The sequence below is a fragment of the Burkholderia sp. Ap-955 genome, from assembly GCF_011753045.1.
Lineage (GTDB): Bacteria > Pseudomonadota > Gammaproteobacteria > Burkholderiales > Burkholderiaceae > Burkholderia > Burkholderia lata_D.
Window position 1 is genome coordinate 1 of the sequence record NZ_VWWH01000030.1, and the last position, 56198, is coordinate 56198.

General features: G+C 67.8%; 54 protein-coding genes (1 of these 54 running past the window's edge). 23 read left to right on the plus strand and 31 right to left on the minus strand.

The genetic code is table 11. From position 1 onward, the window contains the following. Positions 1 to 649: HAMP domain-containing sensor histidine kinase (locus tag F3J15_RS17755; RefSeq protein WP_166893052.1), on the plus strand; the 649-nt coding region annotated here is incomplete at its 5' end. Between the two features lie 6 nt (positions 650 to 655). Here the strand turns inward: F3J15_RS17755 and F3J15_RS17760 are convergent. After that, the gene (locus F3J15_RS17760; protein ID WP_006481526.1) at positions 656 to 1120 is read right to left on the minus strand and encodes an Lrp/AsnC family transcriptional regulator; all 465 of its coding nucleotides are present in this window, start codon (positions 1118 to 1120) and stop codon (positions 656 to 658) included. A gap of 256 nt (positions 1121 to 1376) precedes the next feature. On the opposite strand from F3J15_RS17760, the gene F3J15_RS17765 reads away from it, so the two are divergent. Then, positions 1377 to 1928, plus strand: a complete 552-nt coding sequence (locus F3J15_RS17765; protein WP_166893054.1) for a Spy/CpxP family protein refolding chaperone — start codon at positions 1377 to 1379, stop codon at positions 1926 to 1928. A 130-nt stretch (positions 1929 to 2058) separates the two neighbouring features. Further along, positions 2059 to 2490 carry a PGDYG domain-containing protein gene (locus tag F3J15_RS17770; protein WP_069248035.1) on the plus strand — a complete coding sequence of 144 codons (432 nt, stop codon included), beginning with the start codon at positions 2059 to 2061 and terminating at the stop codon, positions 2488 to 2490. Between the two features lie 33 nt (positions 2491 to 2523). Here F3J15_RS17770 and F3J15_RS17775 read toward each other — a convergent pair whose 3' ends face one another. The 8 genes from F3J15_RS17775 to F3J15_RS17810 form a co-directional block, all read right to left on the minus strand. Beyond that, positions 2524 to 2886, minus strand: a complete 363-nt coding sequence (locus F3J15_RS17775) for a DUF3022 domain-containing protein (RefSeq protein WP_047850836.1) — start codon at positions 2884 to 2886, stop codon at positions 2524 to 2526. Between the two features lie 13 nt (positions 2887 to 2899). After that, positions 2900 to 3691: a YhfC family glutamic-type intramembrane protease gene (locus tag F3J15_RS17780; protein ID WP_166893056.1), complete on the minus strand. Its 792-nt coding sequence runs from the start codon at positions 3689 to 3691 to the stop codon at positions 2900 to 2902. A 54-nt stretch (positions 3692 to 3745) separates the two neighbouring features. Beyond that, positions 3746 to 4789 (minus strand): LacI family DNA-binding transcriptional regulator, encoded by a 1044-nt coding sequence (locus tag F3J15_RS17785; protein WP_166893058.1) that lies wholly within the window; start codon positions 4787 to 4789, stop codon positions 3746 to 3748. A 439-nt stretch (positions 4790 to 5228) separates the two neighbouring features. Beyond that, positions 5229 to 6194 (minus strand): D-glycerate dehydrogenase, encoded by a 966-nt coding sequence (locus F3J15_RS17790; protein WP_166893060.1) that lies wholly within the window; start codon positions 6192 to 6194, stop codon positions 5229 to 5231. A 5-nt stretch (positions 6195 to 6199) separates the two neighbouring features. Further along, positions 6200 to 7480 (minus strand): MFS transporter, encoded by a 1281-nt coding sequence (locus F3J15_RS17795; RefSeq protein ID WP_046545793.1) that lies wholly within the window; start codon positions 7478 to 7480, stop codon positions 6200 to 6202. A gap of 212 nt (positions 7481 to 7692) precedes the next feature. Next, positions 7693 to 8685: a sugar kinase gene (locus F3J15_RS17800; protein WP_069248038.1), complete on the minus strand. Its 993-nt coding sequence runs from the start codon at positions 8683 to 8685 to the stop codon at positions 7693 to 7695. A gap of 28 nt (positions 8686 to 8713) precedes the next feature. Beyond that, complete coding sequence (locus F3J15_RS17805) at positions 8714 to 9478, minus strand: sugar phosphate isomerase/epimerase (RefSeq protein WP_166893062.1); 765 nt, start codon at positions 9476 to 9478, stop codon at positions 8714 to 8716. Positions 9479 to 9638: 160 nt separating this feature from the next. Continuing rightward, positions 9639 to 10532, minus strand: coding sequence for a LysR family transcriptional regulator (locus tag F3J15_RS17810; RefSeq protein WP_166893064.1), 894 nt, complete (start codon positions 10530 to 10532; stop codon positions 9639 to 9641). Between the two features lie 112 nt (positions 10533 to 10644). Here F3J15_RS17810 and F3J15_RS17815 point away from each other — a divergent pair, with 112 nt between their 5' ends. Both F3J15_RS17815 and F3J15_RS17820 read left to right on the plus strand, forming a co-directional pair. Next, on the plus strand, positions 10645 to 11712 hold the full coding sequence (locus tag F3J15_RS17815) for a YeiH family protein (protein ID WP_166893075.1): 1068 nt from the start codon (positions 10645 to 10647) through the stop codon (positions 11710 to 11712). 103 nt (positions 11713 to 11815) lie between these two features. Further along, positions 11816 to 13549 (plus strand): ClcB-like voltage-gated chloride channel protein, encoded by a 1734-nt coding sequence (locus F3J15_RS17820; protein ID WP_345891581.1) that lies wholly within the window; start codon positions 11816 to 11818, stop codon positions 13547 to 13549. A 52-nt stretch (positions 13550 to 13601) separates the two neighbouring features. Here F3J15_RS17820 and F3J15_RS17825 read toward each other — a convergent pair whose 3' ends face one another. Beyond that, the gene (locus tag F3J15_RS17825; protein WP_069248043.1) at positions 13602 to 14222 is read right to left on the minus strand and encodes a TetR/AcrR family transcriptional regulator; all 621 of its coding nucleotides are present in this window, start codon (positions 14220 to 14222) and stop codon (positions 13602 to 13604) included. Positions 14223 to 14408: 186 nt separating this feature from the next. Between F3J15_RS17825 and F3J15_RS17830 the strand changes: the two genes are divergently transcribed. The 4 genes from F3J15_RS17830 to F3J15_RS17845 all read left to right on the plus strand — a co-directional run bounded on the left by F3J15_RS17830 (position 14409) and on the right by F3J15_RS17845 (position 21376). Next, on the plus strand, positions 14409 to 15518 hold the full coding sequence (locus F3J15_RS17830) for an efflux RND transporter periplasmic adaptor subunit (RefSeq protein ID WP_166893078.1): 1110 nt from the start codon (positions 14409 to 14411) through the stop codon (positions 15516 to 15518). After that, a complete protein-coding gene (locus F3J15_RS17835) occupies positions 15515 to 18661 on the plus strand; it encodes an efflux RND transporter permease subunit (RefSeq protein WP_089445719.1) in 3147 nt (1048 codons plus the stop codon). The genes F3J15_RS17830 and F3J15_RS17835 overlap by 4 nt, the downstream gene beginning before the upstream one ends. 2 nt (positions 18662 to 18663) lie before the next feature. Continuing rightward, a complete protein-coding gene (locus tag F3J15_RS17840) occupies positions 18664 to 20229 on the plus strand; it encodes an efflux transporter outer membrane subunit (RefSeq protein WP_166893080.1) in 1566 nt (521 codons plus the stop codon). A gap of 118 nt (positions 20230 to 20347) precedes the next feature. Next, entirely contained in the window at positions 20348 to 21376 is a 1029-nt protein-coding gene (locus F3J15_RS17845; RefSeq protein ID WP_166893082.1) for a MerR family transcriptional regulator, read from the plus strand. A 108-nt stretch (positions 21377 to 21484) separates the two neighbouring features. Here the strand turns inward: F3J15_RS17845 and F3J15_RS17850 are convergent, their stop codons facing one another. Next, positions 21485 to 22015 (minus strand): DUF4124 domain-containing protein, encoded by a 531-nt coding sequence (locus tag F3J15_RS17850; RefSeq protein WP_166893084.1) that lies wholly within the window; start codon positions 22013 to 22015, stop codon positions 21485 to 21487. A gap of 81 nt (positions 22016 to 22096) precedes the next feature. Continuing rightward, a complete protein-coding gene (locus F3J15_RS17855) occupies positions 22097 to 23494 on the minus strand; it encodes a sigma 54-interacting transcriptional regulator (protein ID WP_166893086.1) in 1398 nt (465 codons plus the stop codon). A gap of 249 nt (positions 23495 to 23743) precedes the next feature. On the opposite strand from F3J15_RS17855, the gene F3J15_RS17860 reads away from it, so the two are divergent. Genes F3J15_RS17860 through F3J15_RS17870 form a run of 3 tightly spaced genes read left to right on the plus strand, consistent with a single transcriptional unit; the run spans position 23744 to position 27150 of the window. After that, entirely contained in the window at positions 23744 to 24628 is an 885-nt protein-coding gene (locus F3J15_RS17860) for an MBL fold metallo-hydrolase (protein ID WP_166893088.1), read from the plus strand. 29 nt (positions 24629 to 24657) lie between these two features. After that, entirely contained in the window at positions 24658 to 26325 is a 1668-nt protein-coding gene (locus F3J15_RS17865) for a bifunctional protein tyrosine phosphatase family protein/NAD(P)/FAD-dependent oxidoreductase (protein WP_166893090.1), read from the plus strand. A gap of 18 nt (positions 26326 to 26343) precedes the next feature. Next, positions 26344 to 27150: a sulfite exporter TauE/SafE family protein gene (locus F3J15_RS17870; protein WP_166893092.1), complete on the plus strand. Its 807-nt coding sequence runs from the start codon at positions 26344 to 26346 to the stop codon at positions 27148 to 27150. A gap of 175 nt (positions 27151 to 27325) precedes the next feature. Here F3J15_RS17870 and F3J15_RS17875 read toward each other — a convergent pair whose 3' ends face one another. The 4 genes from F3J15_RS17875 to F3J15_RS17890 form a co-directional block, all read right to left on the minus strand. Continuing rightward, positions 27326 to 28147: an ABC transporter permease subunit gene (locus F3J15_RS17875; protein ID WP_039357879.1), complete on the minus strand. Its 822-nt coding sequence runs from the start codon at positions 28145 to 28147 to the stop codon at positions 27326 to 27328. Next, positions 28144 to 29070 carry an ABC transporter permease subunit gene (locus tag F3J15_RS17880; protein ID WP_069248056.1) on the minus strand — a complete coding sequence of 309 codons (927 nt, stop codon included), beginning with the start codon at positions 29068 to 29070 and terminating at the stop codon, positions 28144 to 28146. Before F3J15_RS17880 ends, F3J15_RS17875 begins: the two co-directional genes overlap by 4 nt. Beyond that, on the minus strand, positions 29067 to 30227 hold the full coding sequence (gene potA, locus F3J15_RS17885) for a polyamine ABC transporter ATP-binding protein (RefSeq protein WP_069248057.1): 1161 nt from the start codon (positions 30225 to 30227) through the stop codon (positions 29067 to 29069). Before potA ends, F3J15_RS17880 begins: the two co-directional genes overlap by 4 nt. A gap of 86 nt (positions 30228 to 30313) precedes the next feature. Then, complete coding sequence (locus tag F3J15_RS17890; RefSeq protein WP_069248058.1) at positions 30314 to 31408, minus strand: polyamine ABC transporter substrate-binding protein; 1095 nt, start codon at positions 31406 to 31408, stop codon at positions 30314 to 30316. Between the two features lie 420 nt (positions 31409 to 31828). Here F3J15_RS17890 and F3J15_RS17895 point away from each other — a divergent pair, with 420 nt between their 5' ends. Beyond that, positions 31829 to 32032, plus strand: coding sequence for a DUF1289 domain-containing protein (locus F3J15_RS17895; protein ID WP_010095552.1), 204 nt, complete (start codon positions 31829 to 31831; stop codon positions 32030 to 32032). 75 nt (positions 32033 to 32107) lie between these two features. On the opposite strand, the gene F3J15_RS17900 is transcribed toward F3J15_RS17895, so the two are convergent. The 3 genes from F3J15_RS17900 to F3J15_RS17910 form a co-directional block, all read right to left on the minus strand. Further along, on the minus strand, positions 32108 to 32749 hold the full coding sequence (locus F3J15_RS17900; RefSeq protein WP_089445729.1) for an OmpW family outer membrane protein: 642 nt from the start codon (positions 32747 to 32749) through the stop codon (positions 32108 to 32110). Positions 32750 to 32814: 65 nt separating this feature from the next. Further along, a complete protein-coding gene (locus tag F3J15_RS17905) occupies positions 32815 to 34005 on the minus strand; it encodes a nitronate monooxygenase family protein (protein WP_166893094.1) in 1191 nt (396 codons plus the stop codon). Between the two features lie 122 nt (positions 34006 to 34127). Next, positions 34128 to 35564 carry an aldehyde dehydrogenase family protein gene (locus F3J15_RS17910; protein ID WP_166893097.1) on the minus strand — a complete coding sequence of 479 codons (1437 nt, stop codon included), beginning with the start codon at positions 35562 to 35564 and terminating at the stop codon, positions 34128 to 34130. Between the two features lie 124 nt (positions 35565 to 35688). Here F3J15_RS17910 and F3J15_RS17915 point away from each other — a divergent pair, with 124 nt between their 5' ends. Both F3J15_RS17915 and F3J15_RS17920 read left to right on the plus strand, forming a co-directional pair. Further along, the gene (locus F3J15_RS17915) at positions 35689 to 36450 is read left to right on the plus strand and encodes a hypothetical protein (RefSeq protein ID WP_089445732.1); all 762 of its coding nucleotides are present in this window, start codon (positions 35689 to 35691) and stop codon (positions 36448 to 36450) included. A gap of 314 nt (positions 36451 to 36764) precedes the next feature. Continuing rightward, positions 36765 to 37130, plus strand: a complete 366-nt coding sequence (locus tag F3J15_RS17920) for a hypothetical protein (RefSeq protein ID WP_069248063.1) — start codon at positions 36765 to 36767, stop codon at positions 37128 to 37130. Between the two features lie 128 nt (positions 37131 to 37258). On the opposite strand, the gene F3J15_RS17925 is transcribed toward F3J15_RS17920, so the two are convergent. After that, on the minus strand, positions 37259 to 37738 hold the full coding sequence (locus F3J15_RS17925) for a DUF2501 domain-containing protein (RefSeq protein WP_166893099.1): 480 nt from the start codon (positions 37736 to 37738) through the stop codon (positions 37259 to 37261). Between the two features lie 285 nt (positions 37739 to 38023). Between F3J15_RS17925 and F3J15_RS17930 the strand changes: the two genes are divergently transcribed. Together F3J15_RS17930 and F3J15_RS17935 are read left to right on the plus strand one after the other, a co-directional pair. Beyond that, complete coding sequence (locus F3J15_RS17930) at positions 38024 to 38572, plus strand: hypothetical protein (protein WP_166893100.1); 549 nt, start codon at positions 38024 to 38026, stop codon at positions 38570 to 38572. An 85-nt stretch (positions 38573 to 38657) separates the two neighbouring features. After that, the gene (locus tag F3J15_RS17935; protein WP_166893102.1) at positions 38658 to 39233 is read left to right on the plus strand and encodes a polysaccharide deacetylase family protein; all 576 of its coding nucleotides are present in this window, start codon (positions 38658 to 38660) and stop codon (positions 39231 to 39233) included. A gap of 12 nt (positions 39234 to 39245) precedes the next feature. Here F3J15_RS17935 and F3J15_RS17940 read toward each other — a convergent pair whose 3' ends face one another. Then, on the minus strand, positions 39246 to 40211 hold the full coding sequence (locus F3J15_RS17940; protein WP_166893104.1) for a phosphotransferase: 966 nt from the start codon (positions 40209 to 40211) through the stop codon (positions 39246 to 39248). Between the two features lie 25 nt (positions 40212 to 40236). On the opposite strand from F3J15_RS17940, the gene F3J15_RS17945 reads away from it, so the two are divergent. Further along, on the plus strand, positions 40237 to 40926 hold the full coding sequence (locus F3J15_RS17945) for a CmcI family methyltransferase (protein WP_166893106.1): 690 nt from the start codon (positions 40237 to 40239) through the stop codon (positions 40924 to 40926). Here F3J15_RS17945 and F3J15_RS17950 read toward each other — a convergent pair. The 6 genes from F3J15_RS17950 to F3J15_RS17975 form a co-directional block, all read right to left on the minus strand. After that, positions 40883 to 42091, minus strand: coding sequence for a glycosyltransferase (locus F3J15_RS17950; protein WP_166893108.1), 1209 nt, complete (start codon positions 42089 to 42091; stop codon positions 40883 to 40885). The genes F3J15_RS17945 and F3J15_RS17950 overlap by 44 nt on opposite strands. A gap of 7 nt (positions 42092 to 42098) precedes the next feature. Continuing rightward, positions 42099 to 43160 (minus strand): asparagine synthase-related protein, encoded by a 1062-nt coding sequence (locus F3J15_RS17955; protein ID WP_166893110.1) that lies wholly within the window; start codon positions 43158 to 43160, stop codon positions 42099 to 42101. After that, entirely contained in the window at positions 43157 to 44035 is an 879-nt protein-coding gene (locus F3J15_RS17960) for a 4Fe-4S cluster-binding domain-containing protein (protein ID WP_166893113.1), read from the minus strand. Before F3J15_RS17960 ends, F3J15_RS17955 begins: the two co-directional genes overlap by 4 nt. A gap of 1 nt (position 44036) precedes the next feature. Next, positions 44037 to 45029 carry a phosphotransferase gene (locus tag F3J15_RS17965; RefSeq protein WP_166893115.1) on the minus strand — a complete coding sequence of 331 codons (993 nt, stop codon included), beginning with the start codon at positions 45027 to 45029 and terminating at the stop codon, positions 44037 to 44039. Then, positions 45030 to 45779 (minus strand): FkbM family methyltransferase, encoded by a 750-nt coding sequence (locus F3J15_RS17970; RefSeq protein WP_166893117.1) that lies wholly within the window; start codon positions 45777 to 45779, stop codon positions 45030 to 45032. 243 nt (positions 45780 to 46022) lie between these two features. Next, complete coding sequence (locus tag F3J15_RS17975) at positions 46023 to 47615, minus strand: ABC-F family ATPase (RefSeq protein ID WP_069248073.1); 1593 nt, start codon at positions 47613 to 47615, stop codon at positions 46023 to 46025. Between the two features lie 170 nt (positions 47616 to 47785). On the opposite strand from F3J15_RS17975, the gene F3J15_RS17980 reads away from it, so the two are divergent. Further along, positions 47786 to 48238 carry a lipocalin-like domain-containing protein gene (locus tag F3J15_RS17980; protein WP_089445742.1) on the plus strand — a complete coding sequence of 151 codons (453 nt, stop codon included), beginning with the start codon at positions 47786 to 47788 and terminating at the stop codon, positions 48236 to 48238. Between the two features lie 6 nt (positions 48239 to 48244). On the opposite strand, the gene F3J15_RS17985 is transcribed toward F3J15_RS17980, so the two are convergent. After that, positions 48245 to 50542 (minus strand): AsmA family protein, encoded by a 2298-nt coding sequence (locus F3J15_RS17985; RefSeq protein ID WP_166893119.1) that lies wholly within the window; start codon positions 50540 to 50542, stop codon positions 48245 to 48247. A gap of 152 nt (positions 50543 to 50694) precedes the next feature. On the opposite strand from F3J15_RS17985, the gene F3J15_RS17990 reads away from it, so the two are divergent. After that, a complete protein-coding gene (locus F3J15_RS17990) occupies positions 50695 to 51396 on the plus strand; it encodes an ATP-binding cassette domain-containing protein (RefSeq protein WP_166893121.1) in 702 nt (233 codons plus the stop codon). Further along, positions 51393 to 52196 carry an iron export ABC transporter permease subunit FetB gene (gene fetB / locus F3J15_RS17995; RefSeq protein WP_069248077.1) on the plus strand — a complete coding sequence of 268 codons (804 nt, stop codon included), beginning with the start codon at positions 51393 to 51395 and terminating at the stop codon, positions 52194 to 52196. The genes F3J15_RS17990 and fetB overlap by 4 nt, the downstream gene beginning before the upstream one ends. Before the next feature lie 40 nt (positions 52197 to 52236). Here the strand turns inward: fetB and F3J15_RS18000 are convergent, their stop codons facing one another. The 3 genes from F3J15_RS18000 to F3J15_RS18010 all read right to left on the minus strand — a co-directional run bounded on the left by F3J15_RS18000 (position 52237) and on the right by F3J15_RS18010 (position 54672). Further along, complete coding sequence (locus F3J15_RS18000) at positions 52237 to 52710, minus strand: PliI family lysozyme inhibitor of I-type lysozyme (RefSeq protein WP_069248078.1); 474 nt, start codon at positions 52708 to 52710, stop codon at positions 52237 to 52239. Positions 52711 to 52944: 234 nt separating this feature from the next. Next, a complete protein-coding gene (locus F3J15_RS18005; RefSeq protein ID WP_089446084.1) occupies positions 52945 to 53496 on the minus strand; it encodes a DUF6013 family protein in 552 nt (183 codons plus the stop codon). 159 nt (positions 53497 to 53655) lie between these two features. After that, complete coding sequence (locus tag F3J15_RS18010; RefSeq protein ID WP_166893123.1) at positions 53656 to 54672, minus strand: zinc-binding alcohol dehydrogenase family protein; 1017 nt, start codon at positions 54670 to 54672, stop codon at positions 53656 to 53658. Positions 54673 to 54794: 122 nt separating this feature from the next. On the opposite strand from F3J15_RS18010, the gene F3J15_RS18015 reads away from it, so the two are divergent. Next, positions 54795 to 55736, plus strand: a complete 942-nt coding sequence (locus F3J15_RS18015) for a LysR family transcriptional regulator (protein ID WP_166893125.1) — start codon at positions 54795 to 54797, stop codon at positions 55734 to 55736. Between the two features lie 166 nt (positions 55737 to 55902). Next, a protein-coding gene (serB, locus tag F3J15_RS18020; RefSeq protein ID WP_089445747.1) for a phosphoserine phosphatase SerB crosses the window boundary here: on the plus strand, positions 55903 to 56198 show its beginning. 550 nt of this gene lie beyond the right edge of the window; only the first 296 of its 846 coding nucleotides appear in the window; it begins with the start codon at positions 55903 to 55905; its stop codon lies off the right edge, out of view.

The following is a 56198-nucleotide window of genomic DNA, read 5'->3' on the forward strand; positions in this document are numbered from 1 at the left end:
GCCGGACGATGCGCGCGCACGGCTCGCCGCGCTGCGCGGCGGGCTCGATCGCAGCCGCCACCTGATCGGGCAGTTGCTCGCGCTCGCGCGAGCGCAAAGCGCGCCGGCCGCGCCGCCCGGTGACGTGTCCGTCCATGCCGTCTATCGCCGCGTGCTCGAAGACCTGATGCCGCTCGCCGACGCGAAAACCATCGACATCGGCATCGAAGACGGACCGGACGCGCACGTGCCTGTCGACGAGCTCGAACTCGTGTCGCTCGTGATGAACCTGGTCGACAACGCAATCCGCTACACGCCGCCGGGCGGACGCGTGGACCTGTCGACGCACTGCACGGACACGCACGTGTGCGTGACGATCGCCGACACCGGGCCGGGCATCGCGCCGCACGAACGCGAACGTGTGTTCGACCCGTTCTACCGGGTGCCCGGCAACGCGCAGATCGGCTCCGGGCTCGGCCTGTCGATCGTGAAGATCGTCGCGGACCGGATGGGTGCCGACATCACGCTCGCCTATGCGAACGAAGCGGAATCGCGCGGCTTGCGCATCTCGGTACGGATTCCGCTTGTGCGTCCGTTCGGCACGACGCAGCCCGACAGCCGGACCGATACGCCGGCGCAGCACGCTCGGCACGACAAACACCGCGCTTGACGCGCGTCAGCCGCCGATCGTCCCGCGATCGATCTTGCGCGACAGGATGATCGACGTCGTCGTGCGTTCGACACCTTCGAGCGTGCCGATCTGGTCGAGCAGGTCGTTGAGCCGTTCGGGCGAATCGGCGCGCAGCCAGGCGACGTAGTCGTATTCGCCGCTCACCGCGCACAGCAGCTGCACCTCGGGCATCCGGTCGAGCTTGCGCAACACGTCCTTGCCGAACTTCGGCGTGAGGATGATGCCGACGTACGCGTAAATGCTCGCATCGAGCACGTCCTGCCCGAGCCGGACGCTGTAGCCGGCGATCACGTTGGTGCGTTCGAGCCGCGCGATGCGGGCGACGACCGTCGTGCGCGCGACGTCGAGCTGGCGCGCGAGATCCGCGACGCTGGCGCGCGCATCGGCCTGCAGCAGCGCGACCAATTGCCGGTCGAGATCGTCGAGTTGGTCGAGGCGGGGTGGACGCATGAGGCTGGGCCGGGGCACGACGCGCCGGCTGAGTGGAAGGTGACGCGATGATAGCGCCGAACGCCGGCCCGCCCAAACGGCACCGCCATGATCCGGGCCAGAACCTTTCAATTTCGATTCGTATCGGATGTAAGCAAGTGTCGCATTCACTGCTGCACCGCATTCAACGTGCTACTAATAGCAGGCGACGCGAGAAGCGCGCTTGCGGCAGTTGCCGCCGCGCCCGCTCGCAAGACACCACCCCGGAGAGCCAACCATGAAGAAAATCTCGCTCACCCTCGCTACGCTCGTCGTTGCAGCCAGCGCGTTCGCGCAAACCCCGGCGCAGCCGCAAGCGCCCGCCCAGGCCCCCGCAACGACGGCCGCGGCGTCGGCCCCGACCGCCGAGCAGCGCGCGGAACGTCACGAAGCCCGCGTCGAGCAACGCATCAAGTACCTGCACGACCAGTTGAAGATCACATCGGCGCAGGAACCCCAGTGGAAGACGTTCGCGGACACGATGCGCGACAACGGTGACACGATGGGCCGCCTCTATCGCGAACGGATGGCGAAGCACGACGTGTCCGCACTCGACGACATGAAGCAGTACGCGGAACTGTCGCAGGCGAACGCCGACGGCGCGAAGAAGCTCGCCGACGCCTTCGCACCGCTCTACGAGAGCTTCCCGGCCGACCAGAAGGCGCTGGCCGACACGACGTTCCGCAGCTGGCTGCACCATGACGGCGAGCACCGCGGCAAGGGCAAGACGAAGGGCAAGGAAGGCAAGGCGGCAGCCGCGCCGGCCGCCAGCGCACCCGCGCAGCCCTGACGCCCTCCGTGCCGGCGCCGTACCGCCCGTCCGGGCCGAACGGCGCCGCGCCAGGCGACCGGCGCGTCACACGGCGCGCCGGATTCGGGATAAGCTCCCGGCTTTTACCGCTTTCCCGCCCTTCCCCGCCATGCTCGAACTCAAGCACCTCGACCTGCGTACCGATCCGCAGGCCCGTCGCGTCGTCAAGGACGAAACCGTCGCCGTTGCCTTCGCGGAGGCCGACGGCGAACTGATGAGCCTCGAAGGCCCGAACCGCTATGTGGCGGGCGACGCGCTGATCACGGGCTCGACCGGCGACCGCTGGGTCGTGTCACGCGCGCGCTTCGACGCCAAATACCTGCCCGCCGATCCGGCACGCGCACACGGCGAACCGGGCGCCTACCGGAACCGGCCGGCCGTCGTGCTCGCCCGCCGGATGGACGAGCCGTTCACGATCGCCCGCTCGGAAAACGGCGACACGCTGCGCGGCGTCGCCGGCGACTGGGTGATGCAATACGCGCCCGGCGACTACGGTGTCGTGCAGGCGCAGCGCTTCGCGCAGGTCTACCGCGACGCGTAATGCAGTGCGCCGGCATGGCGCCGGCGCGAACGGTCACGCAAAGTCTTCGTCGAGTACGAGTTCAGCGTCGCGCTCGACGGCCTCGCCGGCCGCGTGACGCTCCTCGAGCGACCCGAGCATCGCTTCCGTATACGCATGCAGCACCGCATGGCTGCGCGCCCGCTGCATCGGCTTGAGCGCCAGGTAGCGCGCGAGCGCGGCCGGCACGATCCGGATATCGAGCGTCATCCGCTTCGGCGCCGAGCCGAAACGCATCGCGAGCCACTGCACGGACAGGAACCGCCCGCGTGCGTCGCTGCTTTCGGCGAAACGCGTCTGCTCCGGAAAGAGATCGCAGATCACGCGTGCGAGCGCGTCGAATTCCGCGCTCTGGCATTCGATCAGATAGTCATCCATCCCGTCTCTCCCGTCAGGCTGCCGATTGCGACGGCCGGCATGCCTTCACCAGCACGACGACCAGGATCGCGACGAGCACGAAATACGCGGCCTCGACCCAGCCGGCCGGCAGCACGCGCACCTGGTACAGCAATGCCGGCGCGGCCGCCAGCGCATGCAGCACGATCGCGAGCGGCAACACGCCCGCGCGGCCGGCGCGCACGCCACGCCAGACCAGCACCGACAGCGCGAGCTGCAGCACGAATGCCGTGCAGCGTTCGAGCAGCAACAGCAGCATCGACTGTGCCGACAACGTCGCAAGCATCACATGCAGGCGCACGACGGTATCGCCCGGCAGGTCGGCGAGCTGCGTCTCGAGCTGGCCGCGGCTCGCGAGCCACGCGAGATACGACCACTGGCCCCATACGAGTACGCCGACGAACCATGCTTCGGCGCCACCGTGACCGATCCCGTAGCCGATTCCGCGGCTGTCGCCGGCCGACGACGGGCCATAGCGGCGATTCAGGAAACGCATCCCGAGATAGCGGCCGACTTCCTCGAATACGGCCGTTGCGAGCGCGCTGTACGCGACGAACGCGAGCGGCTGCGTGAGCCAGCCATCCGGCGGCGTCTGGCTCAGCACGAGCCCGTGGAACGCGCGTTCGAGGATCATCGCAAACAGCGTGAAGACGGCCACGCCGACGATCGTGTCGCGGCGGTTCAGCGCCAGCGGCTTGCGCAGGAATCGGTAGAGGACGAGCGGCAGGAGCGCGATGATCAGCGTGGCGGCGATCAGCACCGCCAGCGTGACGGGAGCGACAGTCATGTATTTCCTTGTTCGGGGCAGCGCACCTGACGCGCTGCGTGCCCCGAATGATACTCAGCTTGCGGTCGACGCGCGCGCAACCAGCTCGCCCGGCAACAGCGAGACGCGTACGTCGCCTGCCGCGCCGTCGATCCGCTCATGCACGAATTCGACGGCCTTGTAGCCGATTTCGTAGGTCGGCTGGCGGATCGTCGTGATCCCGATCAACTCGGCCCATTCCGGATCGTCGATCGACAGCAGCGCCACCCTCTGCTGCCAGGCGGAGCCGAAACGCGCGCGCAGGTGGCGCGCGATCGCGAGTGCGACCGGCGCGTTCGCGGCGAACAGCGCCGCGCGCACGCCGCGTCGTGCCGCGTCGTCGATGCGGGCATCGATATCGGCGAGCGCCGCCGTGACCGCGTCGGGCGCGTTCAGGTCGAGCACGACCGTCGACGGCACCGTCAGCCCGCGCGCCGCCAGTGCCGTGCGGAACGCGGCCTCGCGCAGGCGCCGCGAGCTGACGCGCTCGAACGGCTGCACGACGAAATGGATTGCGTCGAAACCGTGTTCGACCAGGTGCGCGAGTGCCGTCTCGATCGCGTCGGCGTTGTCGAGGCCGATCAGGTCGGCCTCGAAGCCTTCGACCGTGCGGTCGACGAGCACGGCCGGGATGCCGGCGCCGCGCAGCGGGCGCAGCACGTCCTCATCGGCGCCGAGCGCGTTGACGATCAGCCCTTCGACGCGGTAGGTCGTGAGCAACTGCAGGAAGCGGCGCTCCATCTCGACTTCGTTCGCCGCGTGACAGATCAGCGGCATGTAGCCGAGCGCATGGCACGCGTCCTCGACGCCCTGCAGCACTTCGACGGTATAGGGATTGGTCAGGTCGGCCGCGAGCATGCCGAGCAAGCGGTTGCGGCCGCGCTTGAGCCCGCGCGCCATCTGGTTCGGCCGGTAGTTGAGCCGCGCGATGGCCGCTTCGATCCGCTGGCGCAGATCGGTGGACAGCACGTGCGTCTCGCCGTTCAGGTAGCGCGACACACTGGTCTTGCCCGTGCCGGCCTCGCGCGCGACATCGCTGATCGTCGCCGGACGCGTCGTGGTTGGTTGCGAATCGGTCACTGTCGTGCCTCGCGACGTAGGATCCGCGCCACTTCGTGAGCAGACGGATCTTTGTTGTTGGAAACGTAAGCCACCCGGTGGAATCTCCTGTCGATCCACGTTAGCGCTTCAGCGCTTACGTGGATCCCATGCTTCGCGGTCGACCAGCGTCTGCCCTTTAGCGCTTACGCGGGTCCCATGCTTCGCGGTCGATCAGCATCTGCCCTTCAGCGCCGGCGCGCGGCACCCGCCCCGGTCACCTGCAACAGCAGTCGGCCGCACCGGACCTGGCGCGGATACCCGTCGCGGGACGCCGCCGGCAACGTTGCCGGGCCGTCGATGCGACGCGCGGGCGATCATAACGCAGCCAGCCCGCCGGCACCAAGATCATCGACTCTAACGAAGCCGGCCCCCCGCCGGACGGACATCGGCCGGTGGCCGACCCGCGACCCGCCGCGGCTCACGCGTGCGCGAGCGCATCCGGATTGACGAGATTCGTGCGCAGCGTGCCGGCCAGCGCGCCGACCAGGTTTTCCGCGGCACAGCGCGCCATCGCATGGCGCGTCTCGTGCGTCGCCGAGCCGATATGCGGCAGCGCGACGACGTTCTTCATCTGCAGCAGCGGCGAATCCGCCGCCAGCGGTTCCTTCTCGAACACGTCGAGCCCTGCGCCGCGGATCGTGCCCGCGCGCAGCGCGTCGATCAGCGCGGCCTCGTCGACCACCGGCCCGCGCGATGCGTTGATCAGGATCGCACCGCGCTTCATCTTCGCGAATTCGGCCGCACCGATCAGGTGGTGCGTTTCCGGCGAAAGCGGCACCTGCAGGCACACGAAATCCGATTGCGCGAGCAGTTCGTCGAGCGTGACGCGCCGCGCGCCGTACTGCGTCTCGGCTTCCGCATGCGCGGAGCGGTTCGCGTACAGCACCTGCATCCGGAAGCCGAGCGCCGCGCGGCGCGCGACCGCGCCGCCGATCCGCCCGAGCCCGACGATGCCGAGCGTCTTGCCCTGCACGTCGGTACCGTACAGGTCGGGGCCGATGCTGTGATGCCAGTGGCCGGCCTTCACCCATTCGGCCAGCTCGACCACGCGTCGCGCGGACGCGAGGATCAGCGAAAACACCGTATCGGCGGTCGACTCGGTCAGCACGTCCGGCGTATGCGCGAGCACGATTCCGCGCCGCGTGAGATCCGCGACGTCGAAGTTGTCGTAGCCCACCGAGATCGTCGACCACGCCTTCAGCCGCGGTGCGCGGTCGAGCATCTGCGGCGTGACCTTCAGGCTCGCGCCGATCGCGCCGTCCGCGTCGCCGAGCGCATCGGCGAGGGCTGCGGCGCCGTCGGCCTGCACGACGTCCGCATGCTCGCGCAGGTACGCGAGAACGTCATCGGGCAGCGGCTTGTACGCGACGATACGGGGCTTCATCTGATTCATTTTCCTTGCAGCGGCGTCGCGAGCGGATGCGTATCGCGCGCCTGGGGTTTGACGGACAGCGTGAGGATCACCGCGGCGACGAGCGCGGCGCTCATGAACGCATACGACGCGACAGGCGAGCCGGTCGCCCCGTTCAGGTAGCCGACGAAGTACGAGCCGACGAACGAACCGAGCGCGCCCATGCTGTTGATCAGCGCCATCGCGCCGCCGGCGACGTTCTTCGGCAGCAGTTCCGGCACGATCGCGAAGAACGGGCCGTACGGCGCGTACATCGCGGCGCCTGCCACGACCAGCAGCGCATACGAGATCCAGAAGTGCGACGAGCCGAGTGCATACGATGCGGCGAACGCAGCCGCGCCGATCAGCAGGAACGGCCACACGAAACCGCGGCGGGAGCCGACCTTGTCGGACGCCCACGACGCGGCGATCATCGCGATCGTCGCGGCGAGATACGGCAGCGCGGACAGCCAGCCGGTCGCGACCATCCCGAGGTCGGAGCCGTTCTTGACGATCGACGGCAGCCACAGCACGAAGCCGTACACGCCGATGCTCCAGCAGAAATACTGTGCGCACAGCTTGATCACGGCCGGCGAGCGGAACGCTTCGCCGTAGTTGCGCACGGGCTTGATCGCTGCCTGCTCGGCCGCGAGCGCGGCGTCGAGGTCACGCTTTTCCTGCGCGTTGAGCCACGGCGAATCGGCCGGCTTGTCCTGCACGAGGAACCACCAGCACACGGCCCAGAGGACGGCAGGCACGCCTTCGGCGATGAACATGTGGCGCCAGCCGAATTCGTGCACGAGATAGCCCGACACGATCGACATCCACAGCACGGTGACCGGGTTGCCGAGGATCAGGAACGTGTTCGCGCGCGAGCGTTCGTTCTTGGTGAACCAGTTGCTGATGTAGATCAGCATCGCCGGCATCACGGCCGCCTCGACGACGCCGAGCACGAAGCGGATCGCCATCAGCGACGGGATGTTGCTGACCACGCCCGTGAGCGCCGCGCAGGCGCCCCACAGGATGAGGCTGACGAACACGAGCTTCTTCACGCTGCGGCGTTCCGCATAGATCGCGCCGGGAATCTGGAAGAAGAAGTAGCCGAGGAAGAACAGCGCGCCGATCAGCGACGACAGGCCCTTGCTGATCCCGAGGTCCTGGTTGATGCCGGCCGCGGCCGCGAACCCGTAGTTCGCGCGGTCGAGGTAGGCGAGGCTGTACGTGATGAAGACGATCGGCATGATCGTCCACCAGCGGCGGGCAGCGAGAGTGTTGGCCATCAGAGTGTCTCCTGTGTCGATCCACGTTAGCGCTTTAGCGCTTACGTGGATCCCATGCTTCGCGGTCGATCCAAGTTACTGCTTCAGCGCTTACTTGGATCCCATGCTTTGCGGTCGACCTGAACAAACGCTTCAGCGCCCGTCCCGGTCCCGTACCTTGCCGTGCGCATGCACGACGAATTGAGTCCGCGGATTGTGCCGTGTCCGGCCTCTCATTGCGCGGTGAAGGTTTCCTCTAAGCGATCGGCGCGATTGCTGACGTTTTCGAATCGATCGAGCGCGGCGCGGGTCGGCAGTCCTTCCGAGTCGCCGATCACCTGGATCGCGAGCGCACCGATCCGGTTGCCGCGCGCCACCGCCTGCTCGATCGTCTTGCCCTCCAGCAGCGCGCTGACCACGCCGACCGCGAAGCCGTCGCCGGCGCCAACCGTGTCGACGACGTTCTGCACGCGCTCGCCCGTCACCGTTCCGTCACGGCCGTCGGCCGTCCGGTAGTACGCGCCTTCCGCGCCGAGCTTGATCACGACACCGCGCGCCCCCTGTGCAAGATAGAAACCCGCGATGTCGGCGGGTGTATCGTGCCCGGTCAGTTGCCGCCCTTCGGCGATGCCCGGCAGCACCCAGTCCGCGAGCGACGCGAGCGCGTTCAGCGTCTTCGCCATCACGTCGGCGGACGGCCACAGCGTCGGGCGCAGGTTCGGGTCGAACGAGATCGTCTTGCCGGCTGCGCGCATTTCGCGCGCGAGCCTGAACGCGAGCTCGCACGACGTCGCAGAGATCGCCGGCGCGACGCCCGTCAGGTGCAGGTGGCGCGCGCCGAGCACGTAGTCGGCCACGTAGTCGTCGCACGACAGGTGGCTCGCGGCCGAGCCCTTGCGGAAATATTCGACGGTCGGGTCGCTGCCGTCGTCGTTGCGCGACTTCAGCTGGAAGCCGGTCGGGTAACGCGGATCGACGGTCACGCACGACGCGTCGATGCCCTCGCGCGCCAGCGTGTCGAGCACGTAGCCGCCGAACGAGTCGCGGCCGACGCGGCTCATCCAGCCGACCCGGAAGCCGAGCCGCGACAAGCCGATCGCGACGTTCAGGTCGGCGCCCGCGACCCGCTTCGTGAATTGCGTCGCGTGCGCGAGATGGCCGGGCTCGGTCGCGACGAACATCGCCATCGCTTCGCCGTAGGTCACGACATCAAGTGCTGCTTTCATGAATGAACTCTCCAGGATCCTTCCACCGTCACGCAGTGGCGAGCCACGCAACGCGCCGGCATGCATCGCCCGCCAGGTCGGCCGCGTCGAACGGGAACTCGATGCCGCGCGGCGCGTGCTGCGGCAGCACCGCGAGCACGCCGGTCACGAGCGGGTCGTTCGGAGCCGGCGCGGTGGCGAAACGGCGCGCGCCCTCGCCCGCGACTGCCTTGCAATGAATGTATTCCACATGCGGCGCGAGCACTTGCGCGCAATCAAGCGGCGCTTCGCCCGGCCACTGCCAGTTGCCGATGTCGAAGGTCATCCCGAGCGCATCGGGCATGCCGGCCGCGGCCAGTGCGTCGAACAGCCCGCGGAACTGCGCGAGCGCGCCGCCGACCGGAAGCTGGCCGTTCTCGACCACCACGCGGGCCCGCGCGCCGCGCGACAGCGCGACGATCTCGGCTGCGTGCGCGTCGCCGGCGAAGCCGCCGAGCTGGAATTTCACGAAGCGCGCGCCGAGCGCGTCGGCTTCGGCGAGCGCGCTGCGCAATGCGTCCGCATCGAGCGCGCCCGTTTCCGTGTACAGGTTGGCCGGCGTCGAAAAGACCGACCACAGACCGTGGCTGGCCAGTTGCGCGCCGAGCACGGCCAGCGCGCCAGGCGCGGCCGCCTCTTCCGACGCGAACAGTTCGCGCCGCACCTCGAAGCCGGTCGCACCGGACGCCGCCGCGGTCGCGATGAATGCGCTGTGGCCCTCCTGACGCACGCGGTCCATCCCGAATGCGCTCGCCACGATCACGATGTCTGTCATTTTGCCCTTTTTCACCGGAATGGAACCGGTTCCATTTGCTTGAGACGGATGGTGCGCTTCGCGTCAGGCCCACGCCATAGAGGAAATCCCTAAGACGGGGCATGACGCACATGCGCGCGTGGCGGCGCGCATCGCGCGTTCCCGAGCCCGGTTCGGCCGCTCAGGCGATGTCGTGCGCGAGGCTCATTTCGAGGAACTGGGCGGCGACCCGCGACGGCGCTCCGCCGTGCGGCACGAGGATGGAGAAGTGACGGGTGAGCGGCTTGGGCGCGAGCGAGCGCAGGACGAGCGCGGCATCGTCGTGACGCAACGACATCGCCGAGACGAACCCGACGCCCATCCCGGCCCGCACAGCTTCCTTCACCGCCTCGACGCCCGCGATCTCGAACGCGACGCGCATCGGCGCCGCGCCTTGCGCGAACGCGCGCTCGACGAGTTGCCGCACCGCGGAGCCCGCCTCGCGCAGCACGAGCGGATGGGCGGCCAGCGCGTCGAGCGTGACCCCCGACGCATATTCCGGAGCGGCCAGCGGATGGCCGGTCGGCACGATCGCCACGATCTCGTCCTCGCGCCACGCGTGCACCGCGGTGCCCGGCGGCAGTGCCTCGCCGGGCGGCCCTTCGATCATCGCGATATCGAGCGACGGCAGCGCGGCGACCACGTCGGCCGTGTTGCCGCTCATCGTCTGGATCGCCACGCGCGGCGCGCGCGGCTGGAACGCCGCGATCAGGTACGGCAACAGGTAACTCGCGGGCGTCGTGCTCGCGCCGATGCGCAGCGTACCGGCCTCGAGCCCGCGTACCGCGTCACGAAACGCACGCGCCTGCGCAAACGTGTCGCGCTGCGCCTTCGCGTACTGCGCGAGCTGTTCACCGACCGGGGTCAGGCGGATGCCGCGGCCTTCGCGCTGGTACAGCGGCTCGCCGAATTCGTCCTGCAGCAGCCGCAACTGGCCCGACACGGCCGGCTGCGACAGATGCAGCGCCACGGCGGCGTGGCTGATGTTCAGGTGCTCGGCGACGGCGGCGAACGTTATCAGTTGATCCGGGGTCATGGGGATAAATTATCAGCTTTCCGGATAGTTTACGTCACAAATCACAATTTTTCATATCGATATAACGAAATTAGGATTACAGCATCGCAACACGCTCCATCACGGTGCTTCCATGTCCACTGCTCCGACTCCCCATCTCAGCCCCGCCGCGCCGTCGATGCGCGGCCAGTTGAACGGCGTGCTGTTCGTCGCGCTGTTCGCCGCGGCCGTCACGAGCCTGTCCCAGCTTCCCGCGATCGCGGGGCTCGGCCTGTCGCCGCTGATCGTCGGCATCGTCGCAGGCGCCGTGTACGGCAACGCGCTGCGCGACGGCATGCCGGCCAGCTGGGCAGCCGGCGTCAATTTCTCCGCGCGCAAGCTGCTGCGCATCGCGGTCGCGTTCTTCGGGTTGCGCGTGAGCCTGCAGGAAATCGCGCAGGTCGGGCTGCCGGGCCTGACGGTGTCGGTACTGGTCGTCGTCAGCACGCTCGTGATCGGCACCTGGGCCGGCATGAAGATCATGAAGCTCGACCGCGATTCCGCCCTGCTGACCGCCGCCGGCAGTGCGATCTGTGGCGCGGCCGCCGTGCTCGCATTCGAATCGACGCTGCAGTCGAAGCCGCACCAGAGCGCGATGGCCGTGGGCAGCGTCGTGCTGTTCGGCACGCTGTCGATGTTCCTGTACCCGATCGCGTATCACGCCGGGCTGCTGAACCTCGATCCGGCCGGCCTCGGCCTGTTCTTCGGCGGCACGATCCACGAGGTCGCGCAGGTGGTCGGCGCGGCGAGCGACATCAGCCCGCAGGTCGCGCACATCGCGACGATCGTCAAGATGACCCGCGTGATGCTGCTGGTGCCGGTGCTGCTGGCGCTCGGCTGGTGGCTGGCCCGCTCGGCCCGCGCCACCGCCGCCGGCGCGCACGGCAAGCGGAAGGTGGCCGTGCCCTGGTTCGCACTCGGTTTCCTCGGCTTCGTGATCGTCAATTCGCTGAACGTGCTGCCCACCGACGTCACCCACACGCTGAACGTGCTCGACACCTTCGCGCTGACGATGGCCATGACCGCACTCGGCATCGAAACCCGCGTCGCGCAGATCCGCGCAGCCGGCCCCCGGGCGCTGATGACCGGCCTGATCCTGTACGTGTGGCTGATCGCCGGCGGCTACGGGATCACCCGGGCCGTGCAGCACTGGCTTGGCTGAGTTGCCCGCCCGTGACACTTCGCGCGCCGCGCCCGACGGGAAGGTCCCGCGGGCGCGGCGCAGTGCTATGCTTCGCGTCGTTTTCCATCGCCCTCTTTCAGCCGTGCTCTCGTTCCTGCTGAAGCTGCGCACTCGCGCCCAAACGCTGTTCCGCCTGTCGGACGCCCATACGATGCTGATCTGGTCGGCCATCGTCGGCGTCGGCGGCGCCTTTGCCACGATGGCGTTCCGCGAAGGCATCGACCTGATGCAGCACCTGATCTCCGGGCAAAGCGGCAGCTTCGTGCAGATGGCCAAGCGCCTGCCGTGGTACGTGCGGTTCTGGATGCCGGCCGCGGGCGGCTTCCTCGCCGGCTGCGTGCTGCTGCTCGCGACCCGCGGCGCCAAGCAGGCCGCCAAGACCGACTACATGGAATCGGTCGCGCTCGGCAACGGCATCGTGCCGGTCCGCCAGAGCCTGTGGCGCAGCGTGTCGTCGCTGCTGACGATCGGCAGCGGCGGCTCGATCGGCCGCGAAGGCCCGATGGTGCAGCTCGCCGCGCTCGCTGCGTCGCTCGTCGGCCGCTTCGTGCACTTCGACCCGCCGCGCCTGCGCCTGCTGGTCGCCTGCGGGGCGGCCGCCGGCATCACGTCCGCGTACAACGCGCCGATCGCCGGCGCCTTCTTCGTGTCGGAGATCGTGCTCGGCGGCATCGCGATGGAAAGTCTCGGGCCGATGATCGTCTCGTCGGTCGTCGCGAACATCGTGATGCGCGAATTTGTCGGCTACCGGCCGCCGTACGAGATGCCGGTGTTTCCAGCCGTCACCGGCCCCGAAGTGCTGCTGTTCGTCGTGCTCGGCGCGCTGTGCGGCGTGCTCGCGCCGCAGTTCCTGCACCTGCTCGATGCATCGAAGAACCAGTTCAAGCGGCTGCCCGTGCCGCTGCCCGTGCGGCTCGCGCTCGGCGGCCTCGTCGTCGGCGTGATCTCGGTCTGGGTGCCGGACGTGTGGGGCAACGGCTACAGCGTGGTGAACCTCATCCTCCATTCGCCGTGGACCTGGCAGGCACTCGTCGCGGTGCTCGTGTTCAAGGTGATCGCGACCTCCGCCACCGTCGGCTCCGGCGCGATCGGCGGGGTGTTCACGCCGACGCTGTTCGTCGGCGCGGTGTTCGGCTCGCTGTTCGGGCTCGCGATGCAAGCCGTGTGGCCCGGCCATACGTCGGCGTACTTCGCGTACGCGATCGTCGGGATGGGCGCGTTCCTGACGGGCGCCACGCAGGCGCCGCTGATGGCGATCCTGATGATCTTCGAGATGACGCTCAGCTACCAGGTCGTGCTGCCGCTGCTGGTGTCCTGCGTATTCGCGTACTTCGTCGCGCGCGCGACCGGCACGACGTCGATGTACGAGATCACCCTGCATCACCACCAGGATGCCGAGGAACGCAGCCGGATCCGCACCACGCAGATGCGCGAACTGATCCAGCCCGCGCAGACGGTCGTGCCGCTCACTGCGAGCGTCGCCGACATGACGCGCGTGTTCCTCGAATATCCGGTGAAGTATCTGTACGTGACCGACGACGCCGGACGCTTTCGCGGCGCGGTCGCGCTGAAGGACATCACGTCGGACCTGCTCGACAAGCGCGACACGGCCGACAAGACGGCCGCGCACTATGCGCACACGCCGTTTCCGCTGCTCACGCCCGACATGCCGCTCGCCATCGCGCTCGAACGCTTCATGGCGTTCCAGGGCGAACGCCTGCCGGTGATCGAAAGCGAAGCGGAGCCGACCCTCGCCGGGGTCGTCTACAAGACGTCGCTGCTCGATGCGTACCGGCGGATGACCGGCGAACGCTGACCGGGCGATTCGCCGCCCGCCGCCCGCCGCGCGAGCGCGGCCCGAGGCCCGCTCAGTCCGGTGCGCGCCCGAGCACCACGCGCGCGAAGAACCCCGCCAGCACCGACTCGGCCACCTCGGCCGACACGTGCTGCGGATCGGCCGTGTAGTACGACTGCACGCCATCGCACAGGCACATCAGCCCGAACGCCAGCGTCTCCGCCGGCAGCAGCAACGGCGTGCCGGCGCGCTCGGAGAAGCGCCGGATGAACTCGGCCATCTGCAGGCGCTTGCCATGCAGGAACTGGTTGAAGCGCACGCGGAATTTCGCGTCGCGCGCGGCCTGCAGCTTCGCCTCGCCCCACAGCAGCGAATATTCGTCGTCCTGAAACAGCGTCCGGTAATACGCGAGCGACATCGACTCCATCTGCTCGCGCGTTCCGCCCCCGTCGAAGATCGCCTGGAAATCGGCCTGCACCTCCGCGTGATTGCGCTCCAGCAATTCCAGCAGCAGGTCGGACTTGCTGCGGAAATTCGAGTAGAACGCGCCGCGCGTATAGCCGGCCGCCGCCGCGATGTCCTCGACGCTCGCGGCGACAAAACCTTTCTTCAGAAAAATACGGTGCGCGGCGATCAGCAGACGTTCGCGCGTCTGGTCCCTGCTCTGCTCGCGAGTTAAGCGCTGTGGTTTCATGGCGCGCAGTCTAGCACCCTTTACCTTTCGGATTCATCTTTGCATTCAGATACAGGTGTGTATTAGAATTCGCCACAGTTTCTGAAAGAAGGTGTCCGCACGCCCGTGCCGGCGCCGCTCGGGGCAAGCGCCCGCCGCGCTTGCCGGCTTCGTTCCGCTCTCGCTCTCACCTCATCTGGGGGTTTCGTGAATCGCTCCGGTTCCCGCGTCGCGCTGCTGGTCGGCGCCGCGCTCGTCGTCGCCGCCTGTCATCCGAAAGAATCCGCGCCGCCTGCCCCGCGCCCCGTCGTTGCGCTGCCCGCCCATGCCGACGACGCTGCCGTCGCCCGCACGCTCCCCGGCGAAATCCAGCCGCGCTACGCCACCCCGCTGTCGTTCCGCATCGCCGGCAAGATCATCGAGCGCAAGGTGCGCCTCGGCGATACGGTCAAGGTCGGCCAGGTCGTCGCGCTGCTCGATCCGTCCGACGTCGAGAAGAACGCCGCGAGCGCGCAGGCGCAGCTCGATGCCGCAACGCACAGCCTCGCGTTCGCGAAGCAGCAGCTCGACCGCGATCGCGCGCAGGCGCGCGAGAACCTGATCGCGACCGCACAGCTCGAGCAGACCGAGAACAGCTATACGTCGGCGCTCGCGCAGCGCGACCAGGCGCAGCAACAGCTCGCGCTCGCGAAGAACCAGCTCCGCTACGCGACACTCGTCGCCGATCATGCGGGCTATATCACCGCCGAACAGGCCGACACCGGCCAGAACGTGTCGGCCGGCCAGGCCGTCTACCAGCTCGCGTGGTCCGGCGACGTCGACGTCGTCAGCGACGTGCCCGAGGCCGCGCTTGCATCGCTCACGCCGGGCCACACGGCGACCGTCACGCTGCCGTCGCTGCCGGGCCGCCCGTTCGCCGCGAAGGTCCGCGAAATCGCGCCGGCCGCCGATCCGCAAAGCCGCACGTATCGCGTGAAGCTCACGCTCGCCGCGCCCGATCCGGCGATCCGGCTCGGGATGACCGCCAGCGTCGCGTTCGACGGCGCACCGGCCGCCGGTGACGCGCAGTCGATCACGCTGCCCGCGACCGCGTTGTTCCACGACGGTCAGCAACCGGCCGTGTGGGTCGTGCGCTCGAAGGACGACACGCTCGAGCTGCGCCGCGTCGACGTCGCGCGCTTCAACGAGCGCACGGTGACGGTGTCGCACGGGCTGCAGCCCGGTGAACGCGTCGTGCTGCAGGGCGTGCACACGGTCAGCGCGGGCGAGAAGGTCCGCGCGATCGCGCCGCTGCATCCGGAGGACTTCGCATCGTGAGCGTTTCCTACGAAGAAGGCCGCTTCAACCTGTCGGCGTGGGCGCTGCGCCACCAGGCGCTGGTCGTCTACCTGATCGCGCTCGCGACGCTCGCGGGCATTCTGGCCTACACCCGCCTCGCGCAATCCGAAGACCCGCCGTTCACGTTCCGCGTGATGGTGATCCGCACGTTCTGGCCCGGCGCGACCGCGCGGCAGGTGCAGGAACAGGTCACCGACCGGATCGGCCGCAAGCTGCAGGAAACGCCGGCCATCGACTTCCTGCGCAGCTACTCGCGCCCCGGCGAATCGCTGATCTTCTTCACGATGAAGGATTCGGCGCCCGTGAAGGACGTGCCTGAAACCTGGTACCAGATCCGCAAGAAAGTCGGCGACATCGGCTATACGCTGCCGCCCGGCGTGCAGGGTCCGTTCTTCAACGACGAATTCGGCGACGTCTACACCAATATCTGGACGCTCGAAGGCGACGGCTTCACGCCCGCGCAGCTCCACAATTACGCCGACCAGCTGCGCACCGTGCTGCTGCGCGTGCCGGGGGTCGGCAAGGTCGACTATTTCGGCGACCCCGACCAGCGGATCTTCGTCGAGGTCAACAACGCGCAGCTCACGCGCCTCGGCATCTCGCCGCAGCAGCTCGGGCAGGCGATCAACGCGCAGAACGACATCTCGTCGGCCGGCACGCTGACGACCGCCGACGATCGCGTGTTCGTGCGGCCGAGCGGCCAGTTCGACAACGTCGACGCGATCGCCGACACGCTGATCCGCATCAACGGCCGCACGTTCCGGCTCGGCGATCTCGCGACGGTGAAGCGCGGCTACGACGATCCGGCCGTCACGCAGATGCGCGCGGGCGGCAAGGCGGTGCTCGGCATCGGCGTCACGATGCAGCCGGGTGGCGACGTGATCCGGCTCGGCAAGGCGCTCGACGCCGAATCGAAGGACCTGCAGGCGCAACTGCCGGCCGGCCTCAAGCTGACGCTGGTATCGAGCATGCCGCATGCGGTCGCGCATTCGGTCGACGACTTCCTCGAAGCCGTCGCGGAAGCCGTCGCGATCGTGCTGGTCGTGAGCCTCGTGTCGCTCGGCCTGCGCACCGGGATGGTGGTCGTGATCTCGATTCCCGTCGTGCTCGCGGTCACCGCCCTCTTCATGTACCTGTTCGACATCGGGCTGCACAAGGTGTCGCTCGGCACGCTCGTGCTCGCGCTCGGGCTGCTCGTCGACGACGCGATCATCGCGGTCGAGATGATGGCCGTGAAGCTCGAACAGGGCTATACCCGTGCACGCGCCGCCGCGTTCGCCTATACGAGCACCGCGTTCCCGATGCTGACGGGCACGCTCGTCACCGTGTCGGGCTTCCTGCCGATCGCGCTCGCGAAATCGAGCACCGGCGAATACACGCGCTCGATCTTCGAGGTGTCTGCGATCGCACTGATCGCGTCGTGGTTCGCGGCGGTCGTGCTGATCCCGCTGCTCGGCTTCCACCTGCTGCCCGAGCGCAAGCGGCAAGCGCATGAAGCGCACCTGCCCGACGACCACGAGCACGACATCTACGACACGCGCTTCTACCGGCGGCTGCGCGGCTGGATCGACTGGTGCATCGAGCGGCGCTTCGTCGTGCTGCTGATCACGGGCGCGCTCTTCGTCGTCGCGCTGATGGGCTTCTCGCTCGTGCCGCAGCAGTTCTTCCCGAGCTCCGATCGCCCCGAGCTGCTGGTCGACCTGCGGCTGCCCGAAGGCGCGTCGTTCGCGGCGACGCTGCGCGAGACCGAACGCCTGGAGAAGGTGATCGACAAGCGCCCCGAGATCGATCATTCGGTGAACTTCGTCGGCAGCGGCGCGCCGCGCTTCTACCTGCCGCTCGACCAGCAGCTTCAGCTGCCGAACTTCGCGCAGTTCGTGATCACCGCGAAATCGGTGAAGGACCGCGAAAAGCTCGCGACCTGGCTCGAAACCACGTTGCGCGAGCAGTTCCCGGCCGTGCGCTCGCGGCTGTCGCGGCTCGAGAACGGCCCGCCGGTCGGCTATCCGGTGCAGTTCCGCGTGAGCGGCGACAGCATCGCGACGGTGCGCTCGATCGCGGAGAAGGTCGCGGCGACGATGCGCGGCGATGCGCGCACCGTCAACGTGCAGTTCGACTGGGACGAGCCGGCCGAGCGCTCGGTGCGCTTCGAGATCGACCAGAAGAAGGCGCGCGAGCTGAACGTCACGTCGCAGGACGTGTCGAGCTTCCTCGCGATGACGCTGTCCGGCACGACCGTCACGCAGTACCGCGAGCGCGACAAGCTGATCGCGGTCGACCTGCGCGCGCCGCGGGCGGATCGTGTCGATCCGGGCAAGCTCGCCGGCCTCGCGCTGCCGACTCCGAACGGCCCCGTGCCGCTCGGCTCGCTCGGCCGCTTCAAGCCGACGCTCGAGTACGGCGTCGTGTGGGAGCGCGACCGCCAGCCGACCATCACCGTGCAATCGGACGTGCGCGCCGGCGCGCAAGGCATCGACGTCACCCATGCGGTCGACGCGAAGCTGAACACGTTGCGCGCGCAACTGCCGGTCGGCTATCAGATCAACATCGGCGGCTCGGTCGAGGAAAGCGCGAAGGCGCAGAAGTCGATCAATGCGCAGATGCCGCTGATGGCGATCGCCGTGTTCACGCTGCTGATGATCCAGCTGCAAAGCTTCTCGCGCGTGCTGATGGTCGTGCTGACCGCGCCGCTCGGGCTGATCGGCGTGGTCGCCACGCTGCTGCTGTTCGGCCAGCCGTTCGGCTTCGTCGCGATGCTCGGCGTGATCGCGATGTTCGGGATCATCATGCGCAACTCGGTGATCCTCGTCGATCAGATCGAGCAGGACATCGCGGTCGGCCACCGCCGCATCGACGCGATCATCGGCGCGACCGTGCGGCGGTTCCGCCCGATCACGCTGACGGCCGCAGCCGCCGTGCTCGCGCTGATCCCGCTGTTGCGCTCGAACTTCTTCGGGCCGATGGCGACCGCGCTGATGGGCGGCATCACGAGCGCGACCGTGCTGACGCTGTTCTACCTGCCCGCGCTGTATGCGACGTGGTTCCGCGTGAAGCGCGACGAACGCGACCCGCAGGACGGCCCGCCGCCTGGCGGCACCCCTGCCGCGCCGTCGGGAGCCTGACCATGGATCGATCGATGAACCTGAAAACACAAGCCGTGCGGGCACTCGCGGTGGCGAGCCTCGCCGGCCCGCTCGCGGGCTGCGCCTGGTTCGCGCCGAGCGGCGAGCCGCCCGCGATGCCGTCGCCCGCGCACTATGGCGCCACGCCGCAAGTCCAGCAGACCGTGTCCGCGCAAGGCGTCACGCAGCAGTTCGAAGTCGGCGCAAAACCGGTGCCAGACTGGTGGAAACAGTACCGCTCCGACGCACTGAACGCGCTCGTCGACGAAGGGCTGCGCAACAGCCCGACGTTGAGCGCGGCATCCCACTCGCTCGATGCCGCGCGCGAACAGTTGCGCGGGCAGATCGGCAGCTCGATGCTGCCGTCGATCGACGCGGGCGGCCAGGCCACGCGCCAGCGTGCGCTCGGCGTGCCGATTCCCGCGCTCGGGGCGCCGACGCTGCTGTACGACACGTTCGTCGGGCAGCTGCAGGCGAGCTACACGATCGACCTGTTCGGCGCGTCGCGTTTCGCGAACCGCGCGCTGGCCCGCCGCGTCGACGTCAGCGCGTTCCAGCTCGAATCCGCGCGGCGCGCGCTGGCCGCGAACATCGTCACCGCGTCGATCACGGTGTCGGTGCTGAATGCGCAGATCAACACGACCGAGCGGCTGGTCGCGCTCGCCAACGACCAGGCGCACGATGCCGAACGCCGTTACGCGCTCGGATCGGCCTCGCGCAGCGACGCGCTGAACGCGCGGCAAAGCGCCGACACGTTCGCGGCGAGCCTGCCCGCCCTGCGCCAGCAGCGCGACTCGGCACGCCATGCGCTCGCGGTGCTGGTCGGCCGCACGCCTGACCAGCCGCCGGCCGATCTCACGCTCGCCGACCTGCACCTGCCCGAACAGGTGCCCGTCGTCGTGCCGTCGGACCTGCTGCAAAGCCGCCCGGACATCCAGGCGGCCGACGCTGGGCTGAAGGCGGCCGCGGCCGAAGTGGGCCTCGCGACTGCGCAGATGTTCCCGCAGCTGTCGCTGTCGGCGGCGATGGGGAAAGGCGGCTTCAGCTGGCCGACGATGCTGTCGGGCGCCGGCTCGATCTGGAACATCGGCGCGTCGCTGAGCCAGCCGATCTTCCACGGCGGCGCGCTGCTCGCGCAGCGCCGCGCGGCGAAGGCGACCTACGAGGCCGCCGTCGATCAGTACAAGCAGGCCGTGCTCGGCGCATTCCAGAACGTCGCCGATTCGCTCGCCGCGCTCGAGCACGATGCGGAAGCGCTCGATGCATCGTCCCGCGCCGCGCTGTCCGCGCGCGGTGCGTACGACGACGCGGCGGCCCGCGTGCGGCTCGGCGCGCTGCCGCCGTCGGCCGCGCGCGCCAGCGAGCTGCAGTATCGCAACGCACGGCTCGACGAGATCCGTGCGACCGGCGCGCGGTTCGCGGATACCGCGCGGCTTTACCAGGCGATGGGCACGCCACCGGTCGACAAGCCCGGCCAGTCCGGCAAGACCGACAAGGCGGCCGACGCGACCGCCACCGGCCAGCAAGCGCGCGCCGCCGGCGCCGACACCCCGCCTTCGCCGCAATAGGCCGGCCCTGCCATCGGGTGCGCGGAATCCCGCCGCGCACCCGATTTCCGATCTTCCGCTTGACCCTCACGTAGCGTAACGTTCGAGACTCCAGTGTGCGACCCGAATGGAGGAACGAATGCGACTGAAAGTGGGAGAACTGGCGAAACGCAGCGGGCTGACCGTCCGCACGCTTCATCACTATCACGCGATCGGTCTGCTGACGCCTTCGGCGCGCGCCGACAACGGCTACCGGCTGTACGACCGCCACGACATCGCCCGGCTCCACCAGATCCAGGCGCTGCGTCGCTTCGGCCTGTCGCTTGCCGAAATCGGCGATCACCTGAACCAGCCCGACACGCCGCTCGTCGAGATCGTCGCGAAACAGATCGCGCTGCTCGACCGTCAGCTTGCGCAGACCGCGCAGCTGCGCGAGCGGCTCGTGAACCTGCATGCGCAGCTCGCCGCGGGTACGGAGCCGGAGCTGGCCGATTGGCTGACCACACTGGAGTTGATGACCGTGTACGACAAATATTTTTCCGAGGAAGAACTCGCGCGCCTGCCGATGTACCAGAAGAGCCAGGCGGGCGACGCCGAATGGATCGCACTCGTCGACGAGGTGCGTGCGTTGCACGACGCGGGCGTGCCTGCCGAGGACGAGCGCACCCGTGCGCTCGCCAGCCGCTGGATGGCGCTGCTCGTGCGCGACACGAACAACGATCCGCGGCTGCTGGCGAAGCTGAACCTGATGCACGAACACGAACCGGCGATGCAGTCGAAGATCGGCATTTCGACCGCCCTGCGCGACTATGTGCTGCGCGCGTCGTCGGAAACCAAGATGCAGATCTTCGAGAAGTATCTCGCGCCGGACGAGATCCGCTTCATGCGGGCGCACTACGGTGAAAGCGCGATGGCATGGCCGCAACTGATGGGCGACGTGCGCGACGCGATTGAGGCGGGCGCCACGCCGGATTCACCGGAAGGCCGCGCGCTTGCGCAGCGCTGGCTCACGCTGTTCTGCAGCTATGCGGGTAACGATCCGGCCACGCATGCGAAATTTCGCCAGGCGATGATGAACGAGCCGTCGCTGACGAAGGATTCGTGGATCGACGACACGCTGATCGGCTTCGTGCGGGAGGCGATGGCGCAGCTGGCGCCGGCGCGCTGAGCGGGTTGAACGCATGAGGTTGCGGGCGGCAGGCGGGTTTTTCCGCGTGCCGCCCGCTTCACCGACAGGCGCATGTCGAACGCACCGTCGCGGCCGCCGCGCGCATGCCTACCGATAGTCGCGCGCGCTGATCCCGTGCCAGTGCTTCGTCATGTAGCGCAGAAACGCCGGTTGGGCTTTCAGGTCCGCATTCGGCACGGGCGCCGCGCCGCCGTCCATGAACTTGCCATTGACCGTGACCGTCTCCTCGCCGCGCAGCACGTACTTCGTGCCCTGGTCGATCAGGAAGTATTTGACCTGGTCGGCGCTCACATCGCCGCGACAGCCGATCTTGTACGCGAACAGGAACTGCTTGCGGCCGTTGCCGCGCAGGTCGCGCATTTCGATCGACGCAGGGACGACGTCGAGAATCACGTCGACCGGGCAGGCCTTCACGTAGTCGCGCACGGTCCAGTCGGGCCGGCCGTCGAGCGTCGCGGCGACCTTGAGTTCGACGTCGTCGCCGGACTCGGTTCTCGCGAGCGTCACCGCATGCGCGCCGGCCGCGTCGGTCCACGTGTACTCGGCGGCGGCCTGCGTCAGGTTGCACAGCGCAGTGGCTGCAAGAAACAGGCAAGGCGACAGGAAGCGTCTCTTCATTGGCGAGGGGGAGGCAGATTCGAACGCGCCATTATCGACAAAGCCGCCCGCCGCTGCCAGCCGCCCGTCGCGTGCGCCCGCTCAGCGCTCGCGCGTCCCGAGGCCCAGCGCCTTCATCCGCCGGTACAACGTCCGCTCGCTCATCCCGACCCGCTCGGCGAGCGCCTTGCGCGTGCCGTCGAAACTGCGCGCGATCCGCACGAGCTCCGCGTCCGACACGCCGCGCACATCGGCAGCCCGGTCCTGCGGCGCGGCCGACGCGGCGACCAGCTCGGCCGGCAGATGCTCGATCCGGATCGTCCCGTCGTCCGCGAACAGGCACGCGCGTTCGAGCACGTTGCGCAGCTCGCGGATATTGCCCGGCCACGCGTACGCATCGAGACACGCGAGGGCGCGCTCGGTCAGCACGAACGGCCGGGCCGCGAACGGCCGCGCGCCCGCATCGCCCGCACTGGCGCGCGCGTTCGCGATCCGCCGCAGGATCGACTCGGCCAGCAGCGCGACGTCCCCGCGCCGGTCGCGCAGCGCCGGCAGCGGAATCGGAAACGCGTTGATCCGGTAGTAGAGGTCCTGCCGGAACCGGCCGTCGTCGATCATCTCGCGCAGCGGCTTGTGCGTGGCCGCGACCAGCCGGAAATCCGCGCGCAGCGCCTCGACGCCGCCCACGCGCCGGAACGTGCCCGATTCGATCAGCCGCAGCAGCTTCACCTGCATCGGCAGCGGCACGTCGCCGATCTCGTCGAGAAACAGCGTGCCGCCCTGCGCGGTCTCGACGAGGCCCGGCTTGCGCTGGTTCGCGCCCGTGAACGCGCCCTTCTCGTAACCGAACAGTTCGCTCTCGAACAGCGTCTCGGCGATCCCCGAACAATCGACGACGACGAACGGCCCCATCGCGCGATCGCTCGCCTCGTGCAGCGCGCGGGCGAACAGCTCCTTGCCGGTGCCCGATTCGCCGAGCAGCAGCACCGGCAGCATCGAGGGCGCGACGCGCTGCAATGCGCCGAGTGCCGCATTGAACGCGTCGGCGCCGCCGACGAGCCCTTCCGCGCTCGGCTGCGCGGATGCGCTGCGCACTGTCGTCAGGCGCTCGACATAGGCGATCACGTTGCCGTCGGCGTCGAAGATCGGCCGCAATTCGACGTCGACATGTTCGGGGCCGCGCGGCGTGTGGTGGATGTGCAGCACGCGGTTCAGCCCGCGCGATTCGAGCGCCTGCTTCATCGGGCAATGCTCGCCGGCCTGGTCGCACGGCACGTCGTAGTGGTGCGAGACCTGGAAGCAGTGCCGGCCCACGTGCTCGACGCCCGCGACGCCGAACTGGCGCCGGTACGCATCGTTCGCCGCGAGGATGCGGTAGTCGGGATCGACGACGATCATCGGCTGCGGATCCTGCTCGAGATACGCGACGAGCGCGCGCACGTCGGGCATGGCGTCGCGGCGCGGCGCGGGGACGATCGGGATGGTGTCGTGCGGATTCATGCGGATGCTCGGTGAAGGCGTTGCCTGACGAACTGCCAGGCAGGCTGCCAATTCTGCCACGACACTGCCAATTGTGGCAGTCAACGGTGGCAGACGGCGGCCGACGACACTCGCGCATCGCTGTAGCCGCACCGAAAACCCGAGCCGAATCAAGCCCCTGGCGGATCGACCGGCACCTTGGCGCAGGGTGGCACGCTTCTTGAGTTACCCATCCCGATTGCAGATGCAGAACCCGATCGAGGACACCCCGTGAGCCATGCCACCACGCTGTCGGTCGAAGGCTTTTTCGACCCGGCGACCCACACCGTCAGCTATCTGCTGCTCGATACCGCGAGCCGCGCGTGCGCGCTGATCGACAGCGTGCTCGACTACGACCCGAAATCCGGCCGCACGCACACCGCGAGCGCCGACCGGCTGATCGCCCGCGTCGCCGAACTCGGCGCGGACGTGCATTGGCTGCTGGAAACCCATGTGCACGCCGACCACCTGTCGGCCGCGCCGTACCTGAAGGAACACGTCGGCGGCCGGATCGCGATCGGTTCGCACGTGCGCCGCGTGCAGCACGTGTTCGGCACGCTGTTCAACGCGGGCCCCGGCTTCGCGAAGGACGGCCGCCAGTTCGACCGGCTGCTCGACGACGGCGACACGCTCGCGCTCGGCGCACTGACGATCCGCGCGCTGCATACGCCGGGCCACACGCCAGCGTGCATGACCTACTGCGTCGACGACGCGACGCAGCGCGCGGCATTCGTCGGCGACACGCTGTTCATGCCCGACTACGGCACGGCCCGCTGCGATTTCCCCGGCGGCGACGCGCGCACGCTGTACCGCTCGATCGCGCGGGTGCTCGCGCTGCCGCCCGATACGCGCCTGTACCTGTGCCACGACTACCAGCCCGGCGGGCGCGACGTGCAGTTCGAGACGACCGTCGCCGAGCAGCGCCGCGCGAACGTGCACGTGAGGGACGGCGTGACCGAGGACGATTTCGTCGCGATGCGCACCGCGCGCGACGCCACGCTCGCGATGCCCGTGCTGATGCTGCCGTCCGTGCAGGTCAACATGCGTGCCGGCCACCTGCCCGAGCCCGAAGACAACGGCGTGCGCTACCTGAAGATCCCGCTCGACGCGATCTGAGCCGCACGCCCCACCCGGAGACCCCCGACATGACCATCCGCAAGCTGACCGACACGCTGTCGGTCTCGCCGCAGATCGCGGCGGCCGACCTGCCCGCGCTTCACGCGGCCGGCATCCGCGCGATCATCTGCAACCGCCCCGACGGCGAAGGCCCCGACCAGCCGACCGTCACGGAGATCCGCGCGGCCGCCGCGCCGCTCGGCATCGACGTGCATTACCTGCCGGTCGACACGGGCAAGGTGACCGACGACCAGGCCGCGCAGTTCGGCGCGCTCGTCGCATCGCTTGAAGGCCCGGTGCTCGCGTACTGCCGCAGCGGCACGCGCTCGGCCACGCTGTGGGCGCTGTCGCAAGCCGGCCTGCGTCCGCTGAACGACATCGTCGCGACGGCCGGCGCAGCCGGTTACGACCTGCGCGCGCTCGCCTCGCAGGTCGTGCAAGGCGGCAGGCAGGCGGCGCCGGCCGTCGACGCCCGGCACGACATCGTGATCGTCGGTGCGGGCGCGGCCGGCATCGCGGTCGCGTCGAGCCTGCTCGCGCGTGACGCGTCACTCGACATCGCGGTGATCGATCCGGCCGACGTCCACTACTACCAGCCCGGCTGGACGATGGTCGGCGCGGGCGTGTTCCGGCCCGAGACCACCGCACGCCGGATGACCGACGTGCTGCCGCGCGGCGTGCAGCATATCCAGGCCGCCGTCGCGGGCTTCGAGCCCGACACGCACACGGTCGTGCTCGACGGCTGCCGCCGCATCGGATATCGCAAGCTCGTCGTGTGCCCGGGGCTCAAGCTCGACTGGCACGGGATCGAAGGCCTCGCCGACACGCTCGGCCGCAACGGCGTCACGTCGAACTACCGCTACGATCTCGCGCCGTACACGTGGGAGCTGGTCCGCGCGTTCCGCGGCGGCGACGCGCTCTTCACGCAGCCGCCGATGCCGATCAAGTGCGCGGGCGCGCCGCAGAAGGCGATGTACCTGTCGTGCGACCACTGGCGGCGCGCGGGCCACCTCGAAGCCGCGAACGTCGAGTTCCTGAATGCGGGCGCCGCGCTGTTCGGCGTCGCCGACTATGTGCCCGCGCTGATGGAATACGTGAAAAGCTACGACATCGCGCTGTCGTTCGGCCACAACCTCGTGTCGATCGACGGGCCCGCGCGCCGCGCGACGTTCGCGCGCGCGCTGCCGGACGGCGGCAAGGAAACCGTCGTGCGTGCGTTCGACATGATCCACGTCGTGCCGCCGCAGAAGGCGCCCGACTTCGTGCGTTCGAGCCCGCTCGCCGACGCGGCCGGCTGGATCGACGTCGATCCGGCGACACTGCGGCACAAGCAGTATCCGGACGTCTACGCGCTCGGCGACGCCACCAACACGACCAACGCGAAAACGGCCGCGGCCGCCCGCAAGCAGGCGCCCGTCGTCGCGCACAACCTGCTCGCGTCGCTCGGCCGCGCGCACGGCGACGCCGCGTACGACGGCTACGGCTCGTGCCCGCTCACCGTCGAGCGCGGCAAGATCGTGCTCGCCGAGTTCCTGTACGGCGGCAAGGTCGCGCCGACCTTCCCCGCGTGGCTGATCGACGGCAAGCGCCCGTCGCGGCTCGCGTGGCTGCTCAAGGAACGCGTGCTGCCGCCGCTCTACTGGAAGGCGATGCTCAAGGGCCGCGAATGGCTCGCGAAGCCCGCGATCGCACGTTGACCGGAGCGCGATGACGCCATGCTGATTTCCCTCGTACTGGGCGGTTTCGTCGGTGCCGTGCTTGGCCTGACCGGCGCCGGCGGCGGCATCCTCGCGGTGCCCGCGCTCGTCGTCGGCATGAGCTGGCCGATGCAGCAGGCCACGCCCGTCGCGCTCGTCGCGGTGGCGGGCAGCGCCGCGCTCGGCGCGCTCGAAGGGTTCCGCCGCGGGCTCGTGCGCTATCGCGCGGCGCTACTGATGGCCGTGGCCGGCGTGCCGCTGACCACGCTCGGCGTACGGCTCGCGCACGTGCTGCCGCAACGCCTGCTGCTCGCGCTGTTCGCGCTCACGATGCTGGTCGTCGCCGGCCGCCTGTTGCGGCAGGCGCTGCGACACGCAACAGGCGACGCGGAAGCGTCGCCGTTGTGCGTCGGCCGCGTGAATCCCGATACGGGCCGGCTCGTGTGGTCCTGGCCGGTCGGCGTCGCGCTGGCGTCGACCGGCGCGATGACGGGCCTGATGACGGGGCTGCTCGGCGTCGGCGGCGGCTTCGTGATCGTGCCGATGCTGCGCAAGTTCACGAACGTGTCGATGCACGGTGTCGTCGCGACGTCGCTGATGGTGATCGCGCTCGTCGGCACCGGCGGCGTGTTCGCGACGCTCGTGTCGGGCACGCGCGCACCGCTCGACGTGACGTTGTGGTTCACCGTCGCGACCGCGCTCGGCATGGCCGCCGGCCGCGGCGCGTCGCGCCACCTCGCCGCGCGGCACGTGCAGGCCGGGTTCGCGGCCGTGCTCGTGTGCGTCGCGCTCGGGTTGCTGGCGAAGGCGGCGTTCGGCGCGTAAGGCGGTGCACAACCGGGCGCGGGAATCGAATCCGCGTCTCGCCCGCGATGCCGGTTCATCCGTCGCAATCGCGTATTGACCGGCACCGATCCACACGCGGCACCACCCAAACAAAACGCCCGGTCCGACTCGTCGTCGGCACCGGGCGTTTTTCACGTCGATCGCAACTTGAACGTCAGGTCGCGAACCCCGCCATCCGCTTGCGCTCCTGGCGCAGCATCACGAAGTTCGCGATCACGACACCGGCCGTCACCGCGACGATGAACAGCGTCGCGAGCGCGTTCATCTCCGGGTTCAGGCCGAGACGCACACGCGAGAACACCACGAGCGGCAGCGTCGTCGAGCCGGGGCCCGACAGGAACGCCGACAGCACGAGGTCGTCGATCGACAGCGTGAACGACAGCAGCCAGCCCGCGATCAGCGCCTGCGAGATCAGCGGCAGCGTGATCGTGAAGAACACCTTCAACGGCGTCGCACCGAGATCGAGCGCGGCTTCTTCCAGCGACGGGTTCAGCTCGCGCACGCGCGACTGCACGATGATCGCGACGTACGAGATGCACAGCATCACGTGGCCGAGCCAGATCGTGAACACGCCGCGCTCGGCCGGCCAGCCGATCCACTTCGCCAGCTCGATGAACAGCAGCAGCAGCGAGATCCCCTGGATCACCTCGGGAATCACGAGCGGCGCGTTGATCATCCCGCTGAACAGCGCGAAGCCGCGGAAGCGCCCCATCCGCGCGAGCACGAAGCCGGCCCACGTGCCGATGAACACCGACGCGAACGCGGTCAGCACGCCGATCTTCAGTGACAGCCACGCGGCCGTCAGCAGCTCGTCGTCCTCGACGAGCGCCGCATACCAGCGGAACGAGAAGCCCGACCACACGGTGACGAGCTTCGACTCGTTGAACGAATAGACGATCAGACTGATGATCGGGATGTACAGGAACGCGAAGCCGGCAAACAGCGCCGCGAACTGCAGGTAACGATTCGGCTTCATCGGCGGCCTCCCTGCTCCTTCGCCTGGAAGTGCTGGAACATCGCCATCGGCACGAGCAGCAGCAGCACCATCGCGCAAGTCACCGCCGACGCCATCGGCCAGTCTGCGTTGTTGAAGAACTCGTTCCACATCACGCGGCCGATCATCAGCGTGTTCGCGCCGCCGAGCAGTTCGGGGATCACGTACTCGCCGACCGCCGGAATGAACACGAGCAGGCAGCCCGCGATGATCCCGTTCTTCGACAGCGGCAGCGTGATCTGCACGAACGCCTTCCACGGCTTGGCACCGAGGTCGTACGCGGCTTCGAGCAGGCGCAGGTCCATCTTCACGAGGTGTGCATAGAGCGGCATCACGAGGAACGGCAGGTACGAATAGACCATCCCGATGTACACCGCGTAGTTGGTGCGATACAGCTCGATCGGCGTATGCGTGAGCCCGACCCACATCAGGAAGTTGTTCAGCAGCCCATTGTTCTTCAGGATGCCGATCCACGCGTACACGCGGATCAGGAACGACGTCCAGAACGGCAGCATCACGCCCATCATCAGCAGGTTGCGGGTCGCCGGGTTCGAGCGCGCGATGTAGTACGCCATCGGATAGCCGATCAGCAGACACAGCAGCGTCGTGATCGCTGCCACCCACACCGAGTTCACGTAGGTCGCGAAATACAGGCTGTCCGTGAACAGGAATGCGTAGTGCGACAGGTTCAGCGCGACGTGCACGACGCCGTCCGCGTACGACGCGAGCTCCGTGTACGGCGGGATGCCGAGCTGCAGCTCCGCGAAGCTGATCTTGACGACCAGCACGAACGGCACGAGGAAGAACAGCACGAGCCACGTGAACGGGCCAGCCACGACCGCCGTGGCGCCCGTCAGGTTGAAGCGCCGCACCGGCCACGAGAGCATGGACTTGAACGCGGTCATGACGTCAGCACCACGCCGGCCGTCGCGCTCCAGCGCACGTAGATCTCGTCGCCGAGCGCCGGCGTCTCGAGCTCCGAAATCGCGAGACTCGACACGTTCGCGATCACCGTCTTGCCGCCGTCGAGCTTCACGTGATACAGCGAGTAGCCGCCCATGTACGCGACGTTGCTGATCCGGCCGCGCGCCCAGTTGAACGCGCCTTCGGGCGGCTTGCGCGTGAGCGCGATCCGTTCGGGGCGCACCGATACCGTGACCGGCATCCCGAGCGGGCCCGAGATCCCGTGGCTCACGTACAGCCGGCTCGGCAGCTCGGGCGACTCGATGTACACGTGGTCGGGTTCGTCCTCGACGGTCACGCCTTCGAACAGGTTCGTCGAGCCGATGAATTCGGCCGAGAAGCGGCTGTTCGGATATTCGTACACTTCGTTCGGCGAGCCGATCTGCACGATCTGCCCTTCGCTCATCACCGCGAGGCGATTGGCCATCGTCATCGCTTCTTCCTGGTCGTGCGTGACCATGATGCAGGTGACACCGACCTTGTTCAGGATGTTGACGAGCTCGATCTGCGTGCGCTGGCGGATCTGCTTGTCGAGCGCGGACATCGGCTCGTCGAGCAGCAGCAGCTTCGGCCGCTTGACCAGCGAGCGCGCGAGCGCGACGCGCTGCTGCTGGCCGCCGGACAGCTGATGCGGCTTGCGCTTCGCGTACTTGCTCATCTGCACGAGTTCGAGCGCCGAAGCGACGCGCGCCTTCAGCTCGGCCTTCGGCGTGCCTTCCTGCTTGAGACCGAACGCGACGTTCGACTCGACCGACATGTGCGGGAACAGCGCATACGACTGGAACATCATGTTCACGGGCCGCTTGTACGGCGGCATCTGCGCGAGGTCCTCGCCGTCGATCAGGATCTTGCCCGACGTGACCGTCTCGAGGCCCGCGAGCATCCGCAGCAACGTCGACTTGCCGCAGCCCGAGCTGCCGAGCAGCGCGAACAGCTCGCCCTGGCGCACGGTCAGGTTGACGCTGCGCACGGCTTCGGTGTCGCCGAATTTCTTGACGACGTCGACGATCTGGACAAAGTTCTCGGCGCGCGCATCGGCGCCGGAGGAGGAAACGGAGGACGGCACGCCCGCGACCGGCGCGCCCGACTGGCTATTCATGATGTGCTGCTTCTCTCCTGCGTTGAACGAACAAAGCCCCCGGGGGCACCAGGGGCTTCATGACTGCTGATTCACTCCGGTTCGCGTCAGCGGCCCGACTTCAGCTCGGTCCACAGACGCGTCTGCAGACGCTGGATTTCAGGCGGCAGCGGCTTGAGCAGGAACAGCGTCTTCACGACGTCGGCCGGCGGATAGACGGCCGGGTCGTTCGCGACGTCGGGCCGCACGTACTTGCGGGCCTCTGCGTTGGCGCTCGGGTAGTACACCGCGTTAGTGATCGCCGCGTGCACCTTCGGATCCTCGATGTAGTTGATCCACTGCAGCGCGGCATCCTTGTTCTTCGCATCCTTCGGGATCGCCATCACGTCGAACCACACCGGCGCGCCGCCCTTCGGAATGTAGTACTCGACCTTGTACGGCTTCTTCGCCTCGATCGCGCGATGCTTCGCGATCACGACGTCGCCCGACCAGCCGAACGCGAAGCAGATGTCGCCGCCGACCAGGTCGTTGATGTAGCCCGACGAGTTGAATTGCGTGATGTACGGGCGGATCTTCTTCAGCACTTCCATCGCAGCCTTGTAGTCGGCCGGGTTCGTGCTCATCGGATCCTTGCCGATGTAGTGCAGCGTCGCCGCGAACATCTGGTCGGGCGCGTCGAGCACCGACACGCCGCAGGTCTTCAGCTTCGAGATGTTTTCCGGCTTGAACAGGATGTCCCAGTTGTCGAGCGGCACCTTGCCGAGCGCCTGCTGCGCCTTCGTCAGGTTGTACGCAAGACCGGTCGTGCCGTACGCCCAGGGCACCGAGTACTTGTTGCCCGGGTCCGCGCCGGCGACGAGCGCCATCAGTTGCGGATCGAGGTACTTGAGGTTCGGCAGCTTCGACTTGTCGAGCGGCGTGAAGATGCCGGCGGCGATCTGCTTGCCCGCGTAGTTGCTGGTCGGCACGACGATATCGTAGCCCGAGCTGCCCGTCAGCAGCTTCGCCTGCAGCGTGTCGTCGCTGTCGTAGTTGTCGTAGCGGACCTTGACGCCTGCCTGCTTCTCGAAGTTCGGGATCGTGTCCTTCGCAATGTAGTCCGACCAGTTATAGACATTGAGCTGCGTATCCTTCGCCGCTGCCGCCGATGCACCCACGCACAGCGCGAGCGCTGCGAACCGGCCCACTACCTTTGCTTTCATCCCGTTCTCCCTACGGCCGGACCGTGTGTCCGGCTGCCGTCTGCCTCGTCATGACGGCGCATTCTGGCGCGCCGCCCCTCGAAAACCCCGAAAACTACCATCATTCGCGCCCCGTCACAAAAAAATCATGCCGGTGTCGCGCAAACGGAACAGATTCCCGCAGCCGGCCAGGCTGGCCGCCCGTGAGGCGGGGCGTTCCCGGGGAATTCTATCGGGTAATCGGCGGCTGTCCACCGGGAAAAACGGGCGGCGGCGCAATCGCGTTCGCCAGCCGGGCGCGAACCGCCTGGCGGCTGCGCCCGAACCCCGCCGTACTGTCACGCCGCTGCACCGGTACGGCATGCCGGCCGCACCCGTCCGACCGTCCGGCCGCGATGCATTAAAATGGCGGCTGACGATTCAACCGCGCGAACCCTCACGATGGCCTCCAATCTCCACGACCTGCCCGACAGCCCCTGCATCGGCGTGTGCTCGACCCTCTTCGACGAAGTCTGCAAGGGCTGCGGCCGCACGGCCGCCGAAGTGTCGAACTGGGTGTTCCTGAGCGACGACGAAAAACGCGCGGTGTGGGAGCGCATCTCGCGCGAAGGCACCGCGATGCGCTTCCAGTACGACAAGCTGTAAACCCGCCGCGCATAAAAAAAGCGGCATGCCGACCGACATGCCGCCAACCCCAACTCTGTTCTTTTCCCTTCGCGTCTAGAACTTCATCCCGACGCCCACGCCGACGATCAGCGGATCGATGTGCAGCGTGCCGATGCCCTTGTCGCCCAGCGTCGCATCGGTGCTCATCCAGATCTTCTTCACGTCGACGTTCATGAAAATCTTCTTCGTCACCTGCACGTCCACACCGAACTGCAGCGCGGGGCCGAAGCTGCTCTTGTTGATCGACACGCCCTGCCCGCCGACGTTGAGCCCGTTGTTGTAGAAGTACGTGTAGTTCAGGCCTGCACCCACATACGGACGCACCTTGCCGGCATGGTTGAAGTGGTACTGCAGCAGCAGCGTCGGCGGCAGCACGCCCACGCCGCCGAGATTGCCGAGGCTCGACGTCAGCTGATGCCGCGACGTGCCGAGAATCAGCTCGACGCCGAGGTAGTCGCGGATCATGTACGTGAAGTCGAGCTCGGGCACGATCGCGTTGTTCACCCCGACGTTGAGCGCGCCCAGCGTATCGCTCGCGCGTTCGTTCGGCTGGATGCTGATCGCGCGCAGCCGGACCAGGACGTCGCCCTGGTTGATGCCATCGCCCGGCGAGGCAGCGTGCGACAGCGAAGGCATCGCGGCGAAAGCGGCTGCAACGGCAGCAGCGGTGACACAAGTTCGAATCGTTTCATGCATGGTACGGACCCCCAAAGAATGGTTTCCATTCTCCCTGTAGGGTCTTTTCTTTATCTTGATATCCGTCAAGCCAACGTAAACGTGGGACGGTTTGCCGCAGGCTCGGTCGCACGGCCCGTCAGCAGCAGGTCGAGCAAATCGCGCACGCTGCGGATCGCACGGCCGAACGGCAACGCTTCGCGGCCGCGGAAGAACAGCCCGTTCGCCACGTCGCCGCGCAGTGCGGCCGCGAGCCGCGTGTCGATGCAGAAATGGCCGAACTTCTCGATGCCGTCGCGCAAGCCGCATACGCTCAGGCATTCAAGCGCGGTCGGGCAGCGCTGCTTCAGCGCGCCGAGCTTGGTGCGGATGCGTGTCTCGTTGCGCAGGTAACGATCGAGCCACGGCGTCTTCACCGCGCGCGCGGGCAGCCCCGTCACGCTGACGAATTCGACGATGTCCTCGGGCGTCGCGTCGGCCAGCACGCGCTTGAAGTGCGGATGCGCATCGCCCTCTTCCGTCACCGCGAACGGCGTCCCGACCTGCACGCCGTTCGCGCCGGCGTCGAACGCCGCGCGCACCGTATCGTGACTGTTGATCCCGCCCGCAACGATCAACTGGATCGTTTCGCGCGCGAGGCCGAGCGATGCCATCACCTGGGCGGTCTCGTCGAGCACGCGTGCGAAGTCGAAGCGAGGGTCGTGCATGTCGTCGATCTGCGTGACGCCGAGGTGGCCGCCCGCATGCGCCGGATGCTCGATCACGATCGCGTCGGGCAGGCGCCCCTTCTTCATCCACTTCTTCAGCACGAGCGCGATCCCGCGGCTGTCCGACAGGATCGGAATCAGCGCGATGTCGTGTCCTTGTGTGAGATCGGGCAGGTCGAGCGGCAAGCCCGCGCCCATCACGATCGCGTCCGCCCCCTCGTCGCACGCGACCCGCACGTAGTCGGCATGCGCGCTCACGGCCTTCATCACGTTGACCGCGATCATCCCGCGCCCTTCGCTGTAGGTCTTCGCGAGGCGGATCTCGCGTGCGAGCGCCTCGAGGTTTGCGGCCTCGAGCGTCGCGCGATCGGGTTGCGCGCGGCAACGCGCGAGCAGGTCCGCATGATGGTGGCGCAGGTCGATGCTCGCGATCGTGCCGACCGCGCCTTCGCGCGCGACGCTGCCCGCCAGCCGGTGCGCGGAGATGCCGACGCCCATGCCGCCCTGCACGACGGGCAACAAGGTGCGGCCGCGAATCGTCAGCGGCGGAAAGGAAGTGCGTACGGTCATCTGAAACCTCGTCGGAACATCGGAACCGCGATGATCGACGATCCACCGACGCGCACCTTGACGGCGGTCAATAAAAAACGGCACACGAGCGTGCCGTTTCCGGTTCATGCCACGAGAAACGCTCAGGCCGGCTTCGCAGGCTTGAGCTGCATCGACTTGTACTCGAGATATTCCTCGAGCCCGTACACGCCGTTCTCGCGGCCGTGCCCCGACTGCTTGTAGCCGCCGAACGGCGCGGCCATGTTCCACGCGCCGCCGTTGATGTCGACCTGCCCGGTGCGGATGCGGCGCGCGATGCCCATCGCGCGTTCGTCGCTGCCGGCCCATACCGCACCGCCGAGCCCGTACGGCGAATCGTTCGCGATCCGCACGGCCTCGTCTTCATCGCGATACGTGATGATCGACAGCACCGGCCCGAAGATTTCTTCCTGCGCGATCGTCGATTTCGGATCGACGCGGCCGAACACGGTCGGCTTCACGAAGAAGCCCTTGTCCAGCCCTTCCGGCAGGCCCGTACCGCCCGTCACGAGTTCGGCGCCTTCGTCGATCCCGCGCTGGATGTAGTCCTGCACACGCTGCTGCTGGACGGCCGATGCCAGCGCGCCAAGGCGCGTCGCATCCTGCCGCGGATCGCCGGCGACGTAGGTTTCGGCCGCCGCCTTCGCGATTGCGCGCGCCTCGTCGTAGCGCGCTTCCGGCACCAGCATGCGCGTGTGCGCCGAGCAGGTCTGCCCCGCGTTCAGGAAGCACGCGTTGACCGTGCCCTTCACCGCCGTTGCGAAATCGGCATCGTCGAGGATCACCGAGGCCGACTTGCCGCCCAGCTCGAGCGCGACGCGCTTGACGCCCGCGGCCGCCAGTTCGGCCACGCGCTTGCCCGCGCGCGTCGAGCCCGTGAACGACACCATGTCGACGTCCGGATCGGTGGCCAGCACTTCACCGACCACCGGGCCGTAGCCGCACACGAGGTTGAACACGCCGGCCGGCAGCCCGGCTTCGTGAATCGCTTCGGCGAGCATGAACGCGTTCAGCGGCGCGACTTCGGACGGCTTCAGGACGACCGTGCAGCCGGCCGCGAGCGCCGGCGCGACTTTCAGCGTGACCTGGTTGAGCGGATAGTTCCACGGCGTGATCGCCGCGACGACGCCGACCGGCTCGCGCACGACGAGCGAATTGCCGACCTGTGCCTCGAATTCGAACGATTCGGCGAGCTTCGCGTACGCCTTCCAGTTGTAGATCGGGCCGCCGACCTGGATCGCGCGCGACAGCTTGATCGGCATCCCGACTTCGCCGGTGATCGACTGCGCGAGCTCCTCGCTGCGCGCCTGCAGATGCTCGACGATCTTGCGCAGGTAGCCCGCGCGCGTCGCGGGCGGCGTGGCCGCCCACGCGTCGAAGGCTGCGCGCGCCGCGCGGATCGCGTCCTGCGCGTCGGACGCGACGCCTTCCGGAATCCGGCCGATCACGGCCTCGGTGCCCGAGTCGATCACGTCGATCGTGCCGGTGCCGGCCGGTTTGCGCCACGCGCCGTCGATATAGAACTGGTCGTAGATTTTCATCGCTTTCCGCCTCCAGGAAAGCCGACATTCTAGCGAGCGTTTCGGTCCGCCGGTGTGACGATTGACAGCCAATAGAAAGGTCTTTAGCCTCGGCGCCTCATTCATCATAAGAAAGGAGAATGCCTTGAGCATCCTGACCAAAATCGAGGGCGGCTATCTTCAGGTATTGCGCGTGATCGTGCTGTTGTTCGCGACCGCAGTGCTGATCGGCGGGGTCATATTCGGCGCGGTCGCACTCGATGCGCGCCTGTCAAAACCGCCGAAGGTCGATTCGGCCATCCAGGTCGATCCTGCATCGTTCGCGTGGGAGAACGATGCGCCCGCCAAGGCCACGCCGGCCGCCGACGGCGCCGCCGCCAAGGCCGACGATGCGTCGCCCGCGCTGCGCCTGTCGACGCGACTGTCGGGCATCGTGCAGAAGCACGGCCGGGCGGCCCTGTCGCCGGACTACGCGGTCGACCACGACGCGTACGAGCCATCGTTCCAGCGCGTGCTCGGCGACGACGACCATCCGGACGTCGCGTACTACGAGCAGCAGATCGCGTATCTCGACAAGGTGCTGTCACGCACGGACGTCGCGGCCAGCGTCAAGAAGAAGGTCACCGCTCACGGCGACGAATATGCGCGCGAGCAGGCGTACACCGACGTCGTGTCGGCCGTCATGCGCGACTTCTCCGAGCGCTACGACGCACGCCGGACCGCGATCGACAACGAGAAGAAGGCCGCGGAAGAAACCGCTGCCGAGAACGGCCAGACCGCGCGCTACGCGGGCGTCGCCGCGCTCGTCGCGCTGTATTCGTTCGTGTCGCTCGCGGTGCTGATCATCCTGATCCGCGTCGAACGCAGCATCCGTTCGATCGCGCGCGCCACGCACACGACGACCTGAGTTCGTTCATCGGCAGCCCGGGCCGCACGCCGGGCTGCGGCGGGCCCGGCGACGGGCCCGCTTCACGGCGCCAGCGGCCGCTCCCCGGCCGCCTCATCCCGCGTCGTTCCTCACGCGCTCCCGCACTTTCCGTTCCCGCTGCCCCCTCGCTTCGCCGTCGGCGATCCTCGCCGGCGCAGCGTCCGCTTCCCCACGGCCATGTCAGCATCCGCCCGGGTGCGCGGTCGGGCCCGCATCGTGCTATGTTTTTACTATCGGCACCGGCTCACTGCAACCGGCGCCGCCCGGAATCGACGTATTTCGTGAGCGCTGCCATGTCCGACGCACCCCATATCCTCGGCTCGCAAGATCGCCTGGAACTGCTTTGCTGGCTCACCTGCGGCAATCTCGGCGCGTTTTACCTCAACGAATCGTGGCCGGACGCCACGTTCCAGGTCCAGGCCGCGCACCGCTGGCTCGACCGCCATCATCGCCAGGCCGACTGGCTGGCCGTTGCCAAGCTCGCGGCGCTCGCGCAGGACATCGCGAAGCGGCATGCCGGGTTCGTCGATGCGTCATGGGCGCGCGACGCGGTCGAGGAAATCGTCGATACCGACGATCTCGACTATCGGGCGAAACTCGTGCAATGGGTCTACGAAGACTGCTGCAAGGCACTCGCCGACAAGCGGCTGGCCGACTGAGTCCATGCGTGCGGGCCGCGGCATCGCGCGGCCGCCCGTCCGTTCGTCGATGCGCGCGTGGCAGTCGCGATGATCGACGGGCGCGGTACGCCTCGCACCGCCCCCTGCGCCGCCATGCACCGCGACACTTACAGCAGCGACTTCGCCTGCGTCAGCACCTTGTCGCAGATCTGCTTGGTCACCTGCTGCTTCAGGCCGCCGCCGCTCAGGTCGAGCTTGCTGCCGTTGCCGGCGTCGAGGACCCCGCTCGCGCCGCTGGTATAGCCGCTGTCGGACGACGCATTGCCGCCGAGCTTGCCCATCAGCGCGTCCTTCACCGACGACGCGCCGCCGGACGCCCCGCCGAGATAGTTGTTCTGGATGCAGAACTGCAGCAGGCCGGCGACGTTGCCGGTGCTGCCCGGCATCAGCGACGCACCGCCCCCGCCCGTCAACGCACCGCCGAGGCCGCCGAGATTGCCGAGCGCACCGCCCGCGCTGCCGCCTGAGTCGCCACCACCGCCGACCTGCTTCAGGACATCGCCCAGCTGCGCATGCGCCAGCGAAAACGGCGCGAGCAATCCGATCAACGCGCCGGCAACGGTCGCGCGGTATAGACGTGCATTCATGTGAAGCCTCCCGGTTGTGATGGCATGAGTACCGCGAATCGAATCCAAGGATACTCAATCGACCCGTGCATGACAGCCTTCGAAGGCGGCCTGAAACGTCAGGCATCGTGATATCGCCACAATTTGACAAAGCTTGACGGCGGGGCGTGTGCGGAACGTCGGTTTGACGCAGGCTCGCGATCGCTGCGCCGGGTCGCCGGCGCGCGTGAAGCGTCATAGAATTGTCGTCGCCGGCCGTTCGGACCCTCCGGCCCGATCCCACTCCCGAACCTGAAGGATGCTCGCGTGATGCTTGCTCATCGCTTTCTGCTGATCGCCGGCGCATCGGCCGCGCTGCTGTGCGGCTCCGGCACTGCCCGCGCGGCGACGGCCACGGCGGACGCCGCATGCCCGTCGCCTTCGTTCGACCGCTATCCGGCACGCGCTGCAAGCGCGCCGCGCAAGCCGGCCGCGGCACCACGCCTGACCACCAGGGAAGCCCGCCTCTACCGCACCGTCATTCGCGACGAATTCACGCAACCGGCCAATTTTGCCGGCCACTACCGGGTCGCGACCTGGGGCTGCGGAACGGATTGCCGGAATTTCGCGATCGCCGACAAGTACACGGGCGCGACGTACACGATGCCCGGCGTGCAGGAAATCGCAGGCGTGATGGGCAACGACGAGGAGCGTGTCGATTTCCGCCCCGGCAGCAGGCTGTTGATCGTCGCGGGCTGCTTCAACGACGATTGCGACGACAACAGCGCGAAGGCCGCCCGATTCTTCTACGAGTGGACCGGCACGCAGTTGCGTCGGATCGGCACCTGTCCGCTGGCGATCGAGCCGCTCCAGTAGCCGAACGATGAGAGCGCCGGCCGCCGCTCGCCGCGACTTGCGCTATCGTTCGTCCGGTACACCTTGAACGGCGCACCCATCCGCGATGTCCATTCGCCTCAGTTTCGACGACGGGCCCGGTCCCTCGACACCCTCCTTGCTCGATGTCCTGTACGCCGCGTCCTGCCAGGCGACCTTCTTCCTGCTCGGCCAGAATCTCGCAGGCGCACTCGACGTCGCGGCAAGAATGGCGAGCGAAGGCCACCTACTCGGCAATCACACGCATTCGCACGCAAGGCCGGGCGCGCTCGCGGATGACGCCCTGATCGACGAAATCGACGCAACCGACGCACTGATTCGCGAAGCCTATCGCCGCGCCGGCGTTCCGGCTCCGGACACGATTCCATTGCGCCTGCCTTACGGCCTGATGCCGGAGGACAATCGCGCCGGCGTGCTGGCGCGGCTGCAGCGCGAACACACGGGCTGGACCGCGATACTGGACGACTGGCAGCGGCCCGCGCCGTCGCCGCAGGCGCTGTTCGACGCGATGTGCGCGCACGTCGACGCCAGCTCGGCACGGCAACATGACGTGCTGTTCTGCATGCACGACGGATCGCGGCACGGCGAGGCGCGGCCCAATACGGTCGAAGCGGTGCGCCTGTTCCTGAATCGGCCGCACTGAAAAAGCAGCCGGTCAGCGTACCGGCGCCGCTCCACCGAGCAACTGCCACCAGCCGCCGAGAAAGCCGATGCCGGGCCCCGGTGTCCATAGGCCGCGTTGTGCGGCTTCGAGATGGATCAGCGTCTGGTCCGCGCAGAACAGGGCCATCAGCGCATCGCGTCGGTCGTGCATCCAGTCCGGCACGTCATCGGGCCGCGTCGCGGCATAGGCTTGCAGACCGGCGTCCCAGCGCCGCGCATCGAATACGAAGCGATCGTCCCTGCCCGCATCGCGCGACAGCGCGAACAGCGCAAAAGCCGCTTCGAGCCACTGCGCGCCCTGCCCGACATCGTCGAAATCGAGCACGCCGTTCACCGCGCGCCCCACGTACAGCAGGTTGCCCGCGTGATAGTCGCCGTGCAGCCAGAGCACCGCCCCCGTCAGCCAGCGGGCAGCAGCGTCGAGATGTGCGCCGATCCGACGGATCATCGTCTCGTAGTGGCCGCTCAAGTCACCCGGCAACGAAGGCGCCGCTCGCGCCGCTACACGTGCGTGGCGCGCAGACAGCCAGGCCAGCGGCGCCGATTCGGTCACGGGTATCGCCGCCATCGCAGCGTGCAGATGCGCGAGTGCACGCATCGCATCGATCGCGCCCGCCTCCGCATCGTCCGGCAGGCCGGGGCGGCCGTCGATATGCTCGAACAGATGCAGCCAGCGCCCATCGGGCAGCTGCACACCGGACTGTGCATCCACGGTCGGCCGCAGTCTCGGCAGTGCAGGCAGCATCGGTGCCGTACGCGAGGGGCCGAGATGGCCGAGTATCGCCGCCTCGCGATGCACCTGCTCGACCGCCTTGCCGGACCACGACACGCGCAGCACCGCGCGCCCCGCATCGCACTCGACGAGATACGTTTTGTTAGTATGGCCCGACGCCAGCGCCTGCAGGTGCGCCGGCCCGATGTTCCAGTACCGGTGAAGCCACGGTTCCAGCGTTTTCACGTCACTCCTACTCGTTGCATTGACCATGTCAGAGCGTCCCTCGGCCCGCATGCGGGACATCAATATCGAATGGCTGACGCGTGCCGCCGAATTCGACCATCTGTTCCAGACGCGCTGGCTCGGCGAGCGCTTCTTCCACCTGCCCGCCGACATGCTCGCGCTCCAGGAGTTGATCTGGCGCGAGCGGCCCGACTGCATCGTGCAGACCGGGATCGCGGCGGGCGGCGGCGTCGTATTCTCCGCGTCGATGCTGGAACTGGCCGGCGACAGCGGCCGTGTCGTCGCGATCGAACCGCGCCTGCGCGACGAGGTCAGGCAGCGCCTGCAATCGCACCGGCTCGCCCACCGCATGACGCTGATCGAAGGCGAATCATGCGCGGCCGACACGCTCGCATCGGTGCGCGCACAGATCGATGACGGCGCGCGCGTGATGGCGATCCTCGATCTCACGCACACCCACGCGCACGTGCTGCGCGAACTCGAATGCTATGCGCCGCTCGTGACGCCCGGCAGTTACGCGATCGTGATGGACACCATCCTGGAGTACCTGCCCGCGTCGATGTTCGACGGCAAGCCGTACGGCAAAGGCAACAACCCGGCCACCGCCGCGCATGAATTCCTCGCTCGCGACGACCGCTTCGAGGTCGACTACGACATCGAGGACCGCGTCCTCATGACGCTGTCGCCTGGCGGTTTCCTGAAGCGAGTGCGCTGATCAGGCGCGCCGCCTCGGCAGAACCGTCGCGCGACGCATAGCTCGCGCGGATCCGCGCCGCCTGCTCGCGCAGCGTCCCGGGCCGCAGCAGACGTTCGAGCGCACCGGCAATGTCCGCCACGCCGGCTTGCTGCAGATCCAGCACGCACCCCGCGCCGGCCCGCTCGACGAAGTGCGCCGAATGGAACTGGTCGTTGCAGAACGGCGACAGCAGCATCGGCACGCCGCACGCAAGCGACTCCATCACCGAATTCGCACCGCCATGACTGACGAACGCGTGCGTGCGCTGCAGCAGCGCCAGTTGCGGCACGTAACGCACGGCGACCACGCGCTCGTCGTCGGCCGGCAGCAAATCCGCATCAACCAGTTCGCCCACCGACAGCACCAGTTGCGCCGACGTCGCGCGCGTCGCCTCGATGACCTTCGCAAACACATCGGGATGGTAGTAAAGCTGGCTGCCGAGCGACATGTAGACCAAAGGACGATCCGCATCGAGGCGTTCCCACGGGAACGGCGTCTCGTCGCCGCGCGGGCCGGACGGCATTGCCGGCCCCACCAGCTCGACACCGGGCGGCGGCGCACCGACCAGCGCGTCGGTTGTGAACGCGAGCGTCAGGTGCGGCGAAAGGATGTCGCAACCGCGAAAACGCGCGTCGAGCCCGTAGCGCGCGAACAGCCGCGTGCGTTCCGGCGTGAGCCATCGCACCGTGCGCAGCAGTTCCGAATCGAGATCGTCCGGCAACACCGGATTCAGCGAATTCGACATCGAGACCCACGGCAGCCCTTCCAGTTCAGCGGCAATCGCCGCCGCATAGAGCAGCGGATCGATCACGACCACGTCGGGCCGCCAGTCGCGCAGCACCGCGCGGATGCCATCCACCTGCGCGGGCGCGAGATCGATCAGCAGCGTGCGAATCCAGTGCCGCAGCCAGTCCGCGTCGCGAATGTTCGCGGCGAAGCTCGCGCCGCGCGACAGGTCGTGGCGCTCGGGCGTCTCGCGCGGCCCGACGAATTCGAAGCCGCCGGCACCGTCGAGCTGTGCGCTGATGTCGGCCGGTGCATAGAACGCGACGTCGCACCCGGCGGTGCGCAGGTGCTGGGCCGGGCCGATACACGGATTGACGTGCCCCTTTTCGGGCACCACGCAGAACAGGATGCGTTTCATGAACGATTCAGGTTGGGCGATGCGCGGCATCGAGATGGTCGAAATGATCGAGGATCAGCGACAGCGTCGTCCACAGCACGCGTTCGGTATCCGCCTGCAGCGTGGGCGCAGCCAGGCCGAGGGTATCGGCCAGCGCGTGCGTGCGGTCGCGATCGAGCAGCGCCGCGAGATCCATGGCCGGGGCGAGCCGCCCGCGCTTGGGGCCGTGCACGAGACGGTCCGGCAGGTTCAGGCGTGCGCCGAGATCGCGCAGGCACTGCTTGTCCGGGTCGGGCGCGATGCTCGTCAGATGCGCGACGACGGCGGCGTCGACGAACGGCGGATGCAGGTCGACCGACGCCGCGTCGAACAGCGCATGGCACAGCGGCAGATAGTTGGCCGACTGATCGCGTCGCAGCACCTGGTCCGCGCCGTCGCCGGTGATGGCCACCTCGACGCCGTCCGCGGCCATCGCCTCGGCGAGCAGCAGCTTCGCGACCGGATGCAGGTTGAACATCGGCTCCTCGACCGCATGTGTCGTTCTCGGCAGCGCCGCGACGAAATCGGCCTCGTTCGCGCGCACGATCTTCACGTTCGCCTGCATCTGCGCGGCCAGTTCGAGTGCGGCATCGCGTTCGCAATAGTCCGGCATGTCGGTCACGAGGACGTAGGACGTCACGTGCCGCTGCACGCCGAGTTCGCGCAGCAACGCGAGCAGCAGCGCCGAATCGAGCCCGCCGCTCAGCGCCAGCGCGACGCGCTTGCCGCTGTCGAGCGCACGCTGCAGCGACGCGCGCAGCACGGTTTCCAGATCGGCGTGCTGCGGCTGCCCGGGTGCCGGCTGCACGGTCAGCCCTTGCGGCGAACGGACCAGCGCATGGCCGGGCGGCACCGCGCGCACGTCGCGCAACACGGTGCGGCCGACCAGCCGCTCGCCGCTCAGGTAACCCGCGATGGCCGCCGCGTCTGGCTCGCCGGCCGGTTGCCCCGCCGCGCGCAGGACGGCCCGGATGCCGGACGCCGCCGCACCGCTGCGCGGATGGTAGTGAAGCCGGTCGAAGCCGAACAGGTCGCGCGTGCCGACGATCATGGATAACGAGCCTTCAAGGAGTCCACTTCAATGCGTTTGAGGATGCGATGCGGCGCCACCGGTGCGCTGCCGCCCTGGCAATGCAGGCACGCTTCGAGCGGCGCCTCGCGTTGCAGATAGGCGAGCATCGCGTCGAGCATGCCAGCGTCGTCGCGCAGCGGCAGGCCGTCGGATTGAAAATCCTTCTCGCCCTTGTAGAGCGTATGGAAATGCGCCGGACGCGTGCAGGTGTAGAACATGCCGTCGCGAATCATATGGCAGCGCTCGCGGATCCAGCAATCGTGATAAAGGCGCTGCGCTTCGTCACGATCGGTGCCTGGCTGCGCGCGGTTCATCGTCGTGAACACGTCCTGCACCTTCCAGTTCAGGCGCACGTCGAAGCGCGCGGCCTGGCGCTCGATGTGCGCGACCAGGTCGGGCGACAGCGACGGCTTCGGATAGCGCGAGATCGTCAGCGCATCCACCGCGTGCCAGAACGCGTCGGTCATCTCGCCGAGCTTCAGGCCGTTCGTCGTGACGGAGATCACGGGTGCGATGCCCGTGGCGCGCACGCGCTGGACGAGTTCGACGAGTGCCGGATGCAGCAGCGGCTCGCCGCCGACCAGCTTGAACATGCGCGGGCGCAGCACCTTCGCCGCCTTGCGCAGATCGGCCTCGATCGATTCGGGGCGCGCATACCACTCGGGCAGCAGCGGCGACAGCGAGCAGCATTCCGCGCAGGTCAGGTTGCAGTGGTCGACGATATGCGCTTCCAGCGAGCGCGTCAGCACGCGTCCGTCTTCGACACGGTAATCGCGATCCAGCGGCGGCGGAAACACATGCTGCCGCTCGGCCGGCGGCGTCGGATTCGACATCCGGTTCAGATTCGCATTCATTTCAGCGTCCTGCTTCGATGCAACGGGAAAAGAATTCGACCAGACGGTCGCGCGCATCCACCATCGCGGAGGCCATCGTTACCGCGCCGTTCAGATGCGATGCAAAGCGCGACGGATCGTCGAGCCAGCCTTGCACGATCCAGAGCTTGAGCGCGTGCTGCAGACACGCGGCATCGACCGCCCAGGCAATGCGCGCGGGATCGACCGGCCGGGTCCGCCGATAGGCCAGCACGAACGCCTCCGCCAGATGCGGCGCCTCCAGCGGCAGATGGTTCAGGCAACGCACCAGTTCGTATTCACGCGGTGCGCCGATCGACGCTTCCCAGTCGAGGATGAGCGGCGGCAGCGTGCCCGTGAACAGATAGTTGAACTGGTTGTAGTCATTGTGGATCGGGTGCTGCGGATCGTCGGCGGGAAACGCGTCGATGCTGCCCGGATAGTAGCGGTCGAGCAGGCGCAGCGCGAGATCGACGTAGCGGCGCAGGTTGTCGGCGGCGTGGTTCGCGCATGCGCGATCGAGTGCGTCATGCAGGCCGCGGCGCACTGCGTCCGCGTCGATCGCGGTCAGGCGTGCGCGGATCGTGTCGAGCTGCGGCAAATGAAGCTGCTCGAGACTCAGATGCAGCGCTGCCAGACTCGCGCCCAGCGCATCCCATTCGGCCGGCGAAAACGTGTCGTAGGTTCTGAACTGCCCGGCTTCCCAGTGCGTCAGCATCGCGTGGGAACCTTGGCCCGTCCACAGCGGCTCGCCGGACGTCGTGCGTTTCAGCGTCTGCACATGGAAACGCGCATCGCCATGCGTCTCGAAGTGCGCGAGCACGGCGGCCTCCTTGGCCGCACGCGCATGATGCCCGGACGCGTAGAGCTTGACCGCTACGCCGCCGTCATCGGTCGGCAGGTGCCACACACGTTCGCCGACCTGGCGCGGCGGCCCGCTTCGGCCCAGCGCATAGGCATCGCGAATCTCGTCGAAGGTCGCGGCGAGCGAGTCCATTCAGATGTGCTCGGCCGGCCCGTATCGATACGGATGGCCGCTCAGGAACGTGTTATGCCCGACGTAGCGAACCTTGTACATCGCCGGGCGGAACAGCACCGAGGGATCGTTGTTCGCGATGCCGAGCAGCGGATACAGGTCCTGCCGCACGAAGAACGCGTTGTTGCCCATGTCGTCGCAGCAGACGAGTTCATAGCCCTTCTGCCGGCCGAGATGGACGAGCGATTCGAGGCTCGCGCCGTAATACGTCGAGCCGTCCCATTCGTGGTCCGGGTTGTAGCACATGACCCAACGCTCGGGCGGTGTGTAGTACGGGTTGTATTCGATGACGACGATGCGCGGCCGGAACGCTTGCAGGCCGCGCCAGACCCAGTAGTCGTTGCCGTCGATGTCGATCGACAGCAGGTCGAAGTCGGTTGGCGTGTTTGCGTCGGCGAGCAACGTGTCTATCGTGTCGGGCTGAACGCGGTCGTGATGCAAGCGAACGCGGTCCGCGCCCGCGTAGTGGGCGGCAAGCTTGCCGAACCGGTACGCGCTGCCTTCCACCAGCACGCCGGACCAATCCTGTTCGCGCAGCAACCGCGCGGTGTTGCTGTTGCGCAGGCCGTCGCTCGCGCCGATATCGACGCAGAAGCGGTTGGTCGGCGCGATCCGCTCCATCAGGCGCGCCAGGATGCCCTCCTCGGTGCCCTGCGCATACAGGCTTGGCGCAAGGCCGGACAGGTCGAGCGGGAAAGGATGGTCCTGCATCGAGGGGGTGGCTCCGGGTCGGAATTGAGGGTGGTATTCGGAGCGTAATTTACCCGAAGTCGATTGGCGGGATGAAACTCCGATTCGCGACACCGCCGGCTTCACTGGCGCGGAAATGAAAAAGCCCGCGTCGACAGTGTTGTCGATGCGGGCCCGATGCGTTTCTCACGGCTTCGCGCTGCTATGCGCTCCGGCTTCGTACCACTGCCAGGCCGCAACACATGAACGGAAGCGTCAGGACAATTACTCCTGCCCCTGACTCGTCAGGAACTCCTCGTAATTGCCGCCGAAGTCGAACAGCGTGCCATCCGTCCGCACTTCAATAATCCGGTTCGCCAGCCCGCTCACGAACTCACGGTCGTGCGACACAAAAATCAGCGTGCCTTCGAACTGCTCGAGCGCGATCTGCAGCGACTCGATCGACTCCATGTCCATGTGGTTGGTCGGCTCGTCCATCAGCAGCACGTTGTGGCGGCCGAGCATCAGCTTGCCCCAGATCATGCGACCCTTCTCGCCGCCCGACAGCACCTTCACCGACTTCTTGATGTCGTCCGACGTGAACAGCAGGCGGCCCAGCGTGCCGCGCACCATCGTTTCGTCGTCGCCGTCCTTGCGGTACTGGTCGATCCAGTCCATCAGCGTGATGTCGTTCGGGAACTCCTCGTACGTGTCCTGCGGCATGTAGCCGACGTTCGCGTTCTCGGACCACTTCACCGTGCCGTGCTCGAGCTCGAGCGCGCCGAGCAGCGAACGCAGCAGCGTCGTCTTGCCCGCGCCGTTCTCGCCGATGATCGCGATCCGCTCGCCCGGCTGAACCGACAGGTTGAAGTTCTGGAAGATCGTGCGCTCGTACTTCTTCGTGATCTCTTCAGCGACCACCGCGACGTTGTGCAGCTTCTTCTCGAACTCGAAACGAATGAACGGGTTCTGGCGCGACGACGGCTTGAATTCCTCGATCTTGATCTTGTCGATCTGCTTCGCACGGCTGGTCGCCTGACGGGCCTTCGACTTGTTCGCCGAGAAGCGGCGCACGAAGTCCTGCAGTTCGGCGACACGCTCCTTCGCACGCGTATTCGCCGCGGCCTGGCGCTCGCGCGCCTGTGCCGAGGCGAGCATGTAGTCGTCGTAGTTGCCCGGCCAGACCTTCAGCGTGCCGAAGTCCATGTCGGCCATGTGCGTGCACACCGAGTTCAGGAAGTGACGATCGTGCGAGATGATGATCATCGTCGAGTTGTACTCGTTGAGCGTTTGCTCGAGCCAACGAATCGAGTTGATGTCGAGGTTGTTGGTCGGTTCGTCGAGCAGCAGCACGTCCGGCTTCGAGAACAGCGCCTGTGCGAGCAGCACGCGCAGCTTCCAGCCCGGCGCGACGTCGCTCATCGTGCCGTTGTGGAATTTCTCCTCGATGCCGATGCCGAGCAGCAGCGCGCCCGCGCGCGCCTCGGCGTCGTAGCCGCCGTATTCGGCGAACTTGCCTTCGAGCTCGGCGGCGTGCATGTAGTCGTCGTCGGTGGCTTCCGGGTTCGCGTAGATCGCGTCACGCTCGGTCATGGCGGCCCACATTTCGGTGTGGCCCATCATCACGACGTCGAGCACGCGCACGTCTTCGTACGCGAACTGGTCCTGGCGCAGCTTGCCGAGACGCACGTTCGGCTCCAGCGCGACGTTGCCGGCGCTCGGCTCGAGGTCACCGCCGAGGATCTTCATGAACGTCGACTTGCCACAGCCGTTCGCGCCGATCAGACCATAGCGGTTGCCCTCGCCGAATTTGACCGAGATATTCTCGAACAAGGGCTTCGGCCCGAATTGCATCGTGATGTTGGCAGTAGAAAGCACGGCAGGTCCCGTTAAAGGATAAATCGACGGAAAACCGTGTATTTTAGCAGGTGTCGGAGAAACTGCCGACCACGCCGTTCCGGCAACGCATTTCCGGCCCCCTGGCCTGCCGCCCGGCGGCCCGCCAATACGACGGCACGCGCCCCACCGCCGCCTTATGGGAATCCTGCATGCTCGCCAGCCAGCTTCGCGAACAACTCGTCGGCGCGTGGCGCCTCGTGTCCTACGAAGTCCGCCCCTGTGACGGCAGCGCGGCCGCCTATCCGCTCGGTCGCGACGTGCGCGGCTGGCTCCTCTATACGCGGGACGGCTACATGTCCGCCCAGCTGATGGCCGCCGGCCGGCCGCCCTACGCGATCGGCGACCCGCACCACGGCGCCGACGACGCGTGCGCGGCGGCCGCGCGCGGCTACCTCGCCTATTCGGGCCCCTTTCAGGTCGCCGACGACGGCATGCTGACTCACGAAATGGACGTCAGCCTGTTCCCGAACTGGGTCGGCAACATCCAGCAGCGGATCGCCGTGCTCGACGGCGATCGCCTCCAACTCGGCCCCGCGGCACCGGTCCGGATCGACGGGCGGGAAGTCGAAGTCGTGCTGCTCTGGGTGCGCGCGGGCCGCTGACGCCCGTCACTTGCCGGCTTTCGCCGCCGCCCGCTGTGCCGCCTTCGCATTCATCTGACCGAACAGCTCCGAGCACGGCACGTCGCGGTTGTTGCTCGGCGCGATCAACGGAATCAAGGCCGCGAACGGGTTGATCAGCCCGAGGCCGACCATTGCGCCGGCGCGCAGCGCGAGCGCCCCCGCATCGACGCCGACGTCCGGGTTCTTGAACGTGCCCTTCGCGTACAGCGGCGAGCGCAGCGAGAAGATCCGGAAACCCTTCGTGTGCGGATGGATCTTCAGGTTCAGCGTTTCGTCGCGCAGGCTGATCGGGCCGTCGACGTTGATCAGCGCGTCGTCCGTATCGAGCGCGAACACCTTCGGGTCGAGAATGCCGTTGGTCGCGACGAAGTCGATCGCCGCGCAGTTGATCTTCACGTCGTTGTTGCCGAACAGCTTCTCGTAGACGACGTTCGCGACGTTCAGCCCCGCCGCTTCCATCAGCAGGCGGCTGATGCGGCCATCCGTCACGAGCGCCTTCACCTCGCCGGTCGACGTCGCAGCCAGCGCGGCCGGCGAGTTGCCGGTCGCCGACAGCGACGCATCGCCGTTGATCTCGCCGAGCGCCGACTGCATGACCTTCTGCGCCGGGAACAACTGCTTGAGCTTCAGGTGCCGCGCCGCCACCGTGAAGCGGCCCTTCAGCGGCGCACCGCTGCCGTCGAGATGCGCGGTCGTCGCGAGCGTGCCGCCCGCGACGCCGAACTGCAATGGCTCGAGCGACAACACGCCGTCCGTCATCACGATGTGCGTGTACAGGTTGGTGATCGGCAGGTCCGAACTCTTGACCAGCTTGCGACCGGTGAACTTGACGTCCGCGTCGAGCGCGCGCCAGCGGTCCGTGCGGAACGTCTCGACCGGCAGCACGCGGCCCGCCGGCTGTTTCGTCGTGTCGCCGCGCTTGGCCTTGCTCGCGGCCGTATCCGCGCCGATCACCGGGGCGAGATCGGAGAATTGCAGCAGGTTCGACACGAGCTCGCCCGACAGCTTCGGTCGCGGCTCGCGCTGCTCGTAGGTGAGCGTACCGCCGAGATCGCTGCCGCCGACGCGACCGTTGAAGTTCTCGTACCGGAAGGTGCTGGCCTTCCGCTTGAAGTTGCCGATCAGCCGCCCTTCGGTGGCGTAAGGCGGCGTATCGGGCAGCGTGATGCCGGTCAGCTGGTAAAGGTGCGACATCGACGTGCCCTGCAGCCACAGTCGCAGGTTGATGGCCGCGAGATGCCTCGGATCGGTCAGCGTGCCGACGATCGCAAGCCGCGTGTCGCCGGCCTTCACGTCGGCCTGCAACGGGAACGGCCGCGACGCGTCCTGGATCGCGAGCACGCCGCCCAGCTTTCCGGTGCCGCTGATCGGCACGTTCTTGTAGCGGCCGTCGACCTTCAGCCCGAACGCATAGGTCGGGCCGGACGGCTTCGCGGGCGCTGCAACGCTGCTTGCGCCGCTTGCACCAGACGCGGCAACAGCAACCGATGCCGAGGAGGTAGACGAAGAAGCTGAAGCCGACACCACGGCAGACCCGGCCGAAACACCGGTGGCCGACGCCGCACTCGCGGCCTGCGCCGCAGAAGCGCTCGACGCGGCCTCCGCGTTGGCCTTCGCGCTCAACTGCGCGGCGCCATGCTTGCCGACACGCTGCGCCGATGCCGCGCGCGATGTCTGCTCCTGCTCCTTCAGCACGTCGCCGAGCGGAATCGGCTGCCCGAGCGTATCGATCGCGACGGTCAGGTCGGCCTTCGTGATCGCGTCGCGGTACGTGACCGTGCCCTTCGCGAAGCCGAAGCTGTCGAGCCGCACCTTCCACGGCGACGGCTGCGACGATTGCTTGAACTGGAAGGTCCATGTGTTGCGGCCGTCGGCAAGCCGCTCGAGGTCGACGGCCGGATTCACGACGTCGATCGACGGAATCACGATTTCATGCGCGAGCAGCGGCAGGATCGCGAGATCGAAGTGCGCGGCGTCGAGCGTGACGAACTTGGGCAATTTCGCCCAGTCGGGGTTGCCGATCTCGAGCTGCGTGGCCGTAAAGCTCGGCCAGGGCACCCATGCGCGCCAGCCGGTTTCGCCGTCGGGGCGGCGCCAGCCGACCTTCAGGTCGCCGTTGATCGCGAACGGGCGGCCGAGTGCGGCTGTGACCTGCTCGTTGACCCACGGCTTCGCGCGGTTCCAGTCGAAGATAAAGAGAAAGACGCCGGCCGCCGCGATGAGCACCGCGACGATACCGACGATCCATGCAGCCGATTTGCCGATGGCTCGGGCTAGCGTCATGGCGGTTCCGTTGTTGTTCTGAAATGTTGCCGCGCCATGCCGGGCCGCTTGCGTGGACGAACGGCGCACGACACCCGCGGCTTTTCAATCGGTATTATGACGCACGCCATGGTGACGTTTCGGCGCCATTAACGCTTTTTTTCATTTGTGACATGACAGCCCCCACCGGCCTCATCGATGCAGCACGCATCACGCGGCGCGATGCCAGCAGCGGCAAGACCCTGCTCGCCCCGACCGATTTCAGCCTCGCGGCGGGTTCGCGAATTGCTATCACCGGGCCGTCCGGGTCGGGCAAGAGCGTGCTGCTGCGCGCGCTCGCGCTGCTCGATCCGCTCGACGGCGGCCACATCCTGTGGCGCGGCAAGCGGATCCGGCGCAACGCGATCCCGCGTTACCGGCGCAGCGTCGCCTATGTGCGCCAGCGCCCCGCGCAGATGGACGGCACCGTCGAATCGCAGCTGCGCTATCCGTATTCGCTCGCGATCTATCGCGACGTTGCGTTCGATCGCGCGCACGCCGAAGCGCTCGCCGCGCAGGCCGGCCGGGGTCCCGACTTTCTCGACAAGCGCGCGAGCGACCTGTCCGGCGGCGAAGCGCAGATCGCCGCGCTGCTGCGCGTGCTGCAGCTCGATCCCGACGTGCTGCTGCTCGACGAGCCGACGTCCGCGCTCGATCCCGAATCGGCGCGCGCGATCGAGGCGCTCGTCGGCGCGTGGTTCGACGCCGCGCCCGACGCCCGCGCGTACATGTGGATCTCGCACGATCCGGCCCAGGCCGCACGGATCGGCACGATGCGGCTCGTGATGCAGGCCGGCGTGATGCACGTGGCCAACCCGACGGAGGCAACACAATGAGCCCCGCCCTGCAGGACCTGAGCCTCGTCGACGTCGGCATCGCCGCCGCGCTGGTCGCGGTCAACGGCGCGATCTCGATGGCCCTGTCGCTCGGCCTCGGCCGCAAGCTCGCGCTCGCGGCCGTGCGCACCGTCGTGCAGTTGCTCGCGATCGGCTACGTGCTCGGCTGGGTATTCGGTCATCCTCACTGGTACGTCGTACTGCCGCTCACCGCGCTGATGACGCTGATCGCCGGGCTCGCCGGCGCGGGACGCGGCAAGCGCACGTATCGCGGCCAGCGCATCGACAGCATCGCGTCGATCTGGTTCAGCAGCTGGTTCGTCGCGGCGGTCGGCCTGTTCGTCGTGATCCGCATCCATCCGTGGTACGCGCCGCAATACGCGATTCCGATCCTCGGGATGATTCTCGGCAATACGCTCACGGGCGTGTCGCTCGGCGTCGAGCGGATGATGGAGGAACTCACGGCGCGCCGCGACCGCGTCGAGACCGCACTCGCGCTCGGCGCGACGCGCTGGGAAGCCGCGCAGGACGCCGCGCGCCAGGCCGTGCGCGCCGGCATGCTGCCGACGCTGAACCAGATGGCCGTCGTCGGCGTCGTGAGCCTGCCGGGGATGATGACGGGCCAGGTGCTGGCCGGGCAATCACCGCTGCAGGCCGTGCGCTACCAGATCGTGATCATGTTCCTGATCGCCGCGGCCTCCGCGCTCGGCACGGTCGGCGCGGTGCTGATGACCTATCGCCGGCTGTTCTCGGCGGATCACCGCTTTCTCGCGGCGCGGCTCGAAGAACGCGCGCACTGACACGCGGCGCCATCGCGCGATGCGTTCGCGCGGTTCGCAGTCAGCGCGCGCTGCGGCGCTTGCCGATCGCCTGCCGCAACGCGGCTGCGATGTCCGCGTCCGGCGCGAGCCCGTCGACCGACGCGACGAGCCTTACCGCACGCGATGTCGTCACATAGGCCTGCGCGCCGACATAGCCGCCGCTGCCGGCCGAGCGCGTCGTCACGACGAGCGCCTGCGGCGCACGTGCACCGAGGTCGGCCGTGAATGCATCGGTGACCGTACCATCACGCGCATGCAGCGCGCCCGTCACGTAATCGTCGGTATCGAAGCCGGGGGCGGCATGCGCGGTCGAATACACGCGCACCGCGTAGCTGCCGGTCGAGCACGGTTCGAGCGCGCCGCTCGACACGACCGCCACCTGCTGCCGCGACGGCAGCTCGACTTTCTTCACGAAACCGCAATCGTCGGCCGCGTGCGCGGGCGCAGCGACGAACGCAAGGGCACACAACAGCGCGCGCATTCGGTATTTCATCGGATGTCATGACAGGAAGGTGATGATGCGGGCGAGCATAGCGTGACATTCGCATGGCGTCATGCGGGTCGCTTTGCGACGCTGTCGCACGGCGAACGCTGCCATGCCGTTGAAGCAGGTCGCGAGAAAGCATTGTGACGGCGACACGAAACGGTCACGTGTCGCCGCGTGGTATTGCAGCAAGTCGAATCCGTTGCGCGCGCACCGGCTCCGACGCCGGGCAGCCCGCGCCGTTCAACGCTTGATCGACACCGTCACCTTCGAGCCATCGCTCATCGTGACGGACTTCGACCCGCCGTTGGTCGAGATCGACACCCACTTCACCTGGCTCACCGACACGACGTCCGGACACTGCAGCGACTTGCCACCGGCCGTCACGTTGCGCGTGCCTTTCGGCGCGGCCGCCTGGAAGCTCAACTGCACGTTGGCGATCCCCTTCGCGTCGATCGACGGCGCGAGCCGCACCTGGGTCTGGCGCACCATCGCGCCGTTCTCGTCGCGCGGCAGGTTCTCGGCGTTCGGGCAACCTTCCGGCATCGCGACCGCCCCGCTCGGCGGCACCGACTTCCAGTTGAAGTCGTCCGTCTCGCCCGAGCGGATCTTGCGGGTCTCCTGCGTATTGCCGAAGCTCTTCGAGTCGACCTTGACGGTGTATTCGAGCTGTCCGGTACCGCCGCCCTTCAGGCTGCCCTTGACCGGCGGCGCCGCGAATACGCTCGCGCTGACGCACGCCGCCGCGAACACGACCGACCACGTTGCGGCGACTGACAAGCTACGTTGGCTCATGCTGACCTCCTTGGTATGCGGCGGCACGCGCGTGCCGCGCGGTTTTCGATGCATGATGCGCTGCCAGTCTACCGCCAAGCGGCATGCAGTGCGCCGCAAACGCATCGGGTGTTACCCCGCTTGCGTTCGCGGCGCCGCAACCTTACGCGCGACGCCGGCTCAGAAGCCGCTCAGCACGAGCTTGCCGATCGAACGCCCGGCCTCAAGCAACTGGTGCGCGCGCCGCACGTTCGCCGCGTTGATCGTGCCAAGCTGCTCGCCGAGCGTCGTGCGCAGCGTGCCGCCGTCGACGAGCCGCGCGACTTCGCCGAGGATCCGGTGCTGCTCGATCATGTCCGGCGTCTCGAACATGGCACGCGTGAACATGAATTCCCAGTGAAACGCCGCGCTCTTCGCCTTCAGCAGTTCGACCGGCACCGGCTTGTCGTTCTCGACGATCGTGCAAATGCCGCCCTGCGGCCGGATGACCTCCGCAGCGGCCGGAAAGTGACGATCCGTGTCGTTGAAGATCAGCACGTAGTCGACGTTCGGATGCCCGGCCTCGCGCAGCTGCGCGGGCAGGTCGCCGAAATGGTCGACCACCGCGTCCGCACCCAGCGAGCGCACCCACTCGGCCGACGCCGGCCGGGATGCCGTTGCGATCACGTGCAGCTTGCCGAGCGCCTTCGCGAGCTGGATCGCGATCGAACCCACGCCACCCGCGCCGCCGATGATCAGCACCGACTTGCCGGCGTCCGCGCCCTGCGGCGATACACGCAGCCGGTCGAACAGTGCCTCCCATGCGGTCAGCGCGGTGAGCGGCAGCGCGGCGGATGCGGCGAAATCGAGCGTGCGCGGCTTCAGCGCGGCGATCCGCTCGTCGACCGCATGGAATTCGCTGTTCGCACCCGGCCGCGTGATGCTGCCCGCGTAGAACACTTCGTCGCCGGGCCGGAACAGCGTGACGTCGGCGCCGACCGCGACCACCGTGCCGGCCGCATCCCAGCCGAGCACGCGCGGCGTGTCCTCGACCTGCGGCTTCGGCGCGCGCACCTTGGTGTCCACCGGGTTCACGGAAATCGCCTCGACCTTCACGAGCAGGTCGCGCGGGCCCGGCACGGGCTGCGGCAGCTCCACGTCGAGCAGCGCTTGCGGGTCGTCGATCGGCAGATAACGGGTCAGTCCAACGGCTTTCATCACGACACTCCTTCAAGGAAACCTGTGGGCCGCGGCGCAGCCCCATGAACATCATCGTAGGCAACCCGATCATTCGAGAAAAGCGCTATATTTCCTGAAACATTTTCAGGAATTTCAGAATAATGGCCTCCGATCCGATTCCGGCCCCCGACAAGCCGCTCGACCTGCTCGACGTCGCGCTGTTCGTGCGCGCGGCGCTGCTCGCGAACGTCACGGCGGCCGGGCGCGAGTTCGGCGTGTCGGCCGCGGTCGCGAGCGCGCGCATCGCGCAGCTCGAACGCCAGCTCGGCGCACGGCTGCTGCACCGCACCACGCGCCGCATCAGCCTCACGCAGGACGGCGAAGTCTTCATGGCGCACGCCGACATGCTGCTGTCGGCCGCCGATGCCGCGCGCGCATCGGTCGGCCACGGCCGCACCGAGCCGTACGGGCGGCTGAAGGTGTCGATGTCGTCGTCGTTCGGCCGCCAGCATGTCGCGCCGGTGATTCCCGCGTTCCTGCGCCGCTATCCGTCCGTGTCGCTCGACCTGCGGCTGTCGGACGAGATCGTCGACCTCGTCGACGACGGCTACGACGTCGCGATCCGCCTCGGCGCGCTGAAGGATTCGACGCTCGTCGCGCGCAAGCTCGCTACGAACCGTCGCGTGCTGTGCTGCTCGCCCGCGTATCTCGCCGAACACGGCACGCCGCGCCATCCGGCCGACCTCGCGCAGCACGAGTGCGTGATCCTCGGCGACCAGCGCGACTGGTCGTTCGCCACGCCGCAAGGCCCGCTCACCGTGCGGGTCGGCGGCCGGCTTGTCGCGAGCAACGGCGAGGCGATCCGCGAAGCGCTCGTCGACGGCTTCGGGATCGCGATCAAGTCGACCTGGGACGTCGGCCCGCTGCTCGCGAGCGGCGCGCTCGTCACGGTGCTCGACGACTATCCGTTCGCGGAAGACATCGCGATCTGGGCTGTCTACCCGAGCCGCGCGCACGTTCCGCTGAAGACGCTCGCCTTCATCACGTTCCTGGCCGAGCATTTCGGCGATCCGCCGTACTGGGATCGCGCGGACGGGCAATGACCGCGGTGCCGCGCACGCTTTCGATCCGCCCCCGCCGCCGCGTGCGGCCAACCGGCTACAATGGCGCGTTCGCCACGCAAGGGCCCGACGCCGGACGGGGCCCGCATCGGCAGGCGGCTGCCCGTTGGCCGCACACGCATTTCATTCGCTTCCCAACCATCCCGTCATGACCCACAACCTCGTCATCCAGAGTCTTGCGCCGCTGTCGGACGCCCATCACAAACCGCTGCTCGCGCTGTCGCGCGGCACCCGCATCGTGCAGACCGACGATCATGCGCTGCGGATCGACAACGCGAACCCCGCGCAACGCGTCGACATCGATGCTTACTGCGGCACGCACGCGCTCGACTTCGCGTTCGTCGAGGCCGGCCTCTCGCTCGGCGATTTCGGGCTCGCCGTGATGGACATGGATTCGACGCTGATCACGATCGAGTGCATCGACGAGATCGCCGATTTCTGCGG

What these genes read in the sequence shown, in the direction of transcription:
- F3J15_RS17760 (WP_006481526.1), bottom strand. Translation starts at nt 1,120, where the DNA reads ATGCGTCCACCCCGCCTCGACCAACTCGACGATCTCGACCGGCAATTG.
- F3J15_RS17765 (WP_166893054.1), top strand. Translation starts at nt 1,377, where the DNA reads ATGAAGAAAATCTCGCTCACCCTCGCTACGCTCGTCGTTGCAGCCAGC.
- F3J15_RS17770 (WP_069248035.1), top strand. Translation starts at nt 2,059, where the DNA reads ATGCTCGAACTCAAGCACCTCGACCTGCGTACCGATCCGCAGGCCCGT.
- F3J15_RS17775 (WP_047850836.1), bottom strand. Translation starts at nt 2,886, where the DNA reads ATGGATGACTATCTGATCGAATGCCAGAGCGCGGAATTCGACGCGCTC.
- F3J15_RS17780 (WP_166893056.1), bottom strand. Translation starts at nt 3,691, where the DNA reads ATGACTGTCGCTCCCGTCACGCTGGCGGTGCTGATCGCCGCCACGCTG.
- F3J15_RS17790 (WP_166893060.1), bottom strand. Translation starts at nt 6,194, where the DNA reads ATGAAGCCCCGTATCGTCGCGTACAAGCCGCTGCCCGATGACGTTCTC.
- F3J15_RS17795 (WP_046545793.1), bottom strand. Translation starts at nt 7,480, where the DNA reads ATGGCCAACACTCTCGCTGCCCGCCGCTGGTGGACGATCATGCCGATC.
- F3J15_RS17800 (WP_069248038.1), bottom strand. Translation starts at nt 8,685, where the DNA reads ATGAAAGCAGCACTTGATGTCGTGACCTACGGCGAAGCGATGGCGATG.
- F3J15_RS17805 (WP_166893062.1), bottom strand. Translation starts at nt 9,478, where the DNA reads ATGACAGACATCGTGATCGTGGCGAGCGCATTCGGGATGGACCGCGTG.
- F3J15_RS17810 (WP_166893064.1), bottom strand. Translation starts at nt 10,532, where the DNA reads ATGACCCCGGATCAACTGATAACGTTCGCCGCCGTCGCCGAGCACCTG.
- F3J15_RS17815 (WP_166893075.1), top strand. Translation starts at nt 10,645, where the DNA reads ATGTCCACTGCTCCGACTCCCCATCTCAGCCCCGCCGCGCCGTCGATG.
- F3J15_RS17825 (WP_069248043.1), bottom strand. Translation starts at nt 14,222, where the DNA reads ATGAAACCACAGCGCTTAACTCGCGAGCAGAGCAGGGACCAGACGCGC.
- F3J15_RS17840 (WP_166893080.1), top strand. Translation starts at nt 18,664, where the DNA reads ATGGATCGATCGATGAACCTGAAAACACAAGCCGTGCGGGCACTCGCG.
- F3J15_RS17845 (WP_166893082.1), top strand. Translation starts at nt 20,348, where the DNA reads ATGCGACTGAAAGTGGGAGAACTGGCGAAACGCAGCGGGCTGACCGTC.
- F3J15_RS17850 (WP_166893084.1), bottom strand. Translation starts at nt 22,015, where the DNA reads ATGAAGAGACGCTTCCTGTCGCCTTGCCTGTTTCTTGCAGCCACTGCG.
- F3J15_RS17855 (WP_166893086.1), bottom strand. Translation starts at nt 23,494, where the DNA reads ATGAATCCGCACGACACCATCCCGATCGTCCCCGCGCCGCGCCGCGAC.
- F3J15_RS17865 (WP_166893090.1), top strand. Translation starts at nt 24,658, where the DNA reads ATGACCATCCGCAAGCTGACCGACACGCTGTCGGTCTCGCCGCAGATC.
- F3J15_RS17870 (WP_166893092.1), top strand. Translation starts at nt 26,344, where the DNA reads ATGCTGATTTCCCTCGTACTGGGCGGTTTCGTCGGTGCCGTGCTTGGC.
- F3J15_RS17875 (WP_039357879.1), bottom strand. Translation starts at nt 28,147, where the DNA reads ATGAAGCCGAATCGTTACCTGCAGTTCGCGGCGCTGTTTGCCGGCTTC.
- F3J15_RS17880 (WP_069248056.1), bottom strand. Translation starts at nt 29,070, where the DNA reads ATGACCGCGTTCAAGTCCATGCTCTCGTGGCCGGTGCGGCGCTTCAAC.
- potA (WP_069248057.1), bottom strand. Translation starts at nt 30,227, where the DNA reads ATGAATAGCCAGTCGGGCGCGCCGGTCGCGGGCGTGCCGTCCTCCGTT.
- F3J15_RS17890 (WP_069248058.1), bottom strand. Translation starts at nt 31,408, where the DNA reads ATGAAAGCAAAGGTAGTGGGCCGGTTCGCAGCGCTCGCGCTGTGCGTG.
- F3J15_RS17895 (WP_010095552.1), top strand. Translation starts at nt 31,829, where the DNA reads ATGGCCTCCAATCTCCACGACCTGCCCGACAGCCCCTGCATCGGCGTG.
- F3J15_RS17900 (WP_089445729.1), bottom strand. Translation starts at nt 32,749, where the DNA reads ATGCATGAAACGATTCGAACTTGTGTCACCGCTGCTGCCGTTGCAGCC.
- F3J15_RS17905 (WP_166893094.1), bottom strand. Translation starts at nt 34,005, where the DNA reads ATGACCGTACGCACTTCCTTTCCGCCGCTGACGATTCGCGGCCGCACC.
- F3J15_RS17910 (WP_166893097.1), bottom strand. Translation starts at nt 35,564, where the DNA reads ATGAAAATCTACGACCAGTTCTATATCGACGGCGCGTGGCGCAAACCG.
- F3J15_RS17920 (WP_069248063.1), top strand. Translation starts at nt 36,765, where the DNA reads ATGTCCGACGCACCCCATATCCTCGGCTCGCAAGATCGCCTGGAACTG.
- F3J15_RS17925 (WP_166893099.1), bottom strand. Translation starts at nt 37,738, where the DNA reads ATGAATGCACGTCTATACCGCGCGACCGTTGCCGGCGCGTTGATCGGA.
- F3J15_RS17935 (WP_166893102.1), top strand. Translation starts at nt 38,658, where the DNA reads ATGTCCATTCGCCTCAGTTTCGACGACGGGCCCGGTCCCTCGACACCC.
- F3J15_RS17945 (WP_166893106.1), top strand. Translation starts at nt 40,237, where the DNA reads ATGTCAGAGCGTCCCTCGGCCCGCATGCGGGACATCAATATCGAATGG.
- F3J15_RS17950 (WP_166893108.1), bottom strand. Translation starts at nt 42,091, where the DNA reads ATGAAACGCATCCTGTTCTGCGTGGTGCCCGAAAAGGGGCACGTCAAT.
- F3J15_RS17955 (WP_166893110.1), bottom strand. Translation starts at nt 43,160, where the DNA reads ATGATCGTCGGCACGCGCGACCTGTTCGGCTTCGACCGGCTTCACTAC.
- F3J15_RS17960 (WP_166893113.1), bottom strand. Translation starts at nt 44,035, where the DNA reads ATGAATGCGAATCTGAACCGGATGTCGAATCCGACGCCGCCGGCCGAG.
- F3J15_RS17965 (WP_166893115.1), bottom strand. Translation starts at nt 45,029, where the DNA reads ATGGACTCGCTCGCCGCGACCTTCGACGAGATTCGCGATGCCTATGCG.
- F3J15_RS17970 (WP_166893117.1), bottom strand. Translation starts at nt 45,779, where the DNA reads ATGCAGGACCATCCTTTCCCGCTCGACCTGTCCGGCCTTGCGCCAAGC.
- F3J15_RS17980 (WP_089445742.1), top strand. Translation starts at nt 47,786, where the DNA reads ATGCTCGCCAGCCAGCTTCGCGAACAACTCGTCGGCGCGTGGCGCCTC.
- F3J15_RS17985 (WP_166893119.1), bottom strand. Translation starts at nt 50,542, where the DNA reads ATGACGCTAGCCCGAGCCATCGGCAAATCGGCTGCATGGATCGTCGGT.
- F3J15_RS17990 (WP_166893121.1), top strand. Translation starts at nt 50,695, where the DNA reads ATGACAGCCCCCACCGGCCTCATCGATGCAGCACGCATCACGCGGCGC.
- fetB (WP_069248077.1), top strand. Translation starts at nt 51,393, where the DNA reads ATGAGCCCCGCCCTGCAGGACCTGAGCCTCGTCGACGTCGGCATCGCC.
- F3J15_RS18000 (WP_069248078.1), bottom strand. Translation starts at nt 52,710, where the DNA reads ATGAAATACCGAATGCGCGCGCTGTTGTGTGCCCTTGCGTTCGTCGCT.
- F3J15_RS18005 (WP_089446084.1), bottom strand. Translation starts at nt 53,496, where the DNA reads ATGAGCCAACGTAGCTTGTCAGTCGCCGCAACGTGGTCGGTCGTGTTC.
- F3J15_RS18010 (WP_166893123.1), bottom strand. Translation starts at nt 54,672, where the DNA reads ATGAAAGCCGTTGGACTGACCCGTTATCTGCCGATCGACGACCCGCAA.
- F3J15_RS18015 (WP_166893125.1), top strand. Translation starts at nt 54,795, where the DNA reads ATGGCCTCCGATCCGATTCCGGCCCCCGACAAGCCGCTCGACCTGCTC.